Annotated in this window: 47 protein-coding genes (2 of these 47 cut by a window edge); 18 read left to right on the top strand and 29 right to left on the bottom strand. The window is 59.2% G+C overall.

Annotated elements, in window-relative coordinates; genetic code table 11:
* Positions 1-493 carry the beginning of a protease modulator HflC gene (gene hflC, locus BLV67_RS24140; protein WP_425272315.1) on the bottom strand. The gene continues 503 nt to the left of window position 1, outside the view, so the window shows 493 of its 996 coding nt (coding positions 1-493); the start codon lies at positions 491-493; its stop codon lies beyond the left edge, outside the window.
* A gap of 9 nt (positions 494-502) precedes the next feature.
* The gene (gene hflK, locus BLV67_RS24135; RefSeq protein WP_069785768.1) at positions 503-2,428 is read right to left on the bottom strand and encodes a protease modulator HflK; all 1,926 of its coding nucleotides are present in this window, start codon (positions 2,426-2,428) and stop codon (positions 503-505) included.
* Between the two features lie 296 nt (positions 2,429-2,724).
* On the opposite strand from hflK, the gene BLV67_RS24130 reads away from it, so the two are divergent.
* From BLV67_RS24130 to pbpC, 9 genes are all read left to right on the top strand, one after another.
* A complete protein-coding gene (locus BLV67_RS24130; RefSeq protein ID WP_069785769.1) occupies positions 2,725-3,348 on the top strand; it encodes a CDP-alcohol phosphatidyltransferase family protein in 624 nt (207 codons plus the stop codon).
* Between the two features lie 11 nt (positions 3,349-3,359).
* Positions 3,360-5,114: a bifunctional alpha/beta hydrolase/class I SAM-dependent methyltransferase gene (locus BLV67_RS24125; protein WP_069785770.1), complete on the top strand. Its 1,755-nt coding sequence runs from the start codon at positions 3,360-3,362 to the stop codon at positions 5,112-5,114.
* Positions 5,115-5,116: 2 nt separating this feature from the next.
* The gene (locus BLV67_RS24120) at positions 5,117-6,415 is read left to right on the top strand and encodes a phosphatase PAP2/dual specificity phosphatase family protein (protein WP_069785771.1); all 1,299 of its coding nucleotides are present in this window, start codon (positions 5,117-5,119) and stop codon (positions 6,413-6,415) included.
* A complete protein-coding gene (locus BLV67_RS24115; RefSeq protein WP_069785772.1) occupies positions 6,405-6,848 on the top strand; it encodes a hypothetical protein in 444 nt (147 codons plus the stop codon). The genes BLV67_RS24120 and BLV67_RS24115 overlap by 11 nt, the downstream gene beginning before the upstream one ends.
* A 9-nt stretch (positions 6,849-6,857) precedes the next feature.
* Positions 6,858-7,478, top strand: a complete 621-nt coding sequence (locus BLV67_RS24110; protein ID WP_069785773.1) for a lysophospholipid acyltransferase family protein — start codon at positions 6,858-6,860, stop codon at positions 7,476-7,478.
* 1 nt (position 7,479) lies between these two features.
* A complete protein-coding gene (locus tag BLV67_RS24105; protein WP_017135107.1) occupies positions 7,480-8,412 on the top strand; it encodes a phosphatidate cytidylyltransferase in 933 nt (310 codons plus the stop codon).
* 733 nt (positions 8,413-9,145) lie between these two features.
* Complete coding sequence (locus tag BLV67_RS24100) at positions 9,146-9,346, top strand: DUF3077 domain-containing protein (RefSeq protein WP_069785774.1); 201 nt, start codon at positions 9,146-9,148, stop codon at positions 9,344-9,346.
* Between the two features lie 279 nt (positions 9,347-9,625).
* Positions 9,626-15,442, top strand: coding sequence for an alpha-2-macroglobulin (locus BLV67_RS24095; RefSeq protein WP_069785775.1), 5,817 nt, complete (start codon positions 9,626-9,628; stop codon positions 15,440-15,442).
* Complete coding sequence (pbpC, locus tag BLV67_RS24090; RefSeq protein ID WP_069785776.1) at positions 15,423-17,732, top strand: penicillin-binding protein 1C; 2,310 nt, start codon at positions 15,423-15,425, stop codon at positions 17,730-17,732. Before BLV67_RS24095 ends, pbpC begins: the two co-directional genes overlap by 20 nt.
* 162 nt (positions 17,733-17,894) lie before the next feature.
* Here the strand turns inward: pbpC and BLV67_RS24085 are convergent, their stop codons facing one another.
* The 18 genes from BLV67_RS24085 to mnmG form a co-directional block, all read right to left on the bottom strand.
* The gene (locus BLV67_RS24085) at positions 17,895-19,061 is read right to left on the bottom strand and encodes a hypothetical protein (protein WP_069785777.1); all 1,167 of its coding nucleotides are present in this window, start codon (positions 19,059-19,061) and stop codon (positions 17,895-17,897) included.
* Positions 19,058-19,639 carry a LemA family protein gene (locus tag BLV67_RS24080; protein WP_069785778.1) on the bottom strand — a complete coding sequence of 194 codons (582 nt, stop codon included), beginning with the start codon at positions 19,637-19,639 and terminating at the stop codon, positions 19,058-19,060. The genes BLV67_RS24085 and BLV67_RS24080 overlap by 4 nt, the downstream gene beginning before the upstream one ends.
* 192 nt (positions 19,640-19,831) lie before the next feature.
* Positions 19,832-21,664 carry a glutamine--fructose-6-phosphate transaminase (isomerizing) gene (glmS, locus tag BLV67_RS24075; RefSeq protein WP_069785779.1) on the bottom strand — a complete coding sequence of 611 codons (1,833 nt, stop codon included), beginning with the start codon at positions 21,662-21,664 and terminating at the stop codon, positions 19,832-19,834.
* Between the two features lie 10 nt (positions 21,665-21,674).
* Positions 21,675-22,442 (bottom strand): DeoR/GlpR family DNA-binding transcription regulator, encoded by a 768-nt coding sequence (locus BLV67_RS24070; RefSeq protein WP_056860938.1) that lies wholly within the window; start codon positions 22,440-22,442, stop codon positions 21,675-21,677.
* Between the two features lie 228 nt (positions 22,443-22,670).
* Positions 22,671-24,038, bottom strand: coding sequence for a bifunctional UDP-N-acetylglucosamine diphosphorylase/glucosamine-1-phosphate N-acetyltransferase GlmU (gene glmU / locus BLV67_RS24065; protein ID WP_069785780.1), 1,368 nt, complete (start codon positions 24,036-24,038; stop codon positions 22,671-22,673).
* Between the two features lie 123 nt (positions 24,039-24,161).
* On the bottom strand, positions 24,162-24,578 hold the full coding sequence (locus tag BLV67_RS24060; protein ID WP_032885166.1) for a F0F1 ATP synthase subunit epsilon: 417 nt from the start codon (positions 24,576-24,578) through the stop codon (positions 24,162-24,164).
* Positions 24,579-24,622: 44 nt separating this feature from the next.
* A complete protein-coding gene (atpD, locus tag BLV67_RS24055) occupies positions 24,623-26,002 on the bottom strand; it encodes a F0F1 ATP synthase subunit beta (protein ID WP_056860940.1) in 1,380 nt (459 codons plus the stop codon).
* Positions 26,003-26,029: 27 nt separating this feature from the next.
* Entirely contained in the window at positions 26,030-26,890 is an 861-nt protein-coding gene (atpG, locus tag BLV67_RS24050; RefSeq protein ID WP_010207685.1) for a F0F1 ATP synthase subunit gamma, read from the bottom strand.
* Positions 26,891-26,940: 50 nt separating this feature from the next.
* Positions 26,941-28,485, bottom strand: a complete 1,545-nt coding sequence (gene atpA / locus BLV67_RS24045; RefSeq protein ID WP_017135120.1) for a F0F1 ATP synthase subunit alpha — start codon at positions 28,483-28,485, stop codon at positions 26,941-26,943.
* Between the two features lie 21 nt (positions 28,486-28,506).
* Complete coding sequence (locus BLV67_RS24040; protein ID WP_017135121.1) at positions 28,507-29,043, bottom strand: F0F1 ATP synthase subunit delta; 537 nt, start codon at positions 29,041-29,043, stop codon at positions 28,507-28,509.
* 12 nt (positions 29,044-29,055) lie between these two features.
* Positions 29,056-29,526, bottom strand: a complete 471-nt coding sequence (locus tag BLV67_RS24035; protein ID WP_056860942.1) for a F0F1 ATP synthase subunit B — start codon at positions 29,524-29,526, stop codon at positions 29,056-29,058.
* Positions 29,527-29,582: 56 nt separating this feature from the next.
* Complete coding sequence (gene atpE, locus BLV67_RS24030) at positions 29,583-29,840, bottom strand: F0F1 ATP synthase subunit C (RefSeq protein ID WP_002555987.1); 258 nt, start codon at positions 29,838-29,840, stop codon at positions 29,583-29,585.
* A 133-nt stretch (positions 29,841-29,973) separates the two neighbouring features.
* Positions 29,974-30,843, bottom strand: a complete 870-nt coding sequence (gene atpB, locus BLV67_RS24025) for a F0F1 ATP synthase subunit A (protein ID WP_017135123.1) — start codon at positions 30,841-30,843, stop codon at positions 29,974-29,976.
* Positions 30,844-30,859: 16 nt separating this feature from the next.
* The gene (locus BLV67_RS24020; RefSeq protein WP_010565865.1) at positions 30,860-31,267 is read right to left on the bottom strand and encodes a F0F1 ATP synthase subunit I; all 408 of its coding nucleotides are present in this window, start codon (positions 31,265-31,267) and stop codon (positions 30,860-30,862) included.
* 148 nt (positions 31,268-31,415) lie between these two features.
* On the bottom strand, positions 31,416-32,288 hold the full coding sequence (locus tag BLV67_RS24015) for a ParB/RepB/Spo0J family partition protein (RefSeq protein WP_017135124.1): 873 nt from the start codon (positions 32,286-32,288) through the stop codon (positions 31,416-31,418).
* Between the two features lie 9 nt (positions 32,289-32,297).
* Positions 32,298-33,095 carry a ParA family protein gene (locus tag BLV67_RS24010; protein ID WP_056860944.1) on the bottom strand — a complete coding sequence of 266 codons (798 nt, stop codon included), beginning with the start codon at positions 33,093-33,095 and terminating at the stop codon, positions 32,298-32,300.
* Between the two features lie 18 nt (positions 33,096-33,113).
* Positions 33,114-33,758 carry a 16S rRNA (guanine(527)-N(7))-methyltransferase RsmG gene (rsmG, locus tag BLV67_RS24005; RefSeq protein WP_069785781.1) on the bottom strand — a complete coding sequence of 215 codons (645 nt, stop codon included), beginning with the start codon at positions 33,756-33,758 and terminating at the stop codon, positions 33,114-33,116.
* Positions 33,755-35,647 carry a tRNA uridine-5-carboxymethylaminomethyl(34) synthesis enzyme MnmG gene (gene mnmG, locus BLV67_RS24000; protein WP_069785823.1) on the bottom strand — a complete coding sequence of 631 codons (1,893 nt, stop codon included), beginning with the start codon at positions 35,645-35,647 and terminating at the stop codon, positions 33,755-33,757. The genes rsmG and mnmG overlap by 4 nt, the downstream gene beginning before the upstream one ends.
* Positions 35,648-36,201: 554 nt before the next feature.
* On the opposite strand from mnmG, the gene BLV67_RS23995 reads away from it, so the two are divergent.
* The 3 genes from BLV67_RS23995 to BLV67_RS23985 all read left to right on the top strand — a co-directional run bounded on the left by BLV67_RS23995 (position 36,202) and on the right by BLV67_RS23985 (position 40,182).
* Positions 36,202-36,708, top strand: coding sequence for a sigma-70 family RNA polymerase sigma factor (locus tag BLV67_RS23995; protein WP_069785782.1), 507 nt, complete (start codon positions 36,202-36,204; stop codon positions 36,706-36,708).
* Positions 36,708-37,652, top strand: coding sequence for a FecR domain-containing protein (locus BLV67_RS23990; RefSeq protein ID WP_069785783.1), 945 nt, complete (start codon positions 36,708-36,710; stop codon positions 37,650-37,652). The genes BLV67_RS23995 and BLV67_RS23990 overlap by 1 nt, the downstream gene beginning before the upstream one ends.
* Positions 37,653-37,743: 91 nt before the next feature.
* Positions 37,744-40,182, top strand: a complete 2,439-nt coding sequence (locus BLV67_RS23985) for a TonB-dependent siderophore receptor (RefSeq protein ID WP_069785784.1) — start codon at positions 37,744-37,746, stop codon at positions 40,180-40,182.
* A 19-nt stretch (positions 40,183-40,201) separates the two neighbouring features.
* Here the strand turns inward: BLV67_RS23985 and mnmE are convergent, their stop codons facing one another.
* The 5 genes from mnmE to rpmH form a co-directional block, all read right to left on the bottom strand.
* Positions 40,202-41,572: a tRNA uridine-5-carboxymethylaminomethyl(34) synthesis GTPase MnmE gene (mnmE, locus tag BLV67_RS23980; protein ID WP_069785785.1), complete on the bottom strand. Its 1,371-nt coding sequence runs from the start codon at positions 41,570-41,572 to the stop codon at positions 40,202-40,204.
* Positions 41,573-41,651: 79 nt separating this feature from the next.
* Positions 41,652-43,334 carry a membrane protein insertase YidC gene (yidC, locus tag BLV67_RS23975; protein ID WP_058420571.1) on the bottom strand — a complete coding sequence of 561 codons (1,683 nt, stop codon included), beginning with the start codon at positions 43,332-43,334 and terminating at the stop codon, positions 41,652-41,654.
* Between the two features lie 2 nt (positions 43,335-43,336).
* Complete coding sequence (gene yidD, locus BLV67_RS23970) at positions 43,337-43,582, bottom strand: membrane protein insertion efficiency factor YidD (protein ID WP_073636650.1); 246 nt, start codon at positions 43,580-43,582, stop codon at positions 43,337-43,339.
* Positions 43,575-43,979 carry a ribonuclease P protein component gene (gene rnpA / locus BLV67_RS23965; RefSeq protein ID WP_026013533.1) on the bottom strand — a complete coding sequence of 135 codons (405 nt, stop codon included), beginning with the start codon at positions 43,977-43,979 and terminating at the stop codon, positions 43,575-43,577. Before rnpA ends, yidD begins: the two co-directional genes overlap by 8 nt.
* A 16-nt stretch (positions 43,980-43,995) precedes the next feature.
* Entirely contained in the window at positions 43,996-44,130 is a 135-nt protein-coding gene (rpmH, locus tag BLV67_RS23960) for a 50S ribosomal protein L34 (protein ID WP_003213577.1), read from the bottom strand.
* Between the two features lie 586 nt (positions 44,131-44,716).
* Between rpmH and dnaA the strand changes: the two genes are divergently transcribed.
* The 4 genes from dnaA to gyrB are packed head-to-tail and all read left to right on the top strand — an operon-like array spanning position 44,717 to position 50,919.
* On the top strand, positions 44,717-46,231 hold the full coding sequence (dnaA, locus tag BLV67_RS23955; RefSeq protein ID WP_056860951.1) for a chromosomal replication initiator protein DnaA: 1,515 nt from the start codon (positions 44,717-44,719) through the stop codon (positions 46,229-46,231).
* Between the two features lie 38 nt (positions 46,232-46,269).
* Complete coding sequence (gene dnaN / locus BLV67_RS23950; protein ID WP_017135131.1) at positions 46,270-47,373, top strand: DNA polymerase III subunit beta; 1,104 nt, start codon at positions 46,270-46,272, stop codon at positions 47,371-47,373.
* 20 nt (positions 47,374-47,393) lie between these two features.
* Positions 47,394-48,497 carry a DNA replication/repair protein RecF gene (recF, locus tag BLV67_RS23945; protein ID WP_065932017.1) on the top strand — a complete coding sequence of 368 codons (1,104 nt, stop codon included), beginning with the start codon at positions 47,394-47,396 and terminating at the stop codon, positions 48,495-48,497.
* A gap of 4 nt (positions 48,498-48,501) precedes the next feature.
* Positions 48,502-50,919, top strand: coding sequence for a DNA topoisomerase (ATP-hydrolyzing) subunit B (gene gyrB, locus BLV67_RS23940; RefSeq protein ID WP_017135133.1), 2,418 nt, complete (start codon positions 48,502-48,504; stop codon positions 50,917-50,919).
* Between the two features lie 104 nt (positions 50,920-51,023).
* Here the strand turns inward: gyrB and BLV67_RS23935 are convergent, their stop codons facing one another.
* Positions 51,024-51,746 carry a response regulator transcription factor gene (locus BLV67_RS23935; RefSeq protein ID WP_056860953.1) on the bottom strand — a complete coding sequence of 241 codons (723 nt, stop codon included), beginning with the start codon at positions 51,744-51,746 and terminating at the stop codon, positions 51,024-51,026.
* A gap of 260 nt (positions 51,747-52,006) precedes the next feature.
* On the opposite strand from BLV67_RS23935, the gene BLV67_RS23930 reads away from it, so the two are divergent.
* Both BLV67_RS23930 and BLV67_RS23925 read left to right on the top strand, forming a co-directional pair.
* Positions 52,007-52,969 carry a FecR family protein gene (locus BLV67_RS23930; protein WP_244160763.1) on the top strand — a complete coding sequence of 321 codons (963 nt, stop codon included), beginning with the start codon at positions 52,007-52,009 and terminating at the stop codon, positions 52,967-52,969.
* Positions 52,970-52,972: 3 nt separating this feature from the next.
* Positions 52,973-55,252: a CHASE2 domain-containing protein gene (locus BLV67_RS23925; RefSeq protein WP_069785787.1), complete on the top strand. Its 2,280-nt coding sequence runs from the start codon at positions 52,973-52,975 to the stop codon at positions 55,250-55,252.
* A 181-nt stretch (positions 55,253-55,433) separates the two neighbouring features.
* Here BLV67_RS23925 and BLV67_RS23920 read toward each other — a convergent pair whose 3' ends face one another.
* The 3 genes from BLV67_RS23920 to glyS form a co-directional block, all read right to left on the bottom strand.
* Complete coding sequence (locus BLV67_RS23920; protein WP_056860956.1) at positions 55,434-56,204, bottom strand: lysophospholipid acyltransferase family protein; 771 nt, start codon at positions 56,202-56,204, stop codon at positions 55,434-55,436.
* Between the two features lie 82 nt (positions 56,205-56,286).
* Positions 56,287-56,826 carry a D-glycero-beta-D-manno-heptose 1,7-bisphosphate 7-phosphatase gene (gene gmhB / locus BLV67_RS23915; protein ID WP_170875881.1) on the bottom strand — a complete coding sequence of 180 codons (540 nt, stop codon included), beginning with the start codon at positions 56,824-56,826 and terminating at the stop codon, positions 56,287-56,289.
* On the bottom strand, positions 56,826-57,671 hold the final stretch of the coding sequence (gene glyS / locus BLV67_RS23910) for a glycine--tRNA ligase subunit beta (protein ID WP_065932014.1). Its footprint extends 1,209 nt past the window's final position; only the last 846 of its 2,055 coding nucleotides appear in the window; its start codon lies off the right edge, out of view; its stop codon occupies positions 56,826-56,828. The genes gmhB and glyS overlap by 1 nt, the downstream gene beginning before the upstream one ends.

Raw genomic sequence — 57,671 nt, 5'->3', positions numbered from 1 at the left:
CGAAGCTGGCCGCCGTGGTTTCCAGCGCCGAGCCGACAAAGGTGCGAATCTGCCGCGCCGCTTCATCCGGCTGGTTCTGCACCGCCCGCATAAAGCGCTGCACATTGTCGGCATCGCCCTGCACCTGCCACGCCACGTAGGCCTGCACAATAATGCGCAGGCCATCGCGGGTGCCCACATCCTGCAAACCGCTGGAAGTGGTGCGCAGGCGCAGGTCCACCGGGATCGCCGCTTCGAACGGCGCCGGCCAGCGCCAGCCCAGGCCCGGCTCCAGCAATACCCGCGCCGGGTTGCCGAAGCGGGTAATCACCGTGGCTTCACCGGAACGCACCTGCACCAGGCTCGCCGCCGCGACGGCAAACAACACCAGCAACACCGCCCAGGCCATGCGCCGCCAAGGGAATGGGCCAGCGGCCTGTTCGTCGCCATGGTGGTGATGATGGTGGCCATGATGAGGGTGATGACCGTGATCGTGAGAATGTGCGCTCAACAGACAGACTCCTTATTGAACGGCTTTACGCGGCGCCATCGGGTCGGCCGGCAAAGTAAAAGAACGCAGATCGATCGTCGGCGCGCCATCGGCGCCCAGGCGGTGATCCAGAATAAGCAGCTTGGCGTGGGCCAGGCCTTGGCTGAGTTGGCCCAGGTACTGTTCCAGCACAAAGGCACGACCCGCAGTGGCGTAGGCTTTTTGTTCGGCGGTAAAACGCAGGTCGGCCGCTTGGGCGCCCGCGTTTACTTCACGGGCAGTGGCCACCGCCTGATCGCGAGCAGTGCTGGCTTGCAACAACGCCTGGTTGGTTTGCTCGCTGGCAGCCCCGCGTTCGCGGGAGATCAGCGCCTGGGCGCCAATTTGTGCCGCCTGCACACCGTGATAAGCATTGGCAGCACCGGCCGGTGGGTGAATCGCTTCGACTACCGTGGCCAAAATCTCCACGCCGCTGTCGAGTTTTTGCAGGTCCGCCTGCACCGCGCGGCCTACTTCGTCGGCGAGGCTGGTGCGTTGCTCACCGAGCAATTCGTCGAGGGTGCGCGACGCAAAATCATGCACAAGGATGCGGCTGGCGGTGCTGCGAATCAGCGTCGGTACATCCGCGCTGTTATAGGTGGCGGCCAGCGCGGCCTTGTCCGTCAGGCCAATGCGGTAGACGAAACGCACATCCATATTGACGATCTGGAAGCTCTGCTTGTCGCCGCTGCTGCTGGCGATCACCTGAGACTTGTCATTCACATGGCTGGCGTCCCACAAGCGGTTGGCGATCAAGGGCGCCGGGCCTTCCGCCGAGGCCAGTTCCGGCGCGGCCGCCTCGCTGACGCTGGTGGCCAGTTCATGCACCACGCCGTTTTCCACGCTCAGCACGCGACCCAATGGCCAAGGCAACCCGGCATGCAAGCCCGGCCCGAACACCTGCACGGGTTTGCCGAACCGCTCATAAATCCCACGGCCTTGCAGGGGCACTTCGTGCACGCCGGTCAGCGCCCAACCTACCGCCAGCACCACCAACAGCACCGGCAAAAATGCCCGGCGCATGTAGGTAAACGCCCAGATCTGGCGCAAGTCGATGCCGAACCGGTTGTGCAATTCGTGCTGCAACGCCAGCAAGGGTTGGGGTGGCCAACGCAGCAGGCCCGCGATAAAACTTTGCGCCATCAAGCGCGGCTCGAGGCGCGGCTGGCGCGGGCTGAACAGTGACAGCACGCCTCTTAGCAGAAACTCCAGCGCCACCAACGCGGGCAACAGCCCCGTCAACACCGCCAGGCGCAGCGGCCACACGGATTCGGCACCGGCAAACAGCAGGCAGATCGCACTGACCACCAGGCTGATAATCGCCACGCGGCTCAACTGCGCCAGCTGTGACGCTTCCGGCCATTGCACGGCGGTTTCCTGGGCCAAGCGGCGCTCGAACACCAGCAAGCCAAAGGCCAACGCCAGGGCCACCGCCGCGCCGATGCTCGCCGATTGCCCCACCGCCGCGGCGGGCAAGGCCAGGTTCCAGAATTCGATGATGCTGATCAGCGCCAGCAACGACCAGCCGCACAGCCACAGCACCGGTGCGCCAACCTGTGACAGCACGCCGCTGCCAAACCTATTGAGCGCCCGTGCGAACGCGCCAACCTCTTCGCCGGACGCTTCGATCAGTTCAGCCGTGGGCGTTTCCAGCGCCTGGGCGCGCCAATCCGCCACCCACCACGCCGATTGCAACCCGGCCACCAGCACCAGCAAGGCCGACGCGCAGTTGATCAGCACCACCGGCCAGATCGACAGCGGCGCGAACAGCGCGACAAACAGCGCCAGCACCCAACCGGCCACGGCCAGGGCCGTCAGGCTGATGCCCGCCTGGCGCAACCGGCGGGCATGAAACAGCCCTTGTTGAAAACGCGGAAGGCCTTCAACCGAAGCGCCGTCAGCTTCCAGATCCACTTGCATCCACTTAACGTCCGCTTACATACAATTGGTTACGATATAACACGCAGCGTGAAATTTTTGTCCGAAAACAGCGTAAATCCCTTGTGGGAGCGGGCTTGCCTGCGATAACGGTCTGCCAGTTATTGATGGTTGGCCTCATATACCGCCATCGCAGGCAAGCCAGCTCCCACATTTGTTCTGTGGTGCTCTCTGGAAAGTGATTAAACCCCCAGAAACACGAGCCATCACTGGTGCAGGCACGGATTAATCGGCACACTCCAAACAGTTTTTCGCGGGCCCATGGACAAGGAAGCGTCATGATTTCGATCTACCAGCTCAAACCGCGTTTTCAGAACCTGCTGCGCCCTCTTGTGCAGCGCCTTTACGACAACGGCACCACCGCCAACCAGATCACCGTGCTGGCCGGCGTCGTTTCCTTGCTGGTCGGCCTGTTGATCGCCAGCTTTGCCCAACATCTCTGGCTGTTTGCGCTGATCCCGCTGTGGATGGTCCTGCGCATGGCCCTCAATGCCATCGACGGCATGCTCGCACGCGAATTCGGCCAGCAATCACGCCTGGGTGCGTACCTTAATGAACTGTGCGACGTGATCGCCGACAGCGCGTTGATCCTGCCCTTTGCGCTGATTCCCGGCGTGAGCCTGGCGCCGGTGCTGCTGGTGGCGTTGCTTGCCGTGTTCAGCGAATACGCCGGCGTGTTGGGGCCGATGGTGGGGGCCTCACGCCGCTATGACGGGCCGATGGGCAAAAGTGATCGGGCGTTCGTACTCGGCGTGCTCGCCACTGGCGTGGCGCTGGGCTGGCTCGGCGCCGGCGGGGTCGATGCGGTGATGTGGCTGGTCGCTGCCCTGCTCGCCTACACCTTGGTCAACCGCGTGCGTCAGGGCCTCAAAGAACAACAAGAAACCTCACCGATTGCATAAGGATTTTTGCGATGCGCGAACAGCAAGAGCACACCTTCGGTACCCATGATGGCGTCGAGCTTTTTTATCGGCACTGGCCGGCCACTGCGCCTGAGGGCGACGCGCCGCGCAAGGCGATCCTGCTGTTCCATCGCGGCCATGAGCATTCGGGCCGTATTGCCCACCTGGTCGACGAGCTCGACCTGCCGCAATTCGATTTCTTCGCCTGGGACGCCCGTGGCCACGGCCAATCGCCGGGCGCGCGCGGTGACAGCCCAAGCTTCGCCACCAGCGCCCGCGACGTGCAGACCTTCTGCGAACACATCGGCGCCACTTACGGCATAGAAGAACAAAACGTCGCCGTCATCGCCCAAAGCGTCGGCGCGGTGATCGCGGCCACTTGGGTACACGACTACGCGCCAAAAATCCGCGCACTGGTGCTCGCCTCCCCGGCATTCAAGGTCAAGCTGTACGTGCCCTTCGCCCGGCCTGGGCTGGCGTTGATGCGCAAGTTTCGCGGCAACTTTTTCGTCAACAGCTACGTCAAGGCCAAGTTCCTCAGCCATGACCCTGAGCGCGTCGCGTCCTACGACAGCGACCCGCTGATCACCAAGGCGATTTCGGTGAATGTGCTGCTGGGTTTGTACGAAGCCGCCGACCGGGTAGTCGCCGATGCCCAGGCGATCCAGGTGCCGACACAATTGCTCATCTCCGGCTCCGACTTTGTGGTGCACCGCAAACCCCAGCAGCAATTTTTCGACCGGCTTGGCAGCCTGAAAAAAGAGCTGCACATCCTGCCCGGTTTTTTCCACGACACCCTTGGCGAGCGCGACCGTGCCGTGGCCGTGAGCAGCGCCCGGCGCTTTATCCTGCAGAACTTCCAACACCCGCTGGACCGCGCCGCCCTGCTGGATGCCGACAAAATGGGCGCCACCTGCGCCGAGTCCGAAGCCCTCGCCGCGCCGCTGCCGCGTAACTCCCTGCGCGACCTGTACTGGCGCATGACCCGCGCCAGCATGGGCCTGGGCAAGAACCTGTCGGACGGGGTGAAACTGGGTTTCGACACCGGCTTCGACTCCGGCAGCACCCTGGACTACGTGTACCGCAACACGCCCACCGGCAAGGGCGGGCTGGGGCGGATGATCGACACCAATTACCTCAACTCCATCGGCTGGCGCGGCATTCGCCAGCGCAAGTTGAACGTCGAGGAACTGCTACGGCTGGCCATGGCCAGGTTGCGTGCCAATGATCGCGAAGTGCGCATTGTCGATATCGCCGCCGGCCACGGGCGCTACATTCTCGAAGCCTTGCAGGGCGTTTCGCCGCTGCCGGAATCAATCCTGCTGCGCGACTACAGCGACATCAACGTACGTGACGGCGGAGCGCTGATTCGCGAGAAAGGCCTGGGGGACATCGCGCAGTTCGTCAAAGGCGATGCGTTTGATCGTGCGGACCTGTCGGCGCTTGAGCCCAAGCCAACCTTGGCGGTGGTGTCCGGGCTGTATGAGCTGTTTGCCGATAACGGCATGGTCGGCGGGTCGCTGGCAGGTCTTGCCGAAGCCGTGGAGCCCGGCGGGTATCTGGTCTACACCGGCCAGCCGTGGCACCCGCAACTGGAACTGATCGCCCGCGCGTTGACCAGCCATCGCCAGGGCCAGGCCTGGGTAATGCGCCGTCGCAGCCAGGCCGAAATGGATCAATTGGTCGAGGCGGCGGGCTTTCGCAAAATCACCCAACGTGTGGATGAGTGGGGCATTTTCACCGTGTCCCTGGCGCAGAAGATCTGAGCATGCGTGAACCCGGTTTATTGAAACCCGCCGTCCTGTGGCTGCTGTTGTTGGCGCCGCTGTTTTTCAGCACCTACGGCTTTGCCACCTGGATCACCAGCCAGCGCAGCGATGTGGGCACGCTGGTGTTCGGCTGGGAAACCCATATGCCGTTCTGGGCCTGGACCATCGTGCCCTATTGGTCCATCGACCTGCTCTACGGGTTTTCGCTGCTACTGCCCACTACTCGCCATGAGCTCAAACAACACGCGTTGCGCCTGCTCAGTGCGCAAGTCATTGCCGTGAGCTGCTTTTTGATCTGGCCGCTGCGTTTCACCTTTGAACGGCCGGAGCTGGATGGTGTATTCGGCTGGCTGTTTGCGGTGCTGGCCGGCTTTGATAAACCCTTCAACCAGGCACCATCGCTGCATATCGCGCTGCTGGTGATTTTGTGGGTCATGTACCAGCGTCACACCCAAGGGTTCTGGCGTTGGCTGGTGCATGGCTGGTTTGTGTTGATCGGTATTTCGGTGTTGACCACTTATCAACATCACTTTATCGACTTACCCACAGGCGCGCTGGCGGGTTGGTTGTGTGTGTGGCTGTGGCCGGTGGAACATCCGAGCCCGCTGTTGAATGCACGGCTGACGCGGGACACAAAACGATGGCGACTGGGCATGCGCTACGGCCTTGGCGCTTTAGTGCTGGTGATCCTGGCCTGGGTGCTGCGTGGCGGGTGGTTGTGGCTGCTTTGGCCAGCGGTTTCCTTGGGTTTGATCAAGGCTAACTACTTTGTGCTCGGCGCGGCGGGCTTCCAGAAGCGCAAAGACGGTCGGCTCACGCCAGCGGCGCGCTGGCTGTATGCACCCTACTTGGCGGCCGCGTGGATAAATTCCCGGCTCTGGACACGTAAACATCTACAGCCCGACCAGATTGTGGATAACGTCTGGCTTGGTCGAATCCCTGCCACCGGCGAGCAAGGTTCCTTCACGGCCATCGTCGATCTGTGCGCCGAATTGCCGATTAATCCACAGGGCCGCGCTTATGAATGCGTGCCCGTACTCGACCTGATCGCGCCAACGCCTGAGCAATGCCTGCAAGCTGCCGAGGCCATTGAACGCCTGCGTTCAAGCGGCCCGCTGCTGGTGTGCTGCGCCCTTGGCTACTCGCGCAGCGCCACCGCCGTCGCCGCGTGGCTGCTGCACAGCGGGCGAGTTGCCACGGTCGACGAGGCACTGGCTATTATTCGTACAGCACGGACCGAAGTGGTTCTGCATCCTGCTCACCGTAAAGCGTTGGAGGGTTTGCCCCATGCCCGCTGATATGGAACTCCAGGTCGTTGCCAGCCTGCTGCGACGTGGCCGTTCGCTGGATCAGTTATCCACAGGCCTGACCGTGGCTGGTGTGTTGTTCGGCCTTGCTCAGTTGCTGTTGGCCAGCGTTTCGACCCTGTGCCTGCTGCTCAGCCTGTGGATGATTATTCTCGGCCTGCTGCAAAAGTACTGGGCCTTGCGCGTGGCCTTCGACGCCGACCTGTTCGCCCTGCTGGCCCGCGACACCGAGCGCACGGCCGATCTCGACCAAGCCTTGCAGAGCATCGGCCTGCAATCGCCCAAACGCGCGGGCCGGCCCTGGACCGAACGCCGTCGCGGCGCGCTCAAACTGCTGCGCAAACAAGCCTGGTTGCTGGCCGCGCAAGCGCTGCTGACCCTGGCCGTCATCCTCGCCAGCCCTTGGCTACCTTTCGCCGGATAAGGAATCCCCATGTTCGAACCCGTGGTCGCCACCCTAATTACTTCGATGGCCCGCACCGTTACCGGCGCCCGTAGCCTGTGGCTGGGGTGCGCGCCGGTGCCGGTGCAGCGCATCTACTTCGCCAACCACAGCAGCCACGGTGATTTCGTCTTGCTATGGGCGTCGTTGCCGCAGAACCTGCGTAAATTCACGCGCCCGGTGGCCGGCAGTGATTACTGGAACCAAAGCGCACTGCGCCGCTACATCATCAACCGCGTGTTCAACGGCGTGTTGATCGACCGCGAGCGCAAAGACCCTGTGGATAACCCCTTGCAGCCGATGCTGGCCGCGTTGGAAGGCGGCGATTCGTTGATCATCTTTCCCGAAGGTACGCGCAACCTGGAGGACGGTTTGCTGCCGTTCAAAAGTGGCCTGTATCACCTGGCCAAAAGTTACCCACAGGCCGAATTGATTCCGGTGTGGATCGCCAACCTCAACCGGGTCATGCCCAAGGGCCGCGTACTGCCGCTGCCGAAGCTGTGTACCACCAGCTTCGGCGCGCCGCTGCAATTGGAAGAAGGCGAAGACAAAACCGCCTTCCTTGCCCGCACCCGCGACGCCCTGCTTGCCCTCGCTCCGGAGCATGTCTGACATGGATAGCCAAACCCTGATGTTGTTCGGCGGGATCGGCGCGATCCTGGTGCTCGCCTCGCTGATCGGCCTGATCCTCAAACTGCGCACCCGTGGCACACCGAATGCAGTGGTCGACAACCTCAACGCCCGCATCAATGCCTGGTGGGTAATGGTGGTGGTGATCGGTATCGCCTTCTGGCTCGGCACCGGCGCGGTGATCCTGCTGTTCTATGCAGTGTCGTTCTACGCCCTGCGCGAATTTCTCACCCTCACGCCGACACGGCGCAGCGACTACCCGGCGCTGGTGGCGGCGTTTTACCTGGCGCTGCCGCTGCAATACCTGCTGATCTATGCCGACTGGTACGGGCTGTTCTCGATCTTCATTCCGGTGTACGTGTTCCTGCTGCTGCCGATCCTCGCTTCGCTGGGTGGCGACAGCACGCACTTTCTGGAACGAGCGTCGAAGGTGCAATGGGGCCTGATGATTGCGGTGTTCTGCGTGTCGTTCGTGCCCGCCTTGCTCACCCTCGATATTCCCGGCTACGAAGGCCGCAACCTGTTGCTGATCGCTTACCTGGTGATCGTGGTGCAACTGTCGGACGTGCTGCAGTACGTGTGCGGCAAACTGTTCGGCAAACACAAGATCGCGCCCAACCTGTCACCGTCCAAAACCGTGGAAGGCTTTGTCGGCGGGATTCTGCTGTCGTCCCTGATCGGCGCGGCGCTGTGGTGGACCACGCCGTTCAACCCATGGCAATCATTCCTGATCGCGCTGCTGATCAACCTGCTGGGCTTCGCCGGCGGCATCGTGATGTCGGCGATCAAGCGCGACCGGGGCGTGAAGGATTGGGGGCACATGATCGAAGGCCACGGCGGGATGCTGGACCGCCTGGATTCGGTGTGCTTTGCCGCGCCGATTTTCTTCCACCTTGTGCGCTACTGGTGGACTTGAGACACGCACTCTCTCAAGCCCAACACAGATCAATTGTGGGAGCTGGCTTGCCTGCGATAGCGCAGTCTCAGCCAGCATCACTTTTGGGTGTGCCACCGCCATCGCAGCATAGGTATCTACACAACCGGTTAACACGAAGTCTGTTGCAAGTGAGCTGTTGTGGCGAGCAGGCTTGCCCTGCGCTGGGCTGCGAAGCAGCCCCAGTACAGGCACTGCAATCTTCCTGAAAGAATTCAGCGTCTGGTTTTGGGGCTGCTTCGCAGCCCAGCGCAGGGCAAGCCTGCTCGCCACAGGAGAAAGTGGCGGCCTTTAAAAGTTGTGTAGATACCTATGACCATCGCAGGCAAGCCAGCTCCCACAGTGGTTTTGCAGTGCTTTCGAGGGCTCAGCAAAGTCTGAAACCACCGTTCCTACCTCCTGCGTCCCTTTCTTTCGCAGGACATTTCCGAGAGAATCCCAACCGCTTGTGCGCTGCCTTTTCGATGGCTAGTCTGCGTTGGTCACTGTCAATTCAGTGACCGGGTTTAGCAGCTCGAACGTTTAACATTGGGCGCACAAGCGCCATCTGAAGCATGGCGTTTTTTTATGCCGTCGCTTTATGGTGGCTGTGCGCAGGGCACCCTCGGGTGCGCCGGGTTCCCAATGTTCCGGCCTGCTAACCTGCGTACAGCTGCCACCCATTGTTTAGCAGCGATGGTTGTCAGCTCCAATTACCTACATTGGAGTTACCGCAATGAGCCAAGTAAGACCCGGTCCACCCCATCCATTTTTCATCCCCCACCCCGAGCTCAGCTTCGAAGACGCATTGGTTTATGCCTCAGATCTGCTTCACTGTGCCGAGCAGTTAAGCGACTCGCCCAAGGCTGCGGGCCATCTAATGGAAATGGCCAAGGTCATGGTCGACCGCTCACTGGAATGCATGAGCACCTCATGAAAATGTAATGAGCGGGCTTGCTGGCGATAACGGAGTGTCAGCCAGCATCACTTGTTGGTGTGCCACCGCCATCGCAGGCAAGCCAGTTCCCACAGGTCTTTTGTGGTGTATTGGGAGGCCCCGCTCAATCCGAAACCTTGCTTCACGGCCAACCTTTCGATCGGTTTTGCGGTACGCCTCACCTTTGTGCAACACACCTGAGCACGCTGACCACTTCACGTCATCTTTTGTATCAAAGACGCGTGTAAGATAGGCCGCACTTTGCCAGGGATGCTCACCATGTTCGATTCGTTGAAAGCGATCAGCCGCCGTATTATCGGCGCTTTATTGACTGTGGTGAGTGCCATCTTTGGCCAATGGCAGCCGCCAGCCTGGCTGCGAGCCACGGGCCGTGGCGTGGGGAACCTGGGCAGTAAAGCCCGCGCCTATCCGCGCCAGACGGGGGCCGGGGTCTTGGGCCTGGTGCTGCTGGCCGCTGCTGGTTTTTACGGCTGGCACTGGTATTCGAATTTGCCGCAGCCCCACACCGTGGGTTATTCGCTGCATAAGCCGAACCTGACCGATTACACCCAGCAGCCTGCGGTTGTGGATAACTTGCAGGTGCGCTTTGCCGAGTCGGTGGCCCCACTGGCTGCCATTGGCAAGCCGGTTACCGAAGGCATCAACCTCAAGCCTAGCGTTGCAGGCGCCTGGCGCTGGTCCGACGACCGCACGTTAGTGTTCGTGCCCGAAAAAGACTGGCCTGTGGATGCTCATTACACACTCGACCTGGCCAAGAAACAGCTGCTGGCTGACGGCGTGCTGCTGAGCCAATACAGCAGCCAGTTCTCGACCCAGCCGTTCCGCGCCACCCTGGCGCAAAACGAGCTGTACCAGGACCCGTCCAACCCGACGCTGAAACAGCTGGTGGCGACCTTCCACTTTTCCCACCCGGTGGATGAAGACAACCTGCGCAAGCGCGTCTCGGTGACCCTCGGCAAAGGCCTGGCCTACCGCGATGCCCAGTTACCCAACCGCCCGGAAATCACCTTCGACGAGCTCAAGCTCAATGCTTACGTGCGCTCCGCCGCCCTGGCCACGCCACTGGAAAGCACGCCGGTCAGCGCCAAGCTCGATGAAGGCATCAAGGCCCGTGACGGCGGCAATGCCAGCAACGCGCCACTGGTGGCGGAAGTCACCGTGCCCGGCCGTTATCGCCTGACGTTTACCGCTGCCGAAGTCAGCTTTGTCGACAACGAGCGCGGCGAACCGGAGCCGGTATTGATGTTCAGCAGCTCCAGCGCCGTGGCCGATGACACCATCGCCGGCAAGGTCCAGGCCTGGTTGCTACCGGCCAAGGCCGAAGACGACACCCGCCCTTACACCAGCAACGATATCGATGACGCGATGCTCGCGCGCAGTACCAAGGTCAGCCTGACCCACGTGCCCAGCGTCGAGCCGCTGAACACCCTGCACGCGTTCAAATTCAAGGCCCCGGCCGGCCGCGCGTTGTATGTGCGCGTGCCCGCCAACCTGGAAGCCATTGGCGGTTACCTGGCGAAAAACCCTACCGCCTCGCTGATCAGCATGCCGGCGTACCCGCGCACCTTGCAGTTCCTGTCGGACGGCGCGCTGCTGAGCCTCAACGGCGAAAAACGCCTGGGCTTCATGGCCCGGGGCGTGCCCGGCGCCCATGTGGAAATCGCCCGCCTGCTGCCCAACCAGTTGCAGCATTTGGTCGACCAAAGCAGCGGCAGCTTCGCCCGGCCGAATTTCGGCAATGAATACTTCGACCGCATGGTTGAGCGTCAGTCTCTGGATATAGCGCTGTCGTCCAATGACCCGGCGAAAACCGTCTACGACAACGTCGACCTGAGCCACTACCTCACCGCCAATGGCGGCCGTCGAGGCATTTTCGTGCTCAAGCTGAGCCCGCAGGATGACCCGGCCGAGCGCACGTTCGAGTACGAGCGCAACAGCACCAGCGACCTGCGTTTTATCGTGGTCACCGACCTGGGCATCATCGCCAAGCGCTCCAGCGACGGCAGCCACGATGTGTTTGTGCAGTCCATCGGCAACGGCTCGCCGGTGGCTGATGCACAAGTCGACATCATGGGTCGCAACGGTTTGCCGGTCGCCAGCGGCCGCACCGACGCTGAAGGCCACGCGCATTTCGCCAAGCTGGATGAACTGCGCCGTGAGAAAACACCACTGATGTATGTAGTCACCCGCGGCAATGACCAGTCGTTCCTGCCGATTGCCCGTCAGTCCCAGCAGTTGGACTTTTCACGCTTCGATGTAGGTGGTTTGGAAGAAGACGGCGCGATTAATCGCCTCAGCGCGTATATGTTCACCGACCGTGGCCTGTACCGCCCGGGCGAGACCGCGCACCTGGGCATGATCGTGCGTAGCGGCGACTGGAAAGGCGCCTTGCAAGGCCTGCCGGTTGAGCTGCAAATCACCGACCCACGCGGTCTGGAAGTGATTCGCCAGCCGCTGAAGCTGTCCACCAGCGGCTTTGAAACCTTTGATTTCCCCAGCAGTGAAGTCGCCCCCGCCGGGGATTACACCGCGACCTTGCAGCTGATCGGCCAGAAAAACACCCGCACCGACCTGGGCAGTGTCAGCTTCAAGGTTCGCGACTTTGAGCCAGACCGCATGAAGGTCAGCCTGAGCTTGCACGACACACCGGTATTGGGCTGGATTCCGCCCGACCAAGTGGTGGCCAAAGTCACCGCGATGCATCTGTTCGGCGCTCCGGCAGCCGGCCGGCGCGTCACGGCGAAAATGTCCCTGAGCCCGACGCTCGCGGCCTTTGACCGTTACCCCGATTACCGCTTCCGCCTCAACGATTCCCTGGAAGAAGCCAGCACCGAAGACCTGGCCGAAACCACCGTCGACGACAACGGCCAGGCCGTGCTCGACCTCAACCTGCAACGCTTCGCCAGCAGCACCTATCGCCTGCAGGTGATGACCCAGGTATTCGAGGCCGAAGGTGGCCGCAACGTGGCGGCGCAAAGTGCGCTGCTGGTGTCGTCCGCGCCTTATCTGGTTGGTGTGAAAAGTCAGGATTCGCTGTCGTACGTCGCCAAGGACGCCCCGCGCCAGGTGCAATGGCTGGCCGTCGCGCCGGACCTCACGCCGATGGCCGTGGATGGCCTGACCAGTGAGGTGGTGGAACACCGTTACGTGTCGGTACTGGTGAAACAGTCCAACGGCACCTACAAATACGAGTCGCGCATCAAGAACATCAGCCAGCCGGCCTCCCCGCTGACGATGACCAAGGACGGCGCCAAGCAGACCCTCAACACCGGCACGCCGGGTGATTTCACCCTGCAAGTCAAAGACGCCAATGGCCGTCTGCTCAACCAGATGGACTACAGCGTGGCCGGGCGCGGCAACACCTCGCGCTCGCTGGAGCGCAACGCCGAGCTGCAACTGCGCCTGGATAAACGCAGCTATGCCACCGGTGATGAGATTGCGATCAGCATCCGCGCACCTTACACCGGTGCCGGCTTGATCACCATCGAGCGTGACAAGGTTTACACCCAACAGTGGTTCAAGGCCGACAGCACCAACAGCGTGCAACATATCCGCGTGCCTGCAGGCCTTGAGGGCAATGCCTACGTCAACGTGCAGTTTGTGCGCGACATGGGTTCGCCTGAGGTCTATATGAGCCCGCTGTCCTACGGCGTGGTGCCGTTCAGCATCAACCTGGATGCACGGCGCATGGCGCTCAAGGTTGAAGGCCCGGAGAAGATCGAGCCGGGGCAGACCCTGGATATCAAGGTCACTGCCGACCGCCCAGGCCGCGCGGTGGTTTATGCGGTGGACGAAGGCATCCTGCAAGTGGCGCGTTACCAGACGCCCGACCCGTTGGGCTTCTTCTTCCAGAAACGCGCATTGGAGGTCGGCACCAGTCAGATTCTTGACCTGATCCTGCCGGAATTCAGCCGCCTGCTCAGTGGGGCAGCGCCGGGTGGTGACACCGAAGGCGCGCTGGCCAACCACCTCAACCCGTTCAAGCGTAAACACCAGCCGCCCGTGGCCTGGTGGTCCGGGCTGGTTGACCTGCCCGCCGGTGAAACCGTGCTGCATTACCAGGTGCCGGACAGCTTCAACGGCAAGCTGCACCTGTTTGCAGTGGCAGTGGACAGTGACAGCGTGGGTGTCAGCGAGGCCAATACCGAAGTGCGCGGGCCGATTGTGATCACGCCGAACGTGCCGGCCTTTGTGGCGCCGGGAGACGTGTTCAATGTGAGCGCCGGGGTGTTCAGTAACCTCGACGCGGCAGCGGACGTGAAGTTTGAAGTGCAGACCAGCGACGGCCTCAACGTGCAGGGCGATAAAGGCAGCACCCTGTCGCTGCAACCGCGCAAGGAAGGCACTGCCGAGTTCAAGATCAAGGTCGGCGAAACCCTCGGCTCGGCGGATCTGCGGTTTGTCGCGGTACTGCCGAACGGCAAACGTATCCAGGTCGCAGAAACCACCTCGATCCGCCCACTGAGCGAGCATCGCGTGGCCTTGAGCCTGGGCCGTTTCGACAGCGCCAGCAAAGAGCTGAAACCGACGCGTGAGCTGTTCAGCCAATTGCGCGATGTGCAACTGGGCGTGGCCGCGTCGCCGCTGGTGTGGGCCAACGGCCTCAAACATTACCTGGATGACTATGGTTACGCCTGCACCGAGCAATTGGTGTCCAAGGCCATGCCGGCGTTGATCTGGGGCGGTACGGCGCCAGAAGCCGAACAAGCCTTCAGCGGCGCGGTGCGCATGCTGCGCCAGCGCCAGAACTCGGCCGGTGGCTTTGGTTTGTGGGCGGCCAACCCGGATGTGGCGCCGTATGCCAGCCTGTATGCCACCGACTTCCTGATCGAAGCCAAGGAACGCGGGCTGCCGGTGCCGGAAGACCTGCTGGCGCGCTCCAACACCTACCTGACGGACCTGGCCAATGGCCCGAGCGAAGGTCTGTCGGAATTGCGCAACCGTGCCTACGCCAGTTACCTCTTGAGCCGTCAGGGGATTCTGGTGAGCGGCGCCTTGAGCGACATCCGCGAGCGTTACGAGAGCTACTTCAAAGACACCTGGCAGAACGACTTGGGCGCCGCTTACCTGGCGGCCAGTTACAAGCTGCTCAAGCAGGATCGTCAGGCCGATACCCTGTTCCGCAAAATCCCGTGGCGTTCGCTGGTGGATAAGTGGGAGAGCGATGGCCTGTATTACGACCCGCTGGTACACGACGCCGAGCACTTGCACCTGCTGGCGCGCCACTTCCCCGAGTTGCTTGACGACGTACCGACGGCGCTGCTGGATAAACTCGGCAAGCGCCTGAACGAACAGCGCTACAACTCGCTGTCGGCCGCCCTGCTGCTGCGCGCCCTGGACAACTATGGCCAGCGCGCCCAGAGCGACATGACCCTCAAGGCGACTGCCTGGCTGGGCGACAAGCAACAGCAACTGCTGGAGATGGCCGGCCAGCCACCGCGCGCCGCCGTGCCGGGTAAAACCCAGAAACTGGTGATGGAAAAAACCGACGGCCCGGCTGCTTTCTACATGCTCAGCGAAGCCGGTTTCGACAAGGGTGCCAAGCTCAAGCCGATCAACAATGGCCTGGAAATCATCCACGAATACCTCGACCTCAAAGGCGAGCCGGTGAGCAAAGTCGCGGTGGGCGACGAGTTCCTGGTGCGCCTGCGCCTGCGCGCCACCGACCGTGACCAAGTGCAGCAAGTGGCCGTGGTCGACTTGCTGCCCGGCGGCGTCGAGCCTGTGTATAACTTGCCGCCGGAGCCGGAAGCCGCCGCCAGCAGCGAGGAAAGTGAAAGTGAGGGCGACGATTCCGAGTACGTGGAAACCGCCGACGGTGACGAAGCCGAGACCTGGCAAGCGCCGATCGGCGAGACCGAGCTGAGCAACTGGCAGCCGGACTACGTGGATGTGCGCGATGATCGAGTGGTGTTGTACGGCACCGCGCTGCGTGATGTAGGCACTTTCGTGTACCGCGTGCGCGCCACCAACGCAGGGACGTTCAATACGCCACCGGCCTACGCCGAAGGCATGTACGAAACCACCCTGCAAGGGCGCGGCAAAGTAGGCCAGCTTGAAATTACCAAGCCTTAAACGCCTGACGCCGCTGCTTGCAGCGGCGGTACTCTTTACAGGCACGCTGGCAGGGCTGCGATGGTGGCCCCATGCCCCGCTGGAACAGGCCGTCACCTCGTCACGCGTGGTGTTGGCCGATGACGGCGCGTTGCTGCGCATGACCCTGGCAGAGGATGGGCAATATCGCCTGTGGCTGCCGCTTGCGCGCATGTCGCCGTCACTGGTCGAAGCCTTGTTGCTCAAGGAAGACCGCAATTTCTACTGGCACCCGGGCATCAACCCCCCGGCGTTGCTGCGCGCGGCCATGGCCACCTACAGCGGCGGCCAGCGCCAGGGCGGCTCAACCTTGAGCATGCAGCTGGCGCGGCGGCTGTGGGACCTCAACACCCGCCAAGTGCCGGGCAAATTGCAGCAGATGGCCCTGGCGCTGTGGCTGGAAGCGCGCTACAGCAAGCACGATATCCTTGAGGCTTACCTGAACCTGGCGCCCATGGGCGGCAATATCGAAGGCGCCGAAGCGGCCAGCCGGATTTACTTTGGCAAGTCGGCGGCGCAGTTGTCGTTGTCCGAAGCGCTGGCGCTGGCGGTGATCCCGCAGCAACCGGGGCGGCGCGCACGCTTCGGGCCGTCGCTGCAACATGCGCGGCTGCGCTTGATGGCCGACTGGCGCGAAACTTATCCACAGGACGCTCGTAACGACAGTTTGCTCGACTTGCCCCTGGAGGCGCGCAACCGCCAGCAGATTCCGTTTCTGGCACCGCACTTGAGCGAACAGCTGCTGGCATCCCAGCCCGGCAACGAACTCAACACCACCCTCAACCTGCCTTTGCAGCAACTGCTCGAACGCCTGATCACCGGTTTTATTGCCGAGCGGCGCAGTACCGGTGTGGAAAACGCCACGGCCATCCTTGTGGACAGCCGCGACCAGAGCGTCAAGGCGCTGGTGGGTTCGGCGGATTACTTATCCACAAGCATCCACGGCCAGGTCAACGGCGTGTTGTCGCGGCGCTCGCCGGGGTCGACGCTCAAGCCGTTTTTGTATGGACTGGCGCTGGATCAGGGGGTTATCCACCCCATGAGCATCCTCAAGGATTTGCCCAGTAACTTCGGCTACTTCCAGCCGGAAAATTTCGACGGCAGTTTTGTCGGGCCACTGACGGCGCGGGATGCGTTGATCCGTAGTCGCAATATTCCGGCGGTGTGGCTCGCCAGCCAGGTGCAGTCGCCCTCGCTGTACGGCTTGCTGCAACGCGCCGGTATCAAAGGCTTGCGTGGGGAAAGTCACTATGGCTTGGCCCTGGCTTTGGGCGGCGGCGAGATGACGCCGGAGGAACTGGCGCGCCTGTATGTGATGCTGGCGGGTGACGGGCATTTGCGGCCTTTGCGCTATGTGCAGGAACAGCCGCAAACCACTGGCGCGCAACTGCTTACGCCCCAAGCGGCGTTTATGGTGCGCGACATGCTGCGCCGCAACCCGCGCCCGGATGGCCTGCCCGGCCGCCACTGGCGCACCGCGTGGAAAACCGGCACGTCATGGGGCTTTCACGATGCCTGGAGCGCAGGCCTGGTGGGGCCGTATGTGCTGGTGGTGTGGGTGGGCAACTTTGATGGGCGGCCGAACCCGACGTTTATCGGCGCCAAAACCGCTGCGCCGCTGTTCTTCCGCATCGCCGACGCCCTGCCGCTGGCCTTGCCCAACGTGGTGATCAAGCCCGACAAGGCGCCCGCCGGGCTGGTGCGCATCGACGTGTGTGCGGCCTCCGGCGAATTGCCCAACCGCTGGTGCCCGCAAACCCGCAAGACCTGGTACATCCCCGGCGTGTCGCCAATTCGCGTGTCCAATCTGCACCGCCCGGTGCTGATCGATACGCGCACCGGCAAGGCCGCGTGCCCGCCGTTTGACCCGCAATACACCCGCGAAGAAGTCTTCGAATTCTGGCCCAGCGACGTGCAGCGCCTGTACCGCGCCGCCGGCCTGCCCCGGCGCACGCCGCCTAATGTGATGAAAAATTGCCAGCCCAACCGCATCAGCGACCAAAGCGAAGCGCCGCAGATTCGCTCGCCGCTGACCCAGGTGAGCTACCAACTGCGCCTGTCCCAGCCGCAGGAAAGTATCCCGCTCAATGCCAACGCGGCCAGTGATGCGACCACGCTGTACTGGTTTGCCGACCAGACGCTGATCGGCCAGGGCCCGCCGCAAACCACGTTGAATTGGCGGCCGGGCAAGTCGGGCGAGTATCGGTTGCGGGTCAGCGATGATCAGGGGCGCAGTGCGAGCCGCGGGCTGAAAGTGGAGTTTGTGCCCTGAGCTGGCTAAGCGCAGATCCCCTGTGGGAGCGGGCTTGCCCGCGATAGCGGTGGGTCAGCCAACATCACTGATGACTGGGCCGACGTCTTCGCGGGCAAGCCCGCTCCCACAGGGATCTTTGCTGCTTTGAGGATTGTGTTCTTGCTTCTTCAATCGCCCTGATCAGGCGTCTTCGTCGCCGAAGCTGGCTTTGCCCACGCGCTTGGCGTAATGGTTGTACGCCGCGCCGAGCTTTCTCTGCTCGAAGATCGAGAACACCAGGGTGCCCAGCAGGATCAGCATCCACACCAGAAACAGCTTCATCGTATCCACATGGGCAACGAACAGCAGCAGGGTCACAACGCCGCCAATCACCATGCCCAAGCCCATCCATGCTCCCAATACGCGCCCCACGGCCAGGCGAATACCTTTGGGCAGGACCAACCGCGTGGCCATCATGACGACGATAAGGGCCAGAAAGAAACCAAACGCGGCCATGAACGGAATCTGAAAGCCGCCCTCGCGGTATAGCCAGGCGAGCAGTTGATAGAACGGACCCCGTTCGACCATCTGTGGATAAGTCTCGGGGCCGGGCAAATGCAGTTGAGCGAAATGCGCAGGGGTCATGGCCATGACGCCGACCCCGAGCAGCGCTATCACCGCGCCATAAAAACCACCGGCGCGCCATAAAGGCGCCAGCACTCGGCGGTTTTCCACATCCTCGGTCAATGCCACGCCAAACACCGCCTTAGGGTGTTTGCCCTGTGAAATAACGGTTTGGCCTTCACGCTCACCGGCGTCACCAATCAGCATCACGTCCAGGTCCTGGACCAACAGGATTTCACCCTGGCGGCGGGAACTGCCCAGCAGTTCGTACTCGTCTGGCGATTTATTGCCAAACAGGTCGATCCCTTCGGCAATCACGCGGGCCTCACCGCCGGCGTCCTGCAGCCGGAAGTCATGACAGCGCGCCTCACCCAACACCCGGCTCCAACTCCAATCGCCGTCCTTGTCTTTGGTCCCCTCTTCGACAATCAGCACGTAACCCACGCACGGCTTGCCGTAGACCGGCGACAGCATGGTCTGGTCGGCAACCACCTTACCGCGCACTTCCACCAGGCCCATGGCCAGCGAACGAATCTGACTGGTGGCCAGGCGCTGCTCGGTTTTGTAGAAACTGGGGCCAAAGCTGACCAGCAAACCGACCAGAATGCCCACGGGGAAAAACAGCGCGATCAGGATGTTTGGCGCGTAAACCATCAAGGCGATAAAGCCGGCGAGGAACACCAGCGCCAGCGCAGTTTTCCACTTCGGCTTTTTCACCACAACGCCCGCCTGGGTGGTTTTCATGCCCCCGGCACCTCAAGCTTCACGCCTTCGTAGCGGGTTTCTTCGGCGCTGATGGCCAACAGCGGAATGCGCTGATAGCTGAGCATCCGCGCAAAAAACAGGTCGGGGAACACCGCAATGGCGATGTTGTAGAGGTTCACCGACTCATTGAAGAACTCACGCCGGTCAGCAATGCGCTCCTCCACGGCCGAGATAGCCTGTTGCAACTCGACCATGTTCGGCCCCGAAATCAGCGCCGGATAACTCTCCGCCACCGCAATCACCGACTTGAGCGCCGCGTTGAGTTGGTTGGACGCATCGACCTTGGCGTTGAGGCTGCTGGCGTTCAGGTATTGAGTGCGCGCATCGCTCAGACGCGTGAACAGCGCGTTCTCATGGTTCATGGCAGTCTGCACCACGCGCATCAGGTCGGGGATCTGATCGGCCCGTTGCTTGAGCAGCACGTCGATGTTGGCGAAGGCTTTATCCACATCGTTGCGCCGCATCACCAGGCCGTTGTAGACACCAACCATCCAGCCGACCAGGCCGACGACAATGATCAGCACGACGATACCGGCGATAAGCAGTTCTATGTTCATGGTGAAGGCGTTCCCTGGCTGAGTTATCCACAGGGAGGCATTCTAGGGGGAACTTGAGAGCGGCATACGGTATTGGTGCACAAAAACCACAAACGCCGATGATCGGTTATTCAAGGGGCTTCCCCCTGTTCAAGGCGCATAAAAAACCCTCGATATCCGAGGGTTTTTTAGGTGACCACCAATCGAATCGTATTACTCCACCGTCACCGACTTCGCCAGGTTACGCGGCTGGTCAACGTCGGTGCCCTTGAGCACGGCAACGTAATACGACAGCAGCTGCAACGGGATGGTGTAGAGGATCGGCGACAGGGTGTCGTGGATGTGCGGCATGTTGATGACGTGAGTGCCTTCGGCGTTGGTCATGCCGGCTTTTTCATCGGCAAACACGATTAGCTGACCGCCACGCGCGCGCACTTCCTGCAGGTTGGATTTGAGTTTTTCCAGCAGTTCGTTGTTCGGCGCGACGGTGACCACCGGCATGTCGTCATCCACCAGGGCCAATGGGCCGTGTTTGAGCTCGCCGGCCGGGTAGGCTTCGGCGTGGATGTACGAGATTTCCTTGAGCTTGAGCGAGCCTTCCATCGCCACCGGGTATTGCGCGCCACGGCCGAGGAACAGGGTGTGGTTTTTGTCGGCGAACAGTTCGGCGACTTTTTCCACGGTGCTGTCCATGGCCAGGGCTTCGCCCAGGCGGGTCGGCAGGCGGCGCAGTTCTTCGACCAATGTGGCTTCGACGCCTTCGGCGAGGGTGCCGCGCACCTGGCCCAGGGACAGGGTCAGCAGCAACAGGCCAACGAGTTGGGTTGTAAAGGCTTTGGTGGACGCCACGCCGATTTCGCGACCGGCCTGGGTCAACAGGGTCAGGTCGGATTCACGCACCAGTGAGCTGATGCTGACGTTGCAGATCGCCAGGCTGCCAAGGAAGCCGAGTTCTTTGGCATTACGCAGCGCGGCCAGGGTGTCGGCGGTTTCGCCGGACTGGGAGATGGTCACGAACAGGGTGTCGGGCTGCACCACCACCTTGCGGTAGCGGAACTCGCTGGCGACTTCGACCTGGCACGGGATGCCGGCCAGTTCTTCGAGCCAGTAACGGGCAACCATACCGGCGTGGTAGCTGGTGCCGCAGGCGACGATCTGCACATTGCGCACTTTGGCGAACAGCTCGGCGGCTTGTGGGCCGAAGGCGTTGACCAGCACTTGGTTCTGGCTCAGGCGGCCTTCCAGGGTGCGTTGCACCACGGACGGTTGCTCGTGGATTTCCTTGAGCATGAAGTGGCGGAATTCGCCCTTGTCGGCAGCTTCGGCGCCGTCGCGGTATTGCACGGCTTCGCGTTCGACGGGCACGCCGTTGACGTCCCAGATCTGCACGCTTTCACGGCGAATATCGGCGATATCGCCTTCTTCCAGGTACATGAAGCGGTCGGTGACCTGGCGCAGGGCCAATTGGTCGGAGGCGAGGAAGTTTTCGCCCAGGCCCAGGCCAATCACCAACGGGCTGCCACTGCGCGCGGCCACCACGCGGTCGGGTTGGCTGGCGCAGACCACGGCCAGGCCGTAGGCGCCGTGCAGTTCCTTGACCGTAGCCTTGAGCGCGACGGTCAGGTCGCCGAGGTCCTTGAGCTTGTGGTTGAGCAGGTGGGCGATGACTTCGGTGTCGGTGTCTGAGGTGAACTCGTAGCCCAAGCCCTTGAGCTGTTCGCGCAGCACTTCGTGGTTTTCGATGATGCCGTTGTGCACAACTGCCAGGTCGCCGGAGAAATGCGGGTGAGCGTTACGTTCGCACGGTGCACCGTGGGTAGCCCAACGGGTGTGGGCGATGCCGAGACGACCCACCAGCGGCTCGCCGAGCAAAGCTTGTTCCAGTTCGCTGACTTTGCCTGGGCGGCGCATGCGCTCGAGCTTGCCGGCGTTGGTAAATACGGCTACACCGGCGCTGTCATAGCCGCGGTATTCCAGACGTTTGAGGCCTTCAAGCAGGATGGCGGTGACGTTGCGTTCAGCGACTGCGCCTACAATTCCACACATGGTGTATCTCCTAGATGATTGCCGCGCATATCAGCGTAATGCCGCGGGCTTGGATCTGGTCGCGGGCCTCAAGCGGCAGGCGATCATCGGTAATAAGGGTATGGACGCTGCTCCAGGGCAGTTCCAGGTTGGGAATCTTGCGACCGATCTTGTCGGATTCGACCATCACCACCACTTCACGGGCGACCTCGGCCATGACACGGCTCAGGCCCAGCAGTTCGTTAAAGGTGGTGGTGCCACGCGCCAGGTCGATGCCGTCGGCGCCGATAAACAACTGATCAAAGTCGTAGGAGCGCAGCACCTGCTCGGCGACCTGGCCCTGGAACGAATCCGAATGCGGGTCCCAGGTGCCGCCGGTCATCAACAGCACCGGCTCATGCTCCAGCTCGCTCAGGGCACGGGCTACATGCAGGGAGTTGGTCATCACCACCAGGCCGGGCTGATGGCCCAACTCCGGGATCATGGCGGCGGTGGTGCTGCCGCTGTCGATAATGATGCGTGCATGTTCACGCAAGCGCATGACGGCTGCACGGGCGATGGCGCGCTTATAGGCCGAGATGGGCTGCGCGGCGTCGCCGACCAGTTCCTGGGGCATGGTAATAGCGCCACCGTAGCGGCGCAGCAGCAGGCCATTGCTTTCGAGGGCGGCGAGGTCCTTGCGGATGGTCACTTCCGAGGTTTCGAAACGCTTGGCCAAGTCGTCCACGCTGACTTCGCCCAGTTCATTGAGCAGCGTCAGAATGTTGTGGCGTCGTTGGGGTGTATTTCGTTTCGACATGGTAGTGATAAGTTTCGTTTCGAAAGATAACGAAGGCAATCAAAACCTATTGGCGAAAGATCGTCAAGCAGATCGAAAAGTTTTTTGACACAGCACTAAGCAAAATGTGGGAGCGGGCTTGCTCGCGAATGCGGTGTGTCAGTCAACTTTTCAGTGCCTGACCGAACGCTTTCGCGAGCAAGCCCGCTCCCACATTTGAACTGTATTGATTTTGAGGTTGTGGATAACTCAGGTCTTTTTGATTTTGACCGGGCGTTTCCAGCCGTCGATATTGCGCTGGCGGGCCCGGGCCACAGCCAGTTGGGACTTATCCACATCCTGGTTGATGGTCGAACCCGCCGCTGTGTTGGAACCATCACCGATGGTGACCGGCGCAATCAGCGAGTTGTTGGAGCCGATAAACACGTCTTCACCAATGGTGGTCTGGTACTTGTTGGCGCCATCGTAGTTGCAGGTGATCGCACCGGCGCCGATGTTGCTGCGCGCGCCGATCACCGCATCGCCGAGGTAGGCCAAGTGACCGGCCTTGGCGTCGTCGCCCATTTTCGCGTTCTTGAGTTCGACGAAGTTGCCGACGTGCGCACGGGCCCCCAACACACTGCCCGGACGAAGGCGCGCAAACGGACCGGCATCACTGCCCTCGCCCATCACGGCACCGTCCAGATGGCTGTTAGCCTTGACCACCACGCCTTTGCGCAACGTGCTGTCCTTGATCACGCAGTTCGGGCCAATCACCACGTCGTCTTCAATGATCACGCGGCCTTCAAGGATCACGTTGATGTCGATCAGCACATCGCGGCCGACAGTGACCTCACCACGCACATCGAAGCGCGCCGGATCGCGCAGGGTTACGCCCTGGGCCATCAGGCGGCGACCTTCACGCAGTTGGTAGTGACGCTCCAGCTCGGCAAGCTGCTTGCGGTCGTTGGCGCCCTGCACTTCCATCGGGTCATGGGGCTGCTCGGTGGCGACCAGCAAGCCGTCACTGACGGCCATTTCGATGACGTCGGTGAGGTAGTACTCGCCCTGGGCGTTGTTGTTGGACAAACGGCTCATCCAGTCCGCCAGCCTGTTGGCCGGTACGGCGAGAATGCCGGTGTTGCCTTCAGTTATCGCGCGTTGGGCTTCGCTGGCGTCTTTGTGTTCGACGATGGCGGCGACCTTGCCGCTCGCATCGCGCACGATGCGGCCGTAGCCGGTAGGGTCGTCGAGCTCAACGGTGAGCAGGCCCATCTGGCCAGGTACGACGTGCTTGAGCAGGCGTTGCAGGGTTTCGACTTCGATAAGCGGTACGTCGCCGTAGAGGATCAGTACGGTGTCGGCGCTAATGAACGGCACAGCTTGCGCTGTCGCGTGGCCGGTGCCCAGTTGCTTGTCCTGCAACACGAAATTCAGGTCATCCGCGGCCAGGCGTTCACGCACCACTTCAGCGCCGTGGCCGATCACTACGTGAATGCGCTGTGGGTCCAGTTGTCGGGCGCTGTGGATAACATGACCGAGCATGGAATTGCCCGCGACCGGGTGCAGCACCTTGGGCAGGGCTGAACGCATGCGGGTGCCCTGGCCTGCGGCGAGAATGACGATTTCAAGAGACATGAATGGCTACCAATCCTGGGCGGTCCGGCTTCAGACCAGAGAAGTGTTTTGCTGAAAAAGAAAAAGGGTAGCCGAGGCTACCCTTTTTAATCAATCGCGCTTGAAGTATTGCGGCCAGGCCACTTACTTCTTGCGGATCTGCTGGAGCGTGCGCAGCTGAGCTGCAGCCTCGGCCAGACGTACAGCAGCAGCGCTGTAGTCGAAGTCCGCACCCTTTTCGTTCAGGGCCTTCTCGGCAGCCTTTACGGCTTCCTGAGCGGAGGCTTCATCCAAGTCGCCAGCACGTTGCACGGTGTCGGCAAGTACCTTGACCATGTTCGGCTGAACCTCGAGGAAACCGCCGGAGATGTAAAACACCTCACGTTCCCCGCCTTGCTTGGTCAGAGTGATCGGACCTGGCTTCAAGCTGGTGATCAACGGCGCGTGGCCCATGGCAATACCCAGGTCACCGAGTTCGCCGTGTGCAATCACCATTTCTACCAGACCGGAGAAGATTTCCCCTTCCGCGCTGACGATATCGCAATGGACTGTCATAGCCATCTGATTGCCTCAACCTGATGAGCGCCCGTTACCGGGCGCCGAGATTACAGTTTCTTGGCTTTCTCGATCGCTTCTTCGATGCCGCCGACCATGTAGAACGCTTGTTCTGGCAGGTGGTCGTAGTCACCGTTGAGGATGCCTTTGAAGCCAGCAATGGTGTCTTTCAGGGAAACGTATTTACCCGAAGCACCGGTGAAGACTTCAGCCACGAAGAACGGCTGCGACAAGAAACGCTGGATCTTACGAGCACGGTTTACCAACTGCTTGTCGGCTTCCGACAGCTCGTCCATACCCAGGATCGCAATGATGTCCTTCAGTTCTTTGTAACGCTGCAGCACGTACTGAACGCCGCGAGCGGTGTCGTAGTGCTCCTGGCCGATCACGTTCGGGTCCAGCTGGCGCGAAGTCGAGTCGAGTGGATCGACCGCCGGGTAGATACCCAGGGAAGCGATGTCACGGGACAGAACGACGGTGGCGTCCAAGTGGGCGAAGGTGGTCGCAGGCGACGGGTCAGTCAAGTCATCCGCAGGTACGTATACCGCTTGGATCGAGGTGATCGAACCTTCTTTGGTCGAAGTGATACGTTCTTGCAGAACGCCCATCTCTTCGGCCAGGGTCGGCTGGTAACCTACTGCGGAAGGCATACGGCCCAGCAGTGCGGATACTTCAGTACCGGCCAAGGTGTAACGATAGATGTTGTCGACGAACAGCAGAACGTCGTTACCTTCGTCACGGAACTTCTCGGCCATGGTCAGGCCAGTCAGTGCTACGCGCAGACGGTTACCCGGCGGCTCGTTCATCTGACCGTAAACCAGTGCCACTTTGTCCAGAACGTTGGAGTCCTTCATCTCGTGGTAGAAGTCGTTACCCTCACGAGTACGCTCACCCACACCGGCGAACACGGAATAACCGCTGTGCTCGATGGCGATGTTACGGATCAGTTCCATCATGTTTACGGTTTTGCCTACACCGGCACCACCGAACAGACCGACTTTACCGCCTTTGGCGAACGGGCAAACCAGGTCGATAACCTTGATACCGGTTTCTAGCAGATCGTTGCCGCCAGCTTGTTCGGCAAACGAAGGTGCTGGACGGTGAATGCCCCAGCGCTCTTCGGTGTCGATCGGGCCAGCTTCGTCAATCGGGTTGCCCAGTACGTCCATGATCCGGCCCAGGGTCGCTTTACCGACCGGTACGGAGATGGCAGCGCCAGTGTCAAGCACACCCAGACCACGTTTCAGGCCTTCGGTGGAACCCATTGCAATGGTCCGTACCACACCGTCGCCCAGCTGCTGCTGAACTTCCAGAGTGGTGCCGGCATCGCTTTGTACTTTCAAAGCGTTGTAGATGCTCGGTACGCTGTCGCGTGGAAATTCCACGTCGATAACGGCGCCGATGATTTGAACGATACGTCCGCTACTCATAGCTGGATCCTCTGAATATTTGAACCGTTAAACCGCGGCAGCGCCGCCGACGATTTCCGAGATCTCTTGGGTGATCGCAGCCTGACGCGCCTTGTTGTAGATCAGCTGCAAATCGCTGATCAGATCACCGGCGTTATCGGTAGCGTTTTTCATCGCGATCATCCGCGCCGCTTGTTCAGCTGCGTTGTTCTCGACCACCGCCTGGTACACCTGCGACTCCACGTAGCGCACCATCAAGCCGTCAAGCAGCTCTTTGGCGTCTGGTTCGTAGAGGTAGTCCCAGTGGTGCTTGAGTTCCTGATCCGGAGTCGCCACCAGTGGAATCAATTGCTCCACGGTTGGCTGCTGGGTCATGGTGTTGATGAACTTGTTGGATACCACGGACAGGCGGTCAATCCGGCCTTCCAGGTACGCATCCAGCATCACCTTCACACTGCCGATCAAATCATTGATCGACGGCTCTTCACCCAGGTGGCTGATAGCTGCAACGACGTTACCGCCGAAGTTGCGGAAAAAGGCCGCACCCTTGCTACCAACTACACACAGATCGATCTCGACGCCCTTTTCGCGGTTTACCGCCATGTCCTTGACCAGGGCCTTGAACAGGTTGGTATTCAGACCACCGCACAAACCACGGTCACTGCTCACTACCACATAACCCACACGCTTAACTTCGCGGTCGATCATGAACGGGTGGCGGTATTCCGGGTTGGCGTTAGCCAAATGCCCAATTACCTGGCGGATACGCTCCGCATAAGGACGGCTAGCAGCCATGCGCATTTGTGCCTTGCGCATTTTGCTGACCGCCACTTTTTCCATGGCGCTGGTAATCTTTTGCGTGCTTTTGATGCTCGCAATCTTACTGCGAATCTCTTTTGCGCCTGCCATGTAACACCTATCAGGTTAGCAAGCGGGAGCCTTGCGGCTCCCGCTGCGGCTTACCAGGTTTGGGTGGCCTTGAACTTCTCGATACCGGCTTTCATGCCAGCATCGATTTCGTCATTGAAGTCACCCTTCACGTTGATCTTGGCCAACAAGTCGGCATGATCGCGGTTGAAGTAAGCAATCAGCGCTTGTTCGAAGCTGCCGACCTTGGTGATTTCGACGTCAGTCAGGAACCCACGCTCAGCGGCATACAGCGACAACGCCATGTCAGCGATCGACATTGGGGCGTATTGCTTCTGCTTCATCAGCTCGGTAACGCGCTGACCATGCTCAAGTTGCTTACGGGTCGCTTCGTCCAGGTCAGAAGCGAACTGGGCGAATGCCGCCAGTTCACGGTACTGAGCCAGAGCGGTACGGATACCACCGGAGAGCTTCTTGATGATCTTGGTCTGAGCGGCACCACCCACACGGGATACCGAAACACCGGCGTTCACAGCAGGACGGATCCCGGAGTTGAACATGGCCGATTCCAGGAAGATCTGACCGTCGGTGATGGAAATCACGTTGGTCGGAACGAACGCGGAAACGTCGCCAGCCTGGGTTTCGATGATCGGCAGTGCGGTCAGGGAACCGGTTTTGCCGGTCACTGCGCCGTTGGTGAACTTCTCTACGTATTCTTCCGAAACGCGGGATGCGCGCTCCAGCAGACGGGAGTGGAGATAGAACACGTCGCCTGGGTAAGCTTCACGGCCTGGTGGACGGCGCAGCAGCAGGGAAATCTGGCGGTAAGCCACTGCTTGCTTGGACAGATCGTCATAAACGATCAGCGCGTCTTCACCGCGGTCGCGGAAGAATTCACCCATGGTGCAACCGGAGTACGGTGCCAGGAATTGCAGCGCAGGAGATTCCGAAGCACTGGCAGCCACGATGATCGTGTTGGCCAGGGCGCCGTTTTCTTCCAGCTTGCGAACCACGTTGGCGATGGTCGATTGCTTCTGACCAATGGCTACGTAGACGCAGAAAATGCCGCTGTCTTTCTGGTTGATGATCGCGTCGATCGCCAGAGCGGTTTTACCGATCTGACGGTCACCGATGATCAGCTCACGCTGGCCACGGCCGACTGGGATCATGGCATCGACAGCCTTGTAGCCAGTCTGTACAGGCTGGTCTACCGACTTACGCCAGATCACGCCTGGAGCAACTTTCTCGACCGCGTCGGTCTCGGTGTTGCCCAGTGGACCTTTACCGTCAACAGGGTTACCCAGTGCGTCGACTACGCGACCCAGCAGTTCCTTACCTACCGGAACTTCCAGGATGCGGCCTGTGCACTTGGCGCTCATGCCTTCAGCCAGACTGGTGTACGCGCCCAATACAACGGCACCTACGGAGTCTTGCTCCAGGTTGAGGGCCATACCGTAGACGCCGCCCGGAAACTCGATCATCTCGCCGTACATTACGTCGGCCAGACCGTGAATCCGCACGATGCCGTCAGATACGCTGACGACAGTGCCTTCGTTACGGGCTTGGGAGGTCACATCGAGCTTGTCGATGCGGCCCTTGATAATTTCACTTATTTCGGAAGGATTGAGTTGCTGCATTGCTCTGCTGCCCCTTCAAACTCAAGATTTCAATGCTTCGGCAAGTTTCGCGATTTTGCCGCGAATCGAGCCATCGATAACCAGGTCGCCGGCACGGATAACAACACCACCAATCAGGGATGCGTCCTCCGAAGCTTGCAGGCGCACTTCCCGATTGAGTCGTGCACTGAGAACCTTGGCGAGTTTGTCTTGCTGTTCTTGGTTCAATGCAAAAGCACTGGTCACTTCAACGTCTACCGATTTCTCTTCTTCGGCCTTGTACAGGTCGAACAGAGCGGCGATCTCCGGCAAAAGCGGGAGACGGTCGTTTTCGGCAACGACGTGGATGAAGTTCTGCACCTTCACATCAAACTTGTCGCCGCACACTTCAATAAAAGTGGCGGCCTTGTCTGCGCTCGTCAGTCGCGGGGCCTTGAGCACGCGCTGCATGGTGTCGTCTTGCGACACTGCTGCAGCCAGGCCGAGCATGGCTGACCAAGAGGCCAGCTGCTGGTGGGCCTGGGCGTGCTCGAAGGCTGCCTTAGCGTAAGGTCGGGCCAACGTGGTCAATTCTGCCATGATCGCCCTCGCTTAGATTTCAGCAGCCAGTTTGTTAACCAGCTCCGCGTGCGCGTTTTGATCGATTGTGGCACCCAGGATCTTCTCAGCACCGCCGACGGCCAGAGCACCCAGTTGGGCACGCAGCGCATCTTTGACACCGTTCAATTCCTGCTCGATCTCGGCCTGAGCCTGAACCTTCACACGGTCAGCGTCGATACGGGCTTTTTCAACAGCCTCTTCAACAATCTGATTACCGCGTTTCTTGGCTTGCTCAATGATTTCAGCTGCCTGTGCCTTAGCATCGCGCAGTTGATGGCCCGCTTTCTCTTGGGCCAACTCCAGGTCGCGAGCTGCACGGCTGGCAGCGTCCAGTCCATCCGCGATCTTCTTTTGACGTTCGTGCAAAGCTGCGATGACCGGAGGCCATACGAACTTCATGCAGAAAACGACAAAAATCAAGAACGCTAAGGACTGACCAATAATGGTTGCATTAATGTTCACGCCAATACCTCGCTCGTTCGTTGCACAACACACCAATCACTCGAAAAAACGAGTGATTAACCGGCGAGTTGACCAACGAAGGGGTTCGCGAAGGTGAAGAACAGAGCGATACCAACACCGATCATGGTCACGGCGTCGAGCAGACCGGCAACGATGAACATTTTAACTTGCAGCATTGGAACCATTTCTGGCTGACGCGCTGCGCCTTCCAGGAACTTGCCGCCCAGCAGGCCGAAACCAATGGCAGTACCCAGGGCGCCCAGGCCGATCAACAGTGCAACAGCGATAGCGGTTAGACCAACTACAGTTTCCATCTTTCCTCCCGACTTTTACGTCGTATGGTTTAGGTTTTTTAGATTTTAAAGCGGTAAAACAAATCGTTTCATAGCCCTGGTGGGCCACCTTCCCGTTTCACCGGGAAGGACATCAGACTAGTCGAGACTGGCCTTAATGGTTCTCTTCGTGCGCCATCGACAGGTAGACGATGGTCAGCATCATGAAGATGAAGGCCTGCAGGGTGATGATCAGGATGTGGAACACAGCCCACGCCCACTGCAGAACAATGCCCAGGCCGCTAAGCCAGAGCAGACCACTGCCGAACATCACAGCGATCAGAATGAACACCAGCTCGCCGGCATACATGTTGCCGAACAGTCGCAGAGCCAGGGAAATCGGCTTGGCGATCAGGGTGACGAATTCCAGCAGGAAGTTCACCGGGATCAGCAGGGCTTGAACAAAAATGTTCTTGCTGCCGAACGGGTGCAGGGTCAGTTCGCCGATGAAGCCGCCGATGCCCTTGATCTTGATGCTGTAGAAAATGATCAACGCGAATACCGACAAGGCCATGCCCAGGGTAGCGTTAGGGTCAGTGGTCGATACGGCACGGAATGGAATATGCGGATCGCCGCTGATCGCCATGGCGAGCTGAGGAATCCAGTCAACCGGGATCAGGTCGACGGCGTTCATCAGGAACACCCAGACGAAGATGGTCAGTGCCAGCGGTGCAATCACCGGGCTACGGCCATGGAAGCTGTCTTTCACGCTGCCATCGACGAATTCGACCAATACTTCAACGAAGTTCTGCAAAGCACCTGGCTGACCGGAAGTCGCCTTTTTTGCCGCCATGCGGAAAATCAGGACGAAGATCAGACCCAATGCGACCGACCAGCCCAGAGTATCCAGGTGGAAAGCCCAGAAACCCATTTCTTTGGCTTCTGCTGCGGTGTGGGCGAAGCCCCAGCCGCCGTTGGGAAGCTGACCGAAGGTCAGGTTCTGCAAGTGGTGCTGGATATAGCCCGAAGCGGTTGTTTCTGCCATGGTTGCCTCAAACGCCCTAAGGTTTCGAAAGTCTTGTTTTCATTAGCAGGGGAGCGAACCAGCTGACCAGTTGGGTCAACACGAAGACGCCGAATACAGCCAGCGGCGCCAATGGCTTCACACCTGCAAAGGTCAGTGCAAACAGCACTGCCGTCAAAATCAGTTTCCCCGCCTCGCCGGCATAAAATGACCGGACGATAGCCTGGGCTGCTCGGGCGCCGGAAAACCGAAAGGCCCTGTGAGCAAAATACATATTGGGCAGCAAGGCTATCAGGCCTCCACAGAGTCCTGAATATCCGGCTACGACTCCATGCCAATACCAAAGCGCCAACGCGGCGATTAATAAAATGACAAATTGAGCCAATAAAACCGGGAAAACGGCCAAGCGATGGAACGGCAACGTGTTTGGCGTGCGGGTTTCCATCACTTTTGCTCCTCAATGGTCGGCTGCCGAGAATCAATAACTTGGCATAATTTGTGCCGACAAAATGCGCGCAGAGTATAGGGGCGGTTCAGCCCCTATTCAACTGTCGGGTAGTGTTTTCCGATCACGCGCTACATAAGCAAATGTTTCAGCGGATGTGGGCAAGGACGCCCTGAAGCTCGTCAAGCGAGTTATATCCGATGACCAATTGCCCTTTGCCCTTCTTGCCGTGACGAATTTGTACCGCAGAGCCCAGCCGCTCGGCCAGGCGCTGTTCGAGGCGTGCGATATCCGGATCAGGTTTGGCTGTTTCGACCGGTGCAGGTTTGCCGCTCAGCCACTGGCGAACCAGCGCCTCAGTCTGACGCACCGTGAGCCCCCGTGCGACAACGTGTCGCGCCCCTTCAACCTGTTGATTTTCCGGCAAACCGAGCAAAGCACGGGCATGACCCATTTCCAGGTCGCCGTGGGACAACATGGTCTTGATGACTTCCGGCAATGCGATCAGACGCAGCAAGTTGGACACGGTAACGCGGGATTTACCCACCGCGTCGGCCACTTGTTGCTGGGTCAGCTGGAATTCCTGCTGCAAACGCTGCAATGCGATCGCTTCTTCGACCGGGTTGAGGTCTTCACGCTGGATGTTCTCGATCAATGCCATGGCGATGGCGGTTTCATCCGGCACATCGCGCACCATCGCCGGGATGGTTTCCTTGCCGGCCTGCTGGCTGGCGCGCCAGCGACGTTCACCGGCGATGATCTCAAAGCGGCCGCCGCCAATCGGGCGCACAACAATCGGCTGCATCACGCCCTGGGCCTTGATCGAGTTGGCCAGTTCTTCCAGCGCCTGGGGGTCCATGTCCCGGCGTGGCTGGTACTTGCCGCGCTGGATCAGGTCCAGCGGCAGGTGTTGCAGCTCGCGCTCGTCGGCCTGCACCGCTTGTTCTTCAAGCGAAGTGACAGTCGGACCACTCAGCAGTGCATCCAGTCCACGTCCGAGACCTCGTTTCTTGACGGCCATGGGGATTCCTTAAGTTGGCTGGGCTGCAGCGGTGCGTGGGTTGCGGCGTTGACGGCGAACCATCTCGCCGGCCAGTGCCAGGTAGGCTATGGCACCACGCGATGATTTGTCGTACGCCAGCGCGGGCATGCCGTAGCTTGGCGCTTCGGCCAGGCGGATGTTGCGTGGGATCACAGTGTCGTACAACTGATCGCCAAAGTGTTCCTTGAGCTGCGCCGACACATCGTTCATCAGGCTCAGGCGCGGATCGAACATCGTGCGCAGCAGGCCTTCGATCTGCAGGTTGGGGTTCAGCAGCTCGGCGATACGCTTGATGTTATCCACAAGGTCGCTCAACCCTTCGAGTGCGTAGTACTCGCACTGCATGGGGATAATCACCCCATCGGCGGCAACCAGCGCGTTGAGCGTCAGCATCGACAGCGACGGAGGGCAGTCGATCAAAATGTAATCGTAGTTCTCGCGGATCGGCGCCAAGGCGCTGCGCAGACGGCTTTCTTTCATCTGCATTTCGAGCAGCACCACTTCCGCCGCGGTCAAATCGCGGTTCGCCGGCAGCAGTTGATAACCACCGTGCTCGGAGTAGTGCATGGCCTGGGCCAGGTCACACTCGCCGATCAGCAAGTCGTAGACCGAATTTTCCAGGCCGTGTTTATCCACACCGCTACCCATGGTGGCGTTGCCCTGTGGATCGAGATCGATCAACAGCACCCGGCGCTTGGTGGCGACCAGGGATGCTGCGAGGTTGATGCAGGTGGTGGTTTTGCCCACGCCACCTTTCTGGTTCGCTATCGCGAATACCTTAGCCATTCTTGCTTGTGTTCCCAATCATGCCATGCGGCGCAGTATCAGCAGATGGCGTTGGCCTTGGCAACCGGGTACGGCCAAGGCGTGTTCGCTATCGAGGTGGAAGTCTGTCGGCAATGCTAACAGCTCGTCGCTTGGATGAACGCCCTTCATTGCCAGCCAGCGGGTGTCGAGGTCGCCCAGATGGCGCGTCCAGTTACTGAAGTTCTCCATGCTGCTGAAGGCCCGGGAAACAATTCCGTTGAAGGGCAGTTCAGGCGTGAATTCTTCGACCCGACTGTGGATAACTTGCAGGTTATCCAGCTTGAGCTCGAGTTTGACCTGGGTCAGGAAGCGGGTTTTCTTGCCGTTGCTGTCCAGGCACGTCACTTGCGACTCGGGAAACAGGATGGCCAGCGGGATGCCCGGCATGCCACCGCCACTGCCCACGTCCAGCCAGCGGCCGTTTTCGATAAACGGCATCACACTCAAGCTGTCGAGCAAATGCCGCGAAACCATTTCGTCGGGATTGCGCACTGCGGTCAGGTTGTAGGCCTTGTTCCATTTGATCAACAGGGCCAGGTAGCCCAACAGCAATTCGTGCTGGGCTGCGGTCAGGTGCACGCCCAACTGGCGTGCACCTGTGGATAACTCTTCGGCGTGTTGCGAGGTGACCAACGAACTCAAGCGCTTTGCTCCAACTGACGGCCCGCGCCGCGTTTTTTCAAATGAATCATCAACAGCGAAATGGCTGCTGGAGTGACGCCTGGAATACGCGAAGCCTGGCCCAGCGTTTCCGGGCGAGTTATCCCCAGCTTGCTTTGGATTTCTTTCGACAAGCCGGAAATCCCGGTGTAATCGATATCCACAGGCAGCTTGGTGTTTTCACTGGCGCGCAGGCGAGCGATCTCGTCCTGTTGGCGGTCAATGTAACCGGCGTATTTGGTCTTGATCTCGATCTGCTCGGCAACCTGTGGGTCTTCTGCGCCCTGGCCGGTCACTTCGACCAGACCAGCGTAGTCGATTTCCGGACGGGACAGCAGGTTGAGCAAGTTGTACTCGTGGGTCAGCGGCGTGCCGAATTTTTCCGCAATCGCATCGCCCTGCTCGGTGCCCGGGCGTACCCAGGTACTTTTCAGACGTTGCTCTTCGAGCGTGATGCTTTCGCGTTTTTTGCAGAAGGCTGCCCAACGCGCGTCATCGACCAGGCCCAGCTCGCGACCTTTTTCGGTCAGGCGCAGGTCGGCGTTGTCTTCGCGCAGGATCAAACGGTATTCCGCCCGGGAAGTGAACATCCGGTACGGTTCCTGGGTGCCCAGGGTAATCAGGTCATCAACCAATACACCGATGTACGCTTCATCGCGACGCGGGAACCAGCTGTCTTTGCCCTGCGCGCGCAATGCTGCGTTGGTCCCGGCGAGCAAACCTTGGGCGCCGGCTTCTTCGTAACCGGTGGTGCCATTGATTTGGCCGGCGAAAAACAGACCGGCGATAACTTTGGTTTCGAGGCTGTACTTCAGGTCACGCGGGTCGAAATAGTCGTACTCGATGGCGTAGCCCGGACGCACGATGTGCGCGTTTTCCATACCGCGAATCGACTGCACGATCTGAATTTGCACGTCGAACGGCAAGGATGTGGAAATCCCGTTCGGGTACAGCTCATGGGTGGTCAGGCCTTCCGGTTCGATGAAAACCTGGTGGCTTTCCTTGTCGGCAAAACGATGAATCTTGTCTTCGATCGATGGGCAATAACGCGGGCCGATACCCTCGATCACCCCGGAATACATCGGCGAACGGTCGAGGTTCGCGGCAATGATTTCGTGGGTGCGGGCGTTGGTGTGGGTGATCCAGCAGCTCACCTGTTTGGGGTGCTGTTCTTTGTTGCCCATGAACGACATGACCGGGATCGGTGTATCACCGGCTTGTTCGGTCATCACCGAGAAATCCACAGAACGCCCATCGATACGCGGCGGGGTACCTGTTTTCAAGCGGCCGACTCGCAGCGGCAACTCGCGCAGGCGTTTTGCCAGGGCAATCGACGGCGGATCACCGGCGCGACCGCCGGAATAGTTCTGCATGCCGATGTGGATAAGTCCGCCGAGGAATGTACCGGTGGTCAACACCACGGATTCTGCGAAGAAACGCAGGCCCATCTGCGTGACAACACCCTTCACCACATCCTGTTCGACGATCAGGTCATCGGCAGCTTGCTGAAATATCCACAGGTTCGGTTGGTTTTCCAGGGTTTCACGTACCGCAGCCTTGTACAGGATACGGTCGGCCTGTGCCCGAGTAGCGCGTACGGCCGGGCCTTTGCGGCTGTTGAGCACGCGAAATTGAATACCACCTTTGTCGGTAGCCATGGCCATGACGCCGCCAAGGGCATCAATTTCTTTAACCAGATGGCTTTTACCGATCCCGCCGATGGCGGGGTTGCAACTCATGGCACCGAGGGTTTCCACGTTGTGCGTCAACAACAGGGTTTTAACGCCCATGCGTGCTGACGCCAGTGCTGCCTCGGTACCGGCATGACCGCCGCCGATGACGATCACTTCAAAACGGGAAGGGAAATCCACCACGCACCTCGTGCCTGCTTATGTAGGTAATCAGGAATTGTTTGTTGAAAGAGTTTTCAAGCTTTGGCGGCAAGTATAGGGACTTAGCCCTTCCTAAAGAACCCTTTGCACAAAATTTAACCAGCTGTGGATGAATCACAGACAATAGAAATTAAAAAAGAAGAAATTTATAAGATCTTTGTTTTTATGTTTATTTCTACTGAGCCTGTTTTCTGTGGATAGATCTCTACAAGCCTCTGTTTATGGTGTGTACAGGGATTCAAAAGTCTGTGGTCATGTGCCAATGAGGCCCTTGGATAAGTGCTTTAAGCCTGTGGATTAAAGGGGCAGTTATCCACAGAGGGGTTTTTGCTCAGGTTTCAGGCCCTGTTATCAACTGGGCACAGGCGCGGTTATTCACAGGGCTTAATCCACAGAAATCCCGATTTGAGGGCATGGCAAGGCCGCCAAAGCTTTCGATTCGGTGTCTGGATCTAAAAAAAGGAGAGCTATTGTGAGAACTCGGCGGTGCAGTTAATAATAGCGATTATCATTAACCCGTCATGTCGCGCCCTATGCCCTTTCCTTCACACACGGCTGTCGTCCAGCACATCTATGAGCAGCACCATTCATGGCTGCACGGGTGGCTTAAAGGCAAGTTGCACAACGCTTGCGATGCAGCCGATGTGGCACATGACACCTTCGTGCGTATCCTGGGCGGCCGCCATGCAGGGCAAATTCTCGAACCGCGTGAATACTTGGCCACAATCGCCAGGGGTTTGGTGATTGACCGCTATCGTCGCTCCGCCATTGAACAGGCTTATAAACAGTCGTTGGCCGAGCGTCCTGAAGCCACTGCCATCAGTGAAGAAGACAAGGCGATCATCATCGAAACCCTGGTGGCTGTGGATAAAGCCTTGTCGGAATTGGGGCGGCGGGCACGCCATATTTTCATGCTGTCGCAGATTGAAGGTCTGACTTATCAACAGATCGCCGAGCAGTTGCAGGTATCGCTGACGACGGTCAAGAAACACATGATCCGCGCGCTCACCGAATGCTCATTGATCATGGCGAGCCTGTAATGCCTGCGCCGGATCGTAAGGTTTTCGAGGCGGCTGCCAGCTGGTACGTGCAGTTTCAAGCGCAGGTGCCTACCCCGGCCGAACGGCATGCCTGGCAGCAATGGCTCAACGGCGATCCCTCTCACCAAGCGGCATGGAACCAGTTGGAGCAATTACAGCGCAGCCTCGGCACCCTGCCCCAGGATTTCACACGTCGCGCTTTGTCAGCCACGCAACAACGGCGCCAGGTGCTCAAGTGGATGTTGGTATTGGGCGCCTCCGGTTATCTGGGCTTCAATGTTCAACAACACACGCCCTTGGGCAATTTCTGGGCGGATTATCGAACACGCGTCGGTGAACGCCGGCGCATCGAGCTGGCCGACGGCACTCAAATCGATCTGAACACCAGCACCGCCATTGATGTGGTGTTTGATCAACGCCAGCGTCTGGTCCGCCTGCGCGACGGCGAAATACTTATCCACACCGGCAAATTGGGCGGGCAAACGCCTTTTTACGTCGAAACCCGCGAAGGCCGGGTCCAGGCATTGGGGACTCGGTTTACCGTGCGTCAATTAGCGGGCTCAACTCGCGTGGGTGTGCTGGAAGACCAAGTGAGCCTCTCGCCTGCCGACCTACCGGATCACGAGCGAATACTCAGTGCCGGCGAAAGTGCTGACTTCGACCGGAGAAATGTGGGGCCCAATCATTTCTATCGACGGACCCAGGCGGCTTGGGTCGATGGCCAGGTCATCGTTCTCGACGCTCGCCTTGGGGATCTGCTCGCCGACCTTGCGCGCTATCGCCCCGGCGTTCTGCGATGCGATTCGGCTTCGGCAAGTTTGCGAGTCTCCGGGACGTTCCGCCTGGACTCCACCGACGCGGTACTGGCTAACCTGCAAGCCACGCTGCCGATACAGGTGAAATATTTCAGCCGCTATTGGGTCGCGGTCACGCGCCTGGGCTGAAAGCAAAAAATAATCCACAGGGGGTTATCTTTTTTTTACCTGGCCCGGCCCTACAGGTAATCACGACGCTACCTACAGGGCTTCACCACCTATGCGCCTTCCTACCAAACTACGCAAACGCCTTTCTCACCATGGCATGACCTACGGTTTATTACTGTGCTCGGCCTCCGCCGCAGGTTTATGGCTGCCAGCTTGTGCCATGGGCGCCAGCACCGAGCAGCACTTCACCATCGCTGCCGGCCCGCTGGACGCCGCCCTCAGCCAGTTTGCTGCCAGAGCCAATGTGATCCTGTCGTTTTCCCCCGAGCAAACCGCACGTTTAAACACGCCAGGGCTGGAAGGTGATTACTCGGTTGATCAGGGCTTTGCACTGCTGCTGCAAAACTCGGGGCTGCAGGCCGTGGCGCAGGCGCCTGGTAGCTATGTGTTACAAGCCGCGCCTACCGGGCAACTGACGTTGGCAGCCACGACCGTCAGCACTTATCAACCACTGGGTTTCAACCAGGATAGTGCCGGTGATGTTGGCTACAAGGCACAAAACAGCCGTATCGGCACCAAGACCAGTACGCCGCTGTCGGAAACGCCCCGGTCGGTATCGGTGGTCACAGGTCAGCGCATCAAGGACCAGAAGTCGCAGACGCTGACTGAAGTCTTGGGTTATGTACCGGGAATTTTCGCTCCACCCTTTGCCGCCGGCGATGGCCTGGCCGGTGATCTGTTCTTCATTCGTGGCTTCAACGCTACGGATTATGGCTACGGCCTGTTGCGCGACGGCCTACGGGTGCAAGGTAACCGGTATGACACCACCAGTGAGCCCTATGGCCTGGAGCGCGTGGAAATTTTCCGTGGACCTTCATCCCTGCTCTATGGCGAAAACGCACCGGGTGGCTTGGTTAATCTGGTCAGCAAACACCCAACTGCCACGCCGCAAGGCGAGGTGCAATTGGGCTATGGCTCCAACAATCGGCGCCAATTGGGTGTGGATATCTCCGGGCCGCTCAATGACAACGCCAATGTGCTGGGCCGCGTGGTCATGCTGGGCCGCAAGTCCGACACCCAGACCGACCATGTACCCGATGATCGCCTGTATATCGCGCCATCCCTGACCCTGAACTTCGACGACTACAACACCCTGACGCTGCTGGCCAACTACCAGAAGGACCATACCAACCTGGAACTCGGCCTGCCTGCCGCCGGTACTTTGCTCAGTAACCCCAACGGCAAGCTGTCCAAACACACCCTGCTTGGCGATCCGGATTGGAACACCTTTGAACGCGAAGCCTGGAGCACCGGTTACGAGTTCAGCCACAGCTTCAATGACGACTGGCAGTTCCGTCAGAACTCGCGCTACATGCAGTCGCGCATCAACCGCCATGAAACCTGGCCCAGTGCCTTGAATAATCGTGGCTTTGGTACCCAACTGAACATGACCGCGTACGACCGTTACAACAAGTCGATGGTGTACTCCCTGGATAACCAGCTCGAAGGTAAATTCCAACTGGGTGACCTGCAAAACACTGTGCTGTTCGGCGCCAGCTACGACCGCACCTCGTTCAATCAGGACTGGGACGCTGGGTTTGCCGGCACTATCAATGTGTATAACCCGGTGTATCTGCGCGACCCACTCACGCCGATCGCGGTACAGAACACCTTGCTTGAGCAGCAGATGAAAGGGGTTTATGCACAGGCGCAGAGCAAGTACGACCATTGGCTGTTCCTGCTGGGCGGGCGCCAGGACTGGGTCAACAGTGATTTTCGCGACAAGGTAAACAAGGCCAGTAACACCGGCTCTGAGGACAGGAAATTCACCTATCAGGGCGGGGTGATGTACCAGTTCGACAACGGGCTGACCCCGTATGTCAGCTACTCCACCGCATTTGTCCCGGTGCAGCAGATTTCCAATGCCGGCTCACCGTTAAAGCCGATTACCAGCCGCCAATACGAAGTGGGTGTGAAATACGAGCCGATCGGCTGGGACACCGCGATGACGTTGTCGGTGTATGACCTGCGCAAGCAAGACGACACCTACCTGGACGCCACCACCAACAGCTATCGCCAAGTGGGTGAAAGTCGCGCCAAAGGTGCAGAAGTCGAGATCAACAGCAATCTCACGCCTAACCTGAATATCACCGCGGCCTACACCTATACCGACGCAAGGATTACCAAGGATTCTGCAACGTCACTGGTCGAGGGACGCCAGATGACAGGGGTTCCACGCAACCAGGCGTCGGTATGGAGCAAGTACCGCTTCCTCGATGGCCAGCTCAAGGGTTTGTCCCTGGGCGGCGGTGTGCGTTACTTCGACAGTACCTTTTCCTACACCGCCCCTACGCTGTACGGCAAGTTGGATGCGGGAAGCGTGACGTTGGTGGATGCGGCCGTGGGTTATCAGATCAACCCACACTGGTCGGTGGATCTGAACGCCAAGAACCTCTTCGACAAGGAATATGTATCCGGTTGCAACGATGCCGGGCGTTGCTACTGGGGTGACAGCCGTACCTTGCTCGGCACGGTGTCCTACAACTGGTAAGGCCCTGTGGATAACTTGGCTACTTACCAATACAGAAGCTGGAAAAGATCCTTCCCAACAAATCATCGGAGCTGAACGCACCGGTGATTTCCCCAAGCAGCTGCTGTGCCTGTCGTAAATCCTCAGCCAGCAGCTCGCCAGCCCCCGCCAAGGTCAGCTGCGCCCGACCGTGCTCCAACGCCGCACTGGCGTGACGCAGTGCCTCCAGGTGCCTGCGGCGCGCGCTGAAGCTGCTTTCGGAGGTCTGCTCATAGCCCATGCAGGCCTTGAGGTGGTCGCGCAGCAATTCCAACCCATCGCCAGCTGACTTTGCGCTCAGGCTGATGGTGACGTGGCCATCGTCACTGGTCTGCATGGCAATGGTTTCGCCGGTTAGATCCGCCTTGTTGCGGATCAGGGTGACTTTGGTCGGGTTTGGCCGTTGCTCGAGAAATTCCGGCCACAGGGCAAAAGGATCCATAGCCTCTGGCGCAGTGGCATCCACCACCAGCAATACGCGGTCCGCTTCACTGATCGCCTTGAGCGCCCGTTCCACGCCGATCTTTTCCACCTGGTCGTCGGTATCGCGCAAGCCGGCGGTGTCGACCACGTGCAGCGGCATGCCATCGATGTGGATATGTTCGCGCAAGATGTCCCGGGTGGTGCCGGCAATCTCGGTAACGATCGCCGCTTCCCGACCCGCCAGCGCATTAAGCAGGCTGGACTTGCCGGCATTCGGCCGCCCCGCGATCACCACTGTCATGCCGTCGCGCAGCAAAGCACCCTGCCCGGCTTCGCGCAGGACGGTGGATAACTCATCGCGAACTTTATCCAGCATCGCCAGGACGTGGCCATCAGCGAGGAAGTCGATTTCTTCTTCCGGGAAATCAATCGCAGCCTCGACGTAGATGCGCAAGCTGATCAACTGCTCGGTCAAGTTATGCACACGCAGGGAAAAAGCGCCCTGCAGCGAGCGCAACGCATTGCGCGCTGCCTGTGCAGAACTGGCTTCGATCAAATCGGCAATTGCCTCGGCCTGGGCCAGGTCGAGTTTGTCATTGAGGAATGCCCGCTCGCTGAATTCCCCTGGTCGCGCCAGACGGCAGCCCAATTGCAGGCAACGCTGCAGCAACATATCCAGCACCACCGGGCCGCCGTGGCCCTGCAGTTCCAGGACGTCTTCACCGGTGAACGAGTTAGGGCCGGGGAAATACAGCGCCAACCCCTCATCCAATACCGTTTCATCCGCATCCAGGAACGGCCCGTAATGGGCATATCGGGGTTTCAACTCACGGCCGCTGATGGCCTGGGCTGCCACGCTGGCCAGCGGCCCGGAAATTCGAACGATACCGACGCCGCCGCGACCTTGAGCGGTAGCGACGGCAGCGATGGTTTCACGAGGAGCGCTCATCAGCAGGTTCCAGAACAAAAGTGACGGAAAGCAAAACGCCCCACTAGGGGGCGTCTTGAGTGGTTATCCACAGAGTAAATTACGCCGCAGCTTTTTTGGTAGCCGCTTCGATTTTACGTGTGATGTACCACTGTTGAGAGATCGACAACACGTTGTTGACCACCCAGTACAGCACCAGACCCGCTGGGAACCACAGGAAGAAGAAGGTGAAGATGATTGGCATCATTTTCATTACCTTGGCCTGCATCGGATCCGGCGGAGTCGGGTTCAGACGCTGCTGGATAAACATGGTCGCGCCCATGATGATCGGCAGAATAAAGAACGGGTCTTTAATCGACAGGTCAGTTATCCACAGAATGAACGGTGCCTGGCGCATTTCGACGCTTTCCAGGAGAACCCAGTACAGCGACAGGAATACCGGCATCTGCACCAGAATCGGCAAGCAACCACCCAGCGGGTTGATCTTCTCTTTCTTGTACAGCTCCATCATGGCCTGCGACATTTTCTGCCGGTCGTCACCATGTTGCTCTTTCAGAGCGGCCAGTTTTGGCGCAACGGCACGCATACGCGCCATCGACTTGTAGCTGGCTGCCGACAGAGGGAAGAAAAGCCCTTTGATCAGCATGGTCAGGAAGATGATCGAGAAGCCCCAGTTACCCACAATGCTGTGGATATGTTGCAGCAGCCAGAAAATCGGCTGGGCAATGAACCACAGAATGCCGTAATCCACAGTCAGTTCCAGACCTGGGGACAACTCTTTGAGCACAGCCTGGCTTTTCGGGCCGGCGTACAGGGTAGTGCTGGTTTCAGCTTTGGCACCTGGAGCGACGGTCAACGCCGGGCCAGTAAAACCAATGATGTAGTTGCCCTGGCTGTCTTTTCGGGTTTGAACCAGGTTGGCTTCACCCTTGTTCGGGATCCATGCGGTCACGAAGTAGTGTTGCAACCACGCAACCCAGCCACCTTGGACGGTTTCTTTCAGCGAGCCCTTGTCGATATCTTTCATCGACACTTTTTTGTACGGCTCGCTACTTGTCCACAGGGCGGCGCCCAGGTAAGTCGCGGTGCCGGTGGCGGTGCTGGAAGAAGGATCGGCGCTGTTGTCACGCTTGAGCTGGGCAAACAGGTTGCCCGTCCATGGCTTGGCGCTCTCGTTGTCGATCAGGTAAGTGACCTTCAAGTCGTACAGACCACGGGTGAAGCTGAAACGCTTGATGTAGTTGACGCCGTCGAGGCTGAATTTCAGGTCGACATTCAACTGGTTCTGGCCGTCGGCCAGTTGATAAGTCTTCTGTTCGGTCGAATAAACCGGACGACCGGTAGCACGAGCATCCGGACCGTCAGTGCCGGTCAGGCCGCTTTGCGCCAGATAAGTACGTTCACCACCGTTATCGAACAGTTGGAACGGAACATCCGGATGGTCTTGGCGACGTGGATACAGCGGCAGTTTCAACTGCGCGATATCACCACCTTGTGGGTCGATAGCCAGGTCGAGCACATCCGTTTTTACGTGGATGAGGTCTTTATTGGTGACCACTGGCGTTTCTAGAGGGGCGCTTGTCTCGCCATTCGCGCTGGGAACATCGGCACTCGCGGACGCATTGTTACCCAGCGGGGTGTCCGGAATAGCCGGCGCAGCCTGATTGGTAGCAACATTCTGAGTCGGCAGGGCAGCTTGGCCGTAGTCCTGGTTCCACTTAAGAACCATGACGTAGGACACGATTGCCAGGGCGACGATCAGGATCGTGCGTTTAATATCCATGATTACTCGGCCATCGAAGAAGAACGGGAGGTAGGGATAGGTGGAACCGGGTCGAAACCACCGGGATTCCACGGATGACAGCGGCCTAAACGACGAAAGGCCAGCCAGCCACCGCGCAGAAGACCATGATTTTCTATGGCCTCTAACGCGTAGCAGGAACAACTGGGGTAGAAACGACAGTGGTCGGCCATCAGAGGACTAATGGCATAACGGTAAAACTGGATCGGAACGAGTGCCAGTTTACGCATTGGTGCTGTCTACCCCTACAGTTTCGGTGCTGACTGCTGGTGCTGGCTTGTTGGTACGCGCCAAACGTTTCCAGAGCTTGCCGAAATGCTGAATCAATTCGGGGTTTTCTACATCCCCCAAGCCTTTGCGCGCGACGATAACAATATCCCAACCAACCAGAGTGTCCTGGTGGAGGCGAAACGATTCGCGCATCAGACGCTTGAGGCGATTGCGCTCAACGGAGAGCTTTACGCTCTTCTTGCCGATCACCAACCCGAGACGGGGGTGATCCAGATCGTTGTTACGCGCAAGGAGCAGGAGATTTTTCCCCGGAACCTTGCCGGTGGGGGAGTCAAAGACTGCCTTGAAATGCCGGGGGGTTAGCAGACGCTTTTCCCGACTGAAGTCCTGACTCACCACCAGTACCGGATTATCAAACTGCCAGACGCGCACGACCTTTGGCGCGGCGACGCGACAGGACAGCACGGCCGTTCTTGGTAGCCATGCGAGCACGGAAGCCGTGAGTACGGGCGCGTTTGATGGTGCTTGGTTGGAAAGTACGTTTCATGGCGTTGTTACCTGGTTCGTCCACAACGGGCCGGAATGGCCCCCGTTTTAAGAGACCGGCGATTCTAGAGAAAGCAAGCCTCTAGGTCAATTTCCAACCAGCTTTTCCTTCAATTAGATCTTCCATAGGCAATCGGCCCTTTTCTATCCGCCTGGCTTTCACGAGCAATGCCATAGATATAAAAATAAAGAAGGAAGTTATTTAAAGCTTTTCTGTAAAGCTTATAAAAGCTAGGCAGGCGATCATCTGTGGATAACTGCCTTGAGGCCATATTCCACCTGCTGTACAGAGAATGACAAGTACGGGGGAAAACAGTGCTCTGCCTGTGCTGCGCTGTCGGATAAGCTGTGGGTGGAATGGGTTGTTATCCACAGGCCAGTTACCCACAGACTTTCGACCCCACTTGTACAACGAGCTTAGGTACGCTTATCCACAGAGCTTATGCACAGACCATTGGTCGGCTTTTTTGCACTTAACACATTGATTTTGGCTGCTCTGTGAGCAACCTACATGTGGATAAGTGGGCGTCTGGCCGCTACAATGGCGGCTGTTTTTGCCTCACCGGCTTTCAACTTAGGGGATATCCGTGTCAGTGGAACTTTGGCAGCAGTGCGTGGAGCTTTTGCGCGAAGAGCTGCCTGCCCAGCAATTCAACACCTGGATCCGTCCGCTACAGGTCGAAGCCGAAGGCGACGAGTTGCGTGTCTACGCGCCGAATCGTTTTGTTCTCGATTGGGTCAACGAGAAATACCTGAGCCGCGTTCTCGAATTGCTCGATGAACACGGCAACGGCATCGCGCCCGTGCTTTCCTTATTAATAGGCAGCAAACGCAGTTCTGCACCGCGTGCTGCGCCGAATGCGCCGCTGGCGGCGGCTGCGTCTCAAGCCCAAGCGGCACCTGTTAATAACTCGCCGGCGCCCGTTGCCCAGGCGCCGTCGAAATCGTCGTCGCAGAAAAACGCGCCTATAAATGAAGAGCCATCGCGTGACAGCTTTGATCCGATGGCTGGCGCCAGCTCGCAGCAAGCACCGGTTCGCGCCGAGCAGCGCACCGTGCAGGTGGAAGGTGCGCTCAAGCACACCAGTTACCTGAACCGTACCTTTACCTTTGAGAACTTCGTCGAAGGTAAATCCAACCAGCTGGCCCGCGCGGCCGCCTGGCAGGTAGCCGATAACCCCAAGCATGGTTACAACCCGCTCTTCCTTTATGGTGGCGTTGGCTTGGGTAAGACTCACTTGATGCACGCTGTGGGTAACCATCTATTAAAGAAGAACCCGAATGCCAAGGTTGTGTACCTGCACTCGGAGCGCTTCGTGGCTGACATGGTCAAGGCCTTGCAGCTCAACGCAATCAACGAATTCAAGCGTTTCTACCGTTCGGTGGACGCCTTGCTGATCGATGACATTCAATTCTTCGCTCGCAAGGAGCGTTCCCAGGAAGAGTTTTTCCACACATTCAACGCCCTGCTCGAAGGCGGCCAACAGGTCATCTTGACCAGTGACCGTTACCCGAAGGAAATCGAAGGCCTGGAAGAACGCTTGAAGTCACGCTTTGGCTGGGGCCTGACCGTTGCGGTAGAACCGCCGGAGCTGGAAACCCGCGTGGCGATCCTGATGAAAAAGGCCGACCAGGCGAAAGTCGACCTGCCCCACGATGCAGCCTTCTTTATCGCCCAACGCATTCGTTCCAACGTGCGTGAGCTCGAAGGCGCGCTCAAGCGGGTTATCGCACACTCGCACTTCATGGGGCGCGACATCACCATCGAGTTGATTCGCGAATCCCTCAAAGACTTGCTGGCACTGCAAGACAAGCTGGTGAGTGTGGATAACATTCAGCGCACCGTGGCTGAGTACTACAAGATCAAGATTTCCGACCTGCTGTCCAAGCGCCGTTCGCGCTCGGTGGCACGTCCACGTCAGGTGGCGATGGCGCTCTCCAAAGAGCTGACCAACCACAGCCTGCCGGAAATCGGTGATGTGTTTGGCGGTCGAGACCACACCACGGTCTTGCATGCGTGCCGCAAGATCAATGAACTTAAGGAATCCGACGCGGATATTCGCGAGGACTACAAGAACCTGCTGCGTACACTGACTACCTGATGACACCAGCGCAGCTTATTAAGGCAAGGGACTAGACCATGCATTTCACCATTCAACGCGAAGCCCTGTTGAAACCCCTGCAACTGGTCGCAGGCGTCGTTGAGCGCCGACAGACCTTGCCGGTGCTTTCCAACGTATTGCTGGTGGTCGAAGGCCAGCAATTGTCTTTGACCGGTACCGACCTGGAAGTCGAACTGGTGGGTCGCGTGCAGCTCGAAGAGCCGGCTGAGCCCGGCGAAATCACTGTGCCGGCACGTAAGCTGATGGACATCTGCAAAAGCCTGCCCAACGATGCGCTGATCGACATCAAGGTCGATGAGCAGAAATTGGTGGTCAAGGCCGGTCGCAGCCGTTTCACGCTGTCGACCTTGCCGGCCAATGACTTCCCTACCGTCGAAGAAGGCCCAGGCTCGCTGACCTGCAGCCTGGACCAGAGCAAGCTACGCCGTTTGATCGAACGCACCAGCTTCGCCATGGCCCAGCAGGACGTGCGTTACTACCTCAATGGCATGCTGCTGGAGGTCGCTGAAGGCGTTATCCGTGCAGTGGCTACCGACGGTCACCGCCTGGCCATGTGCTCGATGCGTGCCGATATCGGCCAGCCGGACCGTCACCAGGTCATCGTGCCGCGTAAAGGTATCCTGGAACTGGCGCGTCTGCTCACCGAGCCGGATGGCAATGTCAGCATCGTCCTGGGTCAGCACCACATCCGTGCCACCACGGGCGAATTCACCTTCACGTCCAAGCTGGTTGACGGCAAATTCCCGGATTACGAGCGTGTGCTGCCAAAAGGTGGCGACAAGCTGGTGATCGGCGATCGTCAGGCGCTGCGTGAAGCGTTCAGCCGTACTGCGATTCTGTCCAACGAGAAGTACCGTGGTATTCGTCTGCAACTGGCTAACGGTCAGCTGAAAATCCAGGCCAATAACCCGGAGCAGGAAGAAGCGGAAGAAGAAGTTGGCGTTGACTACAACGGCGGCTCGCTGGAAATCGGCTTTAACGTGAGCTACCTGCTGGACGTACTGGGTGTGATGACCACCGAACAGGTTCGCCTGATTCTGTCGGACTCCAACAGCAGTGCCCTGGTGCAAGAATCCGACAACGACGACTCGGCTTACGTTGTTATGCCGATGCGCCTGTAATCATGCTCAGCAGAAGCTAGATGTCCCTCAGTCGCGTCTCGGTCACCGCGGTGCGCAATCTGCACCCGGTGACCTTCTCTCCCTCCCCCCGCATCAATATCCTTTACGGCGCCAACGGCAGCGGCAAAACCAGCGTGCTGGAAGCCGTTCATTTGCTTGGGCTTGCCCGTTCCTTCCGTAGTGCTCGCTTGTTGCCGGTGATTCAATATGAACAGCTGGCTTGCACAGTGTTTGGCCAGGTTGAACTGGCTGAAGGGGGGCACAGTGCCCTGGGGATATCCCGCGATCGCGGCGGTGACTTCCAGATTCGCATTGACGGGCAAAACGCCCGCAGTGCAGCACAGCTGGCAGAAATCCTGCCGTTGCAACTGATTAACCCAGACAGTTTCCGCCTGTTGGAAGGTGCGCCGAAAATTCGCAGGCAGTTCCTCGATTGGGGAGTGTTCCACGTGGAACCGCGTTTCATGACCACTTGGCAGCGCCTTCAGAAGGCCCTGCGGCAGCGGAACTCATGGCTGCGGCATGGTACACTTGACGCCGCTTCGCAAGCGGCCTGGGACCGGGAACTGTGCCTGGCCAGCGACGAAATAGATGAATACCGCCGCGCCTATATCAAAGCCTTGAAACCAGTCTTTGAGCAGACCTTGAGTGAGTTGTTGGATCTCGAGGGGCTGACGCTGAGCTACTACCGTGGTTGGGATAAAGAACGTGAGCTGAGCGCAGTGCTCGCCACGTCCTTGCAGCGGGATCAGCAAATTGGCCATACCCAGGCAGGCCCACAACGTGCTGACTTGCGCCTTAGATTAGGCGCACACAATGCCGCGGATATCTTGTCCCGCGGTCAGCAAAAGTTGGTGGTGTGTGCACTGCGTATTGCCCAAGGGCATTTGGTAAGCCAAGCCCGGCGCGGTCAGTGTATTTATCTGGTGGATGACTTGCCGTCCGAACTCGACGAGCAGCACCGCCGCGCGTTATGCCGCTTGTTGGAAGACTTACGCTGCCAGGTGTTTATCACCTGTGTAGACCACGAATTATTGAGGGAAGGCTGGCAGACGGAAACGCCAGTCGCTTTGTTCCACGTGGAACAGGGCCGTATCACCCAGACCCACGACCATCGGGAGTGAAGGCATGAGCGAAGAAAACACGTACGACTCGACCAGCATTAAAGTGCTGAAAGGTTTGGATGCCGTACGCAAACGTCCTGGTATGTACATCGGCGACACCGATGATGGTAGCGGTCTGCACCACATGGTGTTCGAGGTGGTCGACAACTCCATCGACGAAGCTTTGGCCGGTCACTGCGACGACATCAGCATTATCATCCACCCGGATGAGTCCATCACCGTGCGCGACAACGGTCGCGGCATTCCGGTCGATGTGCACAAAGAAGAAGGCGTATCGGCGGCAGAGGTCATCATGACCGTGCTTCACGCCGGCGGTAAGTTCGATGACAACTCCTATAAAGTCTCCGGCGGTTTGCACGGTGTAGGTGTGTCGGTGGTGAACGCTCTGTCCGAAGAGCTGATCCTGACCGTTCGCCGTAGCGGCAAGATCTGGGAACAGACCTACGTCCACGGTGTTCCACAAGAGCCGATGAAAATCGTTGGCGACAGTGAATCCACCGGTACCCAGATTCACTTCAAGCCTTCGGCAGAAACCTTCAAGAATATTCACTTCAGCTGGGACATCCTGGCCAAGCGTATTCGTGAATTGTCGTTCCTTAACTCCGGTGTGGGTATCGTCCTCAAGGACGAGCGCAGCGGCAAGGAAGAACTGTTCAAGTACGAAGGCGGCCTGCGTGCGTTCGTTGAATACCTGAACACCAACAAGACTGCGGTCAACCAGGTGTTCCACTTCAACATCCAGCGTGAAGACGGCATCGGCGTTGAAATCGCCCTGCAGTGGAACGACAGCTTCAACGAGAACCTGTTGTGCTTCACCAACAACATTCCACAGCGCGATGGCGGTACTCACTTGGTGGGTTTCCGTTCCGCACTGACGCGTAACCTGAACACCTACATCGAAGCGGAAGGCTTGGCCAAGAAGCACAAAGTGGCCACCACCGGTGACGATGCGCGTGAAGGCCTGACAGCGATCATCTCGGTAAAAGTGCCGGATCCAAAGTTCAGCTCCCAGACCAAAGACAAGCTGGTGTCTTCCGAAGTGAAGACCGCAGTGGAACAGGAGATGGGCAAATACTTCTCCGACTTCCTGCTGGAAAACCCGAACGAAGCCAAGCTGGTTGTCGGCAAGATGATCGACGCGGCACGTGCCCGTGAAGCGGCGCGTAAAGCCCGCGAGATGACCCGCCGCAAGGGCGCGCTGGATATCGCCGGCCTGCCGGGCAAACTGGCTGACTGCCAGGAGAAGGACCCTGCCCTCTCCGAACTGTACCTGGTGGAAGGTGACTCTGCTGGCGGTTCCGCCAAGCAGGGTCGTAACCGTCGCACCCAGGCTATCCTGCCGTTGAAAGGCAAGATCCTCAACGTCGAGAAGGCCCGCTTCGACAAGATGATTTCCTCCCAGGAAGTCGGCACCTTGATCACGGCGCTGGGCTGCGGTATCGGCCGCGACGAGTACAACATCGACAAGCTGCGTTACCACAACATCATCATCATGACCGATGCTGACGTCGACGGTTCGCACATCCGTACCCTGCTGCTGACCTTCTTCTTCCGTCAGTTGCCGGAGCTGATCGAGCGTGGCTACATCTACATCGCTCAGCCGCCGTTGTACAAAGTGAAAAAGGGCAAGCAAGAGCAATACATCAAAGACGACGACGCCATGGAAGAGTACATGACGCAGTCGGCCCTGGAAGATGCCAGCCTGCACTTGAACGACGAAGCCCCGGGTATTTCCGGTGAGGCGCTGGAGCGTTTGGTTAACGACTTCCGCATGGTAATGAAGACCCTCAAGCGTCTGTCGCGTCTGTACCCTCAGGAGCTGACCGAGCACTTCATCTACCTGCCTTCCGTGAGTCTGGAGCAGTTGGGCGATCACGCCCACATGCAGAATTGGCTGGCTCAGTACGAAGTGCGTCTGCGCACCGTCGAGAAGTCTGGCCTGGTGTATAAAGCCAGCCTGCGTGAAGACCGTGAACGTAACGTGTGGCTGCCAGAGGTCGAACTGATCTCCCACGGCCTGTCGAATTACGTCACCTTCAACCGCGACTTCTTCGGCAGCAACGACTACAAAACCGTGGTCACTCTCGGCGCGCAATTGAGCACCCTGTTGGACGACGGTGCTTACATCCAGCGTGGCGAGCGTAAGAAAGCGGTCAAGGAGTTCAAGGAAGCCCTGGACTGGTTGATGGCCGAAAGCACCAAGCGCCACACCATCCAGCGATACAAAGGTCTGGGCGAGATGAACCCGGATCAACTGTGGGAAACCACCATGGATCCCGCTCAGCGTCGCATGCTGCGCGTGACCATCGAAGACGCCATTGGCGCAGACCAGATCTTCAACACCCTGATGGGTGATGCGGTCGAGCCTCGCCGTGACTTCATCGAGAGCAACGCCTTGGCGGTGTCCAACCTGGACTTCTGATCAGGCTGCCCGCTAAAACAAAAAGGCCAACGCTCAGCGCTGGCCTTTTTTATTGGGTGAAATTTAAGCGTTTTGCAATTGCTCCACGTGGAACATCACTGTTTTTAGCCTTGGGCAGCCGCCGCCACACTCTCCAACCGATAGCCGTACCCATAGATGGTCAGCAGCTGCCAACCCCGGTCGGCGGTCAACCCCAGCTTGTTACGCAGCCGATAAATATGCGTATCCAGTGGCCGCGAGGAAACCATTTCTTCATGGCTCCAAAACCGCTCATACAGATATTCCCGAGACAGTGGCCGAGCCAGGTTGGCGAACAAGCAACTGGCCAGGCGGTATTCACGCTCAGTGAGGTTGATCGGCTTACCCGCACGCGTCACCGTCAGCTCGGCATCATCAAAGGTCAGGTCGTTGAAGCTCTGCACTTCATTAGTTGCAGGCTTTTGCAGCCCATGGCGGCGTAACACGGCGTTGACCCGAGCCTTGAGCTCGTTTGGCCGAAACGGTTTGCTGACGTAATCGTCCGCCCCACTGTTGAGCGCGGTGACGATATCGCTCTCGGCATCGCGGCTGGTCAACATGATCACGGCTGGGGGGGAGTCCATGTGCTCGCGGGTCCAGCGCAGCAATGCGATGCCTGTGATATCGGGCAGTTGCCAGTCGAGTATCAACAGGTCAAAGGTTTCGCGGCGCAGTTGGCGCAGCAGGTCTTCACCGCGCTCGAAAAAATGCAGGGACCAGGGTTGCTCTGCGGTGCTGGGGATCTGTCGCAGCGTCTGTTCAACCCGACGCAATTCAGCGGGTTCGTCGTCCAGTATTGCGACACGCATGGGTGGGTCCTTTCTACAAAAAATACGACAGCCGACGGTCTGTTCAATCGCGTAGGTAGTGCGCAGATGCCTGTGGTTGAATCTGAAGAATTGTGGGCAGACTCACTGTTCACAGGATCTATCGGTACGCTGATATCAAAGGGCCGTAAACCCGTTTAAAGTCTTTCGTACCTACTAGTCGAAAGATACCGGCTCCTACCCCTGAGGAAAAGGATCAGCCGACACATGCGCTGCCGTAAACCTGTACGTGCTGAGGTCAGATGCCGTCTGAAACTACCCGGGTGATGAGCACCATGACCTGTTCTGCCTATCGATTATGGTGTGCCCTGCCCGCGTTGCTGGCCTGGGCCATCGATACTGCGCAGGCTGCCCCGCCCTATCGCCCTGCTTATATTGACGAGCCGTTCCAGTGCCGTGCTCAACCGTTGCCGGCTGTTGTGCAGCATTTGACGGGGGAAGCCTGGAAGCTCGACGCTAAAGGCCGGGCTCAGCCCCTGCTGGAAGGGATGAGCATTGATGAGCAAGAAGGCGTGAAGACGTCGACATCGGCTTTTGTCAGCCTGCGCCTGGGTGATGGTTCCCGCGTGGTGCTGCCTTCCAGTTCACAGGTGCGCCTGCACTGGTTGCAAAAGCAGGCGATTCCCCAGGTCATTCTGGAACAGGGCCAAGTCGAGACCTACGTGATCAAGCGGGTCAGCGACTACGACCGTTTTCAGATCGTGACGCCGGTTGGTGTTCTCGGTGTGCGCGGTACGCACTTTCGCGTGCGCAATGACGGCGAGCAATCTGTGCTGGAGGTGCTCAACGGCCAGGTTGCGGTTAACCGTGCAGAAGGCAGCGCCGCAGCCGAAGTAAAGGTGGGCGCACGCCAAGGTCTGCTGATCAAACAACAGGGTGAACTCAAGGCCGTGGAGCTTTTGCCCGCGCCGGTATTGATTGGGCAGGACGGCCAGAAAGGTCAGTCGCCGGTCTGGAGCCTGTACCTGCGGCCATTGCCTGGCGCACAGCGCTATCGTGCCCAAGTGGCGACCGACTCAGCCTTTATGAACATTAAGCAGGAATACTTTTCCAGTGAGCCGAAAATGCGCTTCACTGGGCTCAAGGCATCGTTTTACCACGTGCGTTTGTCCGCCTATGACGCGCAGGGCCTGGAGGGAGAAACCGGGGTTTATGACATCTTCTATTACCCACCCGCCACCCAGGCACAGGCCAGCGGTGGTTGACCAATGATGCTGTGGCGCAAGGCCGAAAAACGCCAGCCCACCCATGCCCAGCGCTTGTTCCACGGCCTGGTGCGCGAGTGGCTGTGGATAGGTTTGCTGTTGTTGCCGATGACGGCTTACCTCTCGTTGAGCCCGGGCCTGGCGCTGAACAACCCGCTGTATGACAGCCTCAGGCGCCTGGCGCCCTTGCCGGTAGACCCGCGAATCTTGCTGGTGACCATCGACGACCCCAGTCTGAAAGAGCTGGGCCGCTGGCCCTGGCCGCGCAGTTTGCATGCCGACCTGATCAACCGCCTGAGCGCCGCACAACCGGCGGCCATCCTCTTCGATGTGATCTTCAGTGAGCCCGGTATCCCCGCCAATGATCAACGCCTCACAGCGGCTGTGTGCAACGCCGGCAACGTGGTACTGCCGTTGCTGCGTGAGGAAGCGGCCAGCTACAGCGCGCCCGACGCGCAAATGCTGCCGCTGCTCAAATGCGCTAAAGGTCTCGGGCATATCAATGTTGAAGCAGACAGTGATGGCGTGGTGCGCAACCTGTTTATGCGTGAAGGCCCGCCCGGTGACACCGCGCCGCAGTTGGCATGGATGGCCTATGCGGTGAGCGGCCAGGCCTCTGAGATGCCAGGCGAACCCCAGGAACCGATCAACCCGTCCTGGCATCGGGAGCACGCCATTCGAATCCCGTTCATCACTGCCAACACCCGTTTTCCTACGGTCTCCTACGCCAGCGTTCTGCGCGGTGAGGTCGCCCCGGAACAGCTGCGTGGCCGGCTGGTTCTGGTGGGCGCCACCGCGTCCGGCATGGGCGATCGTTTCGTCACCCCGCTCTCCTCGACGGTCGGCACCACGGCGGGTGTGGAGATTCAGGCCAACGTCCTTAATGGTCTGCTGCAAGGGCGTAGCATTGTTGATCTACCCGGCGCGGTGTCGGCCTTGATGGCGACTACCTGGGTGGCATTGTTACTGGGCCTGTTGTTGTATCGCCCACGCTACGCGTTGTGGATGACCCTGGGGTGCATGGCGAGCGCATTGTTCGTTTCGTGGGTGTTGCTGAGCCTGGGCCACTGGTGGTCGCCCGCTGCGTGCCTGATTGGTTTGCTGCTCAGTTATTTGATCTGGAATTGGCGGCGCCTCAGCGTGATCCTTGCCTACTTCGGCTGGGAGCTGGCGCGGCTGGATAACGAACCCAAGGTACTTCCAGAGCGTCGTCGTGCGCCTGCGAGCAAGGGCGATGTGCTGCAAGCGCGGATCTTTGCCCTGGAACAAGCGGTAAGCCGTACACGCGACACCCGGCGGTTTATGGCTGACGGGCTGGAGTGCCTGCCAGTGGCCACGCTGATTACCGATCCCAGAGGCAGCATCCTGCTGGCCAACCGGATTGCGCGTGAAGTGTTCAGTAATGAGTTGGTCAACCAAAACCTGCTCGATCAACTCGCCGATCTGGGTTATCCGCCGCTGCACAATGGTGTGCGCCCTGCTCTCTCAGCATTGGAACTCGTTGAGTTTCGCGACATCCACCAGCGTAGCCTGCGCATGGAGCTTGCCCCCTTGCTGCCGGCCGAAGGTGACGTCGCCCTCGGTTGGCTGCTGAGTCTCACTGACCTGAGCAAGGAACGCGAAGCCCAGCAGCACCGTGAAACCATGCTGCGCTTTTTGTCCCATGACTTGCGTGCGCCCCACTCGGCGATCCTGGCGCTGCTGGACGTGCATAACGGTGAGTCGCCGGTGTTTGTTCAGATCGAACAACAGGTCCGGCGCGCGCTGAGCCTGACTGAATCCTTCGTGCAACTGGCCAAAGCCGAGGCCGATGGCTACCAGTTTCAACCCACGCTGTTCGCGATGCTGGTGATGGATGCTTTCGATCAAGTGGCGGTCATCGCCCAACTTAAAGGCATCCACCTGGTTCATGATCTGGACGAGGCCGATGAAGGCATGGTCTGCGCGGATCAATCGCTGCTGACCCGAGCGTTGTTCAACGTGCTGGAAAATGCGATCAAGTATTCCCCTTCCGGCACCACCGTCACCTTGAGCCACGGCAGCGCGCAAGGGTGGCTGGAATGCCGCATCAGCGATCAAGGACCTGGCATTGCGCCAGAGGACTTACCGGAGTTGTTCAGCCAATACCGGCGCTTTGACTCGGCTCAGGGCAGTGAGGGCCTGGGGTTGGGGTTGACCATGGTCAAGGCTGTGGTGGAGCGCCATGGCGGTCGCATTCTGTGTGAAAGCGAGCTGGGTAAAGGTTCGACGTTCAGCCTGCAATTGCCGCTGCTCGACGAATGAAAAACGTACTTTTTTACTGTGCATAAAAAACCGGTCACAAGGACCGGTTTTTTTATGCTGAAAAAACTTATGCACGTTTTTCGCGATTTTATGAGCTTGAGAAATATGTAAGTAAATCAGCTTGTTATGAAGCAAAAACGTCAATTCGCCAACAAACCGTGCACAGGTTATCCACAGATCCTCAAATCGCTGGTGTCTCGACTACAACCGGCTCCGGAGGCAGCGAACCCATGGCGCGTTGCTGCGCTTCATTCCACGCTTGGGCGCGGTCATTAAGTGCGGCAATGGCACGTGGCCCCTCACCTTCGGCGTACATGGGCTCGCCAATAATCACGGTGATCGTACCTTCGCGTTTGGCCCAACCGGTCTTCGGCCAGAACTTGCCGGCGTTATGCGCAATCGGAAGCACCGGCAGGTGGGCGTTGACCGCCAATGCTGTACCACCGCGTGAGAACTTGCCCACAGTGCCATACGGCACACGCGTACCTTCCGGGAAGATCAGTACCCAAACGCCATCCTTGAGCAGCTCGTCACCCTTCTTGGCCACGTGCTTGAGCGCCGCCTTGGGGTTGTCACGGTCGATGGCGATCGGCCGCAGCATGGCCATTGCCCAGCCGAAGAACGGCACGTACAGCAGCTCACGCTTAAGCACCTGGCTCAGGGGCGAGAAGTACGCCGAAAGGAAGAATGTTTCCCATGTGCTCTGATGATTCGACAGAATCACGCAGGGCTGGTCCGGGACGTTTTCAGCGCCCTTGATCTCGAAGCGAATGCCCAGGAATACCTTGGTCAGCCACAACGCACAACGGCACCAATAGACGTTGATAAAACGATAGCGCGCCTTGAACGGCAGGAACGGCGCGATAAAAAAGCTCAGGGTGCACCACAGAAACGAACTGGTGCCCAGCAGCAGGTAAAAGAAGAAGGTTCTGATGGCCTGCAAAATCGACATGGCAGCATTTACCGTTGCGGGACATGGCCCGCCTGCTAAAAGCGCACTCCCGAGCAATCCTTGTTCAGGAAGCCGAGGGTGGCTAGTTGTTAATAAGTTCTGCGGCAACCGCCGCCAGATCGTCAAAAATCAAAGTGCCTACCGGCAGGTTTTTCGCCTGGGTCTTTTCGCCTTTACCGGTTTTAACCAAAACTGGCTGAGAGTCGACGGCTTTGGCCGCCTCCAGGTCACCGAGGCTGTCCCCGACGAACCATAGCCCAGCAAGCGGCACCTTGTAATGTTCTGAAATGGTTTTCAACATGCCGGGTTTGGGTTTGCGGCAATCGCAGCCCTCATCCGGCCCGTGGGGGCAGTACACCACCAGCCCCACCTCACCGCCCTGCTCGGCCACCAGCGTGCGCAAGCGCGCATGCATGGCGTCCAGGGTGGCGATGTCGTAATAACCGCGGGCGATGCCGGACTGGTTGGTGGCGATGGCCACCGTCCAGCCGGCTTTGCTCAACTGCGCGATGGCCTCGATCGAGCCGGGCAGTGGAATCCACTCCGCCACCGACTTGATGTAAGCGTCGGAGTCGTAATTGATCACTCCGTCCCGATCGAGAATCAGCAGTTTCAACATGATCAGCCCAGTACGGAAATATCAGCGATGTTGATGAACAGGCCGCGCAAACGCGCCAGCATGGCGTAGCGGTTTTTCCGCACGCCCGCATCCTCGGCATTGATCATCACCGCTTCAAAGAACGCATCCACCGGCTCACGCAAGGTGGCCAGGCGCGCCAGTGCTTCGGCGTAGTTGCGTTCGGCGAGCAGCGGCTTCACGGCGTTTTCCGCTTTGGCGATGGCTGAGTTCAGCGAGAACTCCTTGGCATCGGCAAACAGGCCAGGGTCAACTTCGACATTGCCGAGGTTGTCGGCCTTGCTCAGCAGGTTCGACACACGCTTGTTCACGGCGGCCAGGGCATCGGCCTCCGGCAGCTTGCGGAAGGCTTGTACGGCCTGGACGCGCTGGTCAAAGTCCAGTGCCGAACCCGGTTGCAGGGCACGTACCGACAGGTAGACGGACACGTCCACGCCTTCGTCTTCGTAACGCGCACGCAGGCGGTCGAATACAAACTCCAGCACTTGCTCGGCCAGGCCGGCTTGCTTGACCTTGGTGCCAAACTGGCCGACAGCGAACACCACGGCCTGGGTCAGGTCGAGGTCGAGCTTTTTGTCGATCAGGATACGCAGCACGCCCAGGGCCGCACGGCGCAGGGCATACGGGTCTTTGCTGCCGGTAGGCAACATGCCGATACCGAAGATACCCACGAGGGTGTCCAGCTTGTCAGCGATGGCCACGGCCGCACCGGTCAGGGTGCTTGGCAGCTCAGCACCGGCACCACGCGGCATGTACTGCTCGTTCAGTGCCAGGGCCACATCGTCCGGCTCGCCGTCGTTGAGGGCGTAGTAGTAACCGGCGACGCCTTG

This window comes from Pseudomonas salomonii (assembly GCF_900107155.1).
Classification (GTDB): domain Bacteria; phylum Pseudomonadota; class Gammaproteobacteria; order Pseudomonadales; family Pseudomonadaceae; genus Aquipseudomonas; species Aquipseudomonas salomonii.
The sequence above is the reverse complement of the archived record's forward strand: the minus strand, read 5'-3'. Positions and strand labels throughout refer to the sequence as shown.

Bases quoted from the DNA above. Each gene is read 5' to 3' on its own strand.
- BLV67_RS24020 (WP_010565865.1), bottom strand. From the start codon at position 31,267: ATGGAAACCCGCACGCCAAACACGTTGCCGTTCCATCGCTTGGCCGTT.
- recF (WP_065932017.1), top strand. From the start codon at position 47,394: ATGTCCCTCAGTCGCGTCTCGGTCACCGCGGTGCGCAATCTGCACCCG.
- BLV67_RS24080 (WP_069785778.1), bottom strand. From the start codon at position 19,639: ATGAACATAGAACTGCTTATCGCCGGTATCGTCGTGCTGATCATTGTC.
- BLV67_RS24130 (WP_069785769.1), top strand. From the start codon at position 2,725: ATGATTTCGATCTACCAGCTCAAACCGCGTTTTCAGAACCTGCTGCGC.
- glmS (WP_069785779.1), bottom strand. From the start codon at position 21,664: ATGTGTGGAATTGTAGGCGCAGTCGCTGAACGCAACGTCACCGCCATC.
- gyrB (WP_017135133.1), top strand. From the start codon at position 48,502: ATGAGCGAAGAAAACACGTACGACTCGACCAGCATTAAAGTGCTGAAA.
- atpD (WP_056860940.1), bottom strand. From the start codon at position 26,002: ATGAGTAGCGGACGTATCGTTCAAATCATCGGCGCCGTTATCGACGTG.
- BLV67_RS24105 (WP_017135107.1), top strand. From the start codon at position 7,480: ATGGATAGCCAAACCCTGATGTTGTTCGGCGGGATCGGCGCGATCCTG.
- BLV67_RS24040 (WP_017135121.1), bottom strand. From the start codon at position 29,043: ATGGCAGAATTGACCACGTTGGCCCGACCTTACGCTAAGGCAGCCTTC.
- BLV67_RS24120 (WP_069785771.1), top strand. From the start codon at position 5,117: ATGCGTGAACCCGGTTTATTGAAACCCGCCGTCCTGTGGCTGCTGTTG.
- yidC (WP_058420571.1), bottom strand. From the start codon at position 43,334: ATGGATATTAAACGCACGATCCTGATCGTCGCCCTGGCAATCGTGTCC.
- BLV67_RS24110 (WP_069785773.1), top strand. From the start codon at position 6,858: ATGTTCGAACCCGTGGTCGCCACCCTAATTACTTCGATGGCCCGCACC.
- mnmE (WP_069785785.1), bottom strand. From the start codon at position 41,572: ATGAGCGCTCCTCGTGAAACCATCGCTGCCGTCGCTACCGCTCAAGGT.
- yidD (WP_073636650.1), bottom strand. From the start codon at position 43,582: ATGCGTAAACTGGCACTCGTTCCGATCCAGTTTTACCGTTATGCCATT.
- BLV67_RS23920 (WP_056860956.1), bottom strand. From the start codon at position 56,204: ATGTCGATTTTGCAGGCCATCAGAACCTTCTTCTTTTACCTGCTGCTG.
- atpE (WP_002555987.1), bottom strand. From the start codon at position 29,840: ATGGAAACTGTAGTTGGTCTAACCGCTATCGCTGTTGCACTGTTGATC.
- BLV67_RS24125 (WP_069785770.1), top strand. From the start codon at position 3,360: ATGCGCGAACAGCAAGAGCACACCTTCGGTACCCATGATGGCGTCGAG.
- BLV67_RS23985 (WP_069785784.1), top strand. From the start codon at position 37,744: ATGCGCCTTCCTACCAAACTACGCAAACGCCTTTCTCACCATGGCATG.
- BLV67_RS24070 (WP_056860938.1), bottom strand. From the start codon at position 22,442: ATGTCGAAACGAAATACACCCCAACGACGCCACAACATTCTGACGCTG.
- BLV67_RS24085 (WP_069785777.1), bottom strand. From the start codon at position 19,061: ATGAAAACCACCCAGGCGGGCGTTGTGGTGAAAAAGCCGAAGTGGAAA.
- atpA (WP_017135120.1), bottom strand. From the start codon at position 28,485: ATGCAGCAACTCAATCCTTCCGAAATAAGTGAAATTATCAAGGGCCGC.
- atpG (WP_010207685.1), bottom strand. From the start codon at position 26,890: ATGGCAGGCGCAAAAGAGATTCGCAGTAAGATTGCGAGCATCAAAAGC.
- BLV67_RS24015 (WP_017135124.1), bottom strand. From the start codon at position 32,288: ATGGCCGTCAAGAAACGAGGTCTCGGACGTGGACTGGATGCACTGCTG.
- rpmH (WP_003213577.1), bottom strand. From the start codon at position 44,130: ATGAAACGTACTTTCCAACCAAGCACCATCAAACGCGCCCGTACTCAC.
- BLV67_RS23930 (WP_244160763.1), top strand. From the start codon at position 52,007: ATGCCGTCTGAAACTACCCGGGTGATGAGCACCATGACCTGTTCTGCC.
- glmU (WP_069785780.1), bottom strand. From the start codon at position 24,038: ATGTCTCTTGAAATCGTCATTCTCGCCGCAGGCCAGGGCACCCGCATG.
- BLV67_RS24115 (WP_069785772.1), top strand. From the start codon at position 6,405: ATGCCCGCTGATATGGAACTCCAGGTCGTTGCCAGCCTGCTGCGACGT.
- BLV67_RS24060 (WP_032885166.1), bottom strand. From the start codon at position 24,578: ATGGCTATGACAGTCCATTGCGATATCGTCAGCGCGGAAGGGGAAATC.
- BLV67_RS23935 (WP_056860953.1), bottom strand. From the start codon at position 51,746: ATGCGTGTCGCAATACTGGACGACGAACCCGCTGAATTGCGTCGGGTT.
- BLV67_RS23990 (WP_069785783.1), top strand. From the start codon at position 36,708: ATGCCTGCGCCGGATCGTAAGGTTTTCGAGGCGGCTGCCAGCTGGTAC.
- BLV67_RS23925 (WP_069785787.1), top strand. From the start codon at position 52,973: ATGATGCTGTGGCGCAAGGCCGAAAAACGCCAGCCCACCCATGCCCAG.
- dnaN (WP_017135131.1), top strand. From the start codon at position 46,270: ATGCATTTCACCATTCAACGCGAAGCCCTGTTGAAACCCCTGCAACTG.
- BLV67_RS24095 (WP_069785775.1), top strand. From the start codon at position 9,626: ATGTTCGATTCGTTGAAAGCGATCAGCCGCCGTATTATCGGCGCTTTA.
- BLV67_RS23995 (WP_069785782.1), top strand. From the start codon at position 36,202: ATGCCCTTTCCTTCACACACGGCTGTCGTCCAGCACATCTATGAGCAG.
- hflK (WP_069785768.1), bottom strand. From the start codon at position 2,428: ATGCAAGTGGATCTGGAAGCTGACGGCGCTTCGGTTGAAGGCCTTCCG.
- BLV67_RS24010 (WP_056860944.1), bottom strand. From the start codon at position 33,095: ATGGCTAAGGTATTCGCGATAGCGAACCAGAAAGGTGGCGTGGGCAAA.
- atpB (WP_017135123.1), bottom strand. From the start codon at position 30,843: ATGGCAGAAACAACCGCTTCGGGCTATATCCAGCACCACTTGCAGAAC.
- BLV67_RS24100 (WP_069785774.1), top strand. From the start codon at position 9,146: ATGAGCCAAGTAAGACCCGGTCCACCCCATCCATTTTTCATCCCCCAC.